Origin of the sequence: Sphingobacterium sp. UME9, from assembly GCF_014170215.1 — a bacterium.
Classification (GTDB): domain Bacteria; phylum Bacteroidota; class Bacteroidia; order Sphingobacteriales; family Sphingobacteriaceae; genus Sphingobacterium; species Sphingobacterium paramultivorum.
In genome coordinates, this window is record NZ_LZZP01000006.1 from 57,672 (window position 1) to 115,342 (window position 57,671).

Consider the following 57,671-nt stretch of genomic DNA (forward strand, 5'->3'; position numbering starts at 1 on the left):
AGCTCGAAAAGCTAATTGACAAATACTTAAAAGGCGAAGCCAATTCGGAAGAAATAGACGTCGTGGAACGTTTTTTTGATTCATTTTCATCCCGACCGAATTTAATCAAAACACTACCCGATCATGTACAGAAAGCACTCAAAGCACGCATTCATGGCAGAATTATAAAGAAACTGACTCGGAGGAATCAGAAAACATTCAATTTCCCTAGAATTGCAGCAGCTGCAGCTATCCTCTGTATCGCTTTTACATCTCTTTATCTTTACAAAATTGCGCAACCAAACAATCGAGAAATTACGCTAACAAACGGACAACAGCAGCGAATTGTTCTAGAAGATGGTACAAAAGTTACACTTAATGCTTCGAGCAAAATAATCTATCCCGCCTCATTCAAAGATTCCAGCACACGTGAAGTTACTTTGATTGGGGAAGCATTTTTCGATGTCGCCAAAAATCCATCCAAGCCCTTCCTTATTCATACACCAAGAATGGAAATTAGCGTACTGGGAACCGCTTTCAATGTGCGCGATTATGCCGAAGAAAATAATGCCCAAACAGCTTTGGTACGTGGCAAAGTATCCATTTGGAAAAAAGGAACTGACAATCAGAAATTTATATTAAAGCCCAAAGAAAAGTTTGTGATCAGAAAGGTATATGGAGTTGAAAAGGAATTCCCATCTACAACTACTAAAACCGCATCGGCTCCCATGGCAATAGCTATTCAGCCATTTTCCATCTCTGAAAAAGACGGATCCGCTTTAGAAACCGAATGGTTATTAAATCGGATTACCATTCAAGATGATAGATTACTGGATATCGCCTTAAAGCTAGAGCGCATGTATGGCGTGGAAATTAAAATTACAAACAAAGCAGTTGCCAACCAACGCTACTCAGCAACATTCGAAAACGAACAACTAGAAAATATCCTAAAAGCATTACAAACTGTCAATTACTTTCAAATTAAAAAAACGGGGAAAAATCAAATACAACTACTCTAAAAACAATCAACCTATATAACTCACATGAACAAAACAAAACCCAAATTTAGAAAAGAGTCGAGATTGGCTTTACTGCTCATTTGTCTTAGCGCCATGCATATACAGAGCTTCGCCTATTCTCAAACTGAAAAAATTGATGTCTCCGTTCAGGGAGGAAAACTCGAAGATGTATTTCAAACAATCAATGACAAGAGCAAATACAAAATGTTCTTTAGCAAATCGACTCTCCCAAACTCGACAATCAATATTGTTATAAAGAAAATCACTGTAAAAGATCTTCTTTCCCAGTCTCTGGCCGGGAGCAACCTAACATGGGAAGTATTGGACAATGATATTATCGCTATAAAAGAAAAAAAACAGAATCAGCAACACATTGCGGGCCAAGTCGTCAATGAAAATGGAACGCCTTTGGCAGGAGTATCTGTTATCATAAAGGACTGGCAAAAAGCAGAATACCGCAATATGCAAACGAGCACCGCAACGGATGTCAATGGACAATGGGGACTGCGTATTCCAAATGACGATGTCATTATTACTTTTTCTTTTATTGGTTATCAGAAGGTTGATATCACTGCGAAGCAGCTTATTGCCAATTCTACTCCTATTAAACTGAAACCGGAAGAAGGAAGCTTAGAAGAAGTGGTTGTTATTGGTTACGGTACGACAACACGTAGACTGAATACGGGATCAGTTGCTTCGATCACAGCGAAGGACATAACCTCTCAACCTGTAAGTAATCCACTTGCCGCACTATCGGGAAGAATGTCCGGTGTATTGATCGCCCAAAACAATGGTGTGCCCGGAAGTGCTGTTCAGATTCAGATTAGGAATCAGGCGTCATTAAGTGGAACGACCTCAGGTTCAATACCGCTATACGTGGTTGATGGAGTTCCCTTTACCAATTTTAACGGCGGACAACCTGCAACGGATAACCTCAATTCATTTGGGATCTCAGCTTCTTCAGGCGGCTTAAGTCCCTTCAGCATGATTAATCCAGCGGATATTGAACGTATCGATGTCTTGAAAGATGCCGACGCTACAGCGATCTATGGTAGCCGGGGCGCAAATGGTGTCGTATTGATCACCACAAAAAAAGGATCTGCAGGTCGTACTCGCATTGGTGTCAACTTTAACACCGGATTTACCGAGGTCAACCACTTTATCCCTATGTTGAACCTAGAACAATATCTCACGCTAAGAAAAGAGGCTTTTGCTAATGCTGGAGTTACACCTACAGCCGATAACGCTCCAGATCTTATGTTATGGGATCAGAACAAATCGACAGATTGGCAGAAAATGCTGATTGGAAACAAAGGACATATTACCGACGTTCAAGCGAATATGTCTGGTGGAAACGAATCTACCCGCTTTTTCTTTAATTCGGGATATAGACGCGAGAGTACTGTTTTTTATGGGGATAGCAAAAACAGTCGCTTTACCTCACGGTTAAACTTAGATCACACCTCTTCTGACAAAAAATTCAATGCCGCTTTATCAGTTAGCTATGCCAACGACAATTCGGATATGCCTTCCTCTGATGTCACTTCACTCTACAATTTGCCCCCCAATTATCCAATCTATGGTGACAATGGAAAATACTATTGGTTACCGTCATCAGCTTTTATTGACAACCCAATCGCCTTGCTCGAACGGAAATACTTTGGTAATACCAATAATCTGATCTCAAATGCCAATCTGAGTTACAAAATTATACCTGGACTGACAGCAAAAGCAAATTTTGGCTATACCATCACACAGTTGAATCAAAATAATCAACGGCCAATTACTTCCTTAAACAATACCGTTTCCAACCCGCTTGGTTCTTCTAGTTTCTCTAATACAAAGGCCGAAAATTGGATTATTGAACCGACATTGGATTATGTAAAAAGTATCGGCGAAGGTAAATTTACGGCATTAATTGGAACAAGTTTTCAGCAAAATTCATCCCGTTCACAGACAACCAATGGTTCTAATTATTCAAACGATGCACTTTTAGGTTCGCTCAGTGCCGCAGGATTATTCACTGCCAGCAATAACCTCGTATATTACAAATACAATGCACTATTCGGAAAAGTAAATTACGACTGGAAAGAGAAATATTTGTTTAATGGAACTTTTAGAAGAGATGGCTCATCTCGTTTTGGACCTAAAAACCGATTCGGAAATTTTGGAGCAATAGGTCTAGGATGGGTCTTTGGAAAAGAGGATTTTATACAAGATAATCTAACGTTTTTAAGTTTTGGTAAATTGAGAGCGAGCTATGGAACTACAGGTAATGATCAAATTTCAAATTACCTTTATCTTCCACTCTACTCTTCAACAACCGCGTATCTAAATAATCCTTCCATGAATATTGGAACACTTCCAAATGAATATATCAAGTGGGAAACAACCAAAAAACTGGAGTTTGCTTTAGATCTAGGTTTCTTGAAAGATCGAATTTTGTTTACTGGAAACTTTTTCAGAAATCGTTCTTCTGATCAGATAACTGATTTAGTTTTAAGTACTCAAACGGGCTACAACAGTTACAAAGAAAACCTACCGGCATTGATCCAAAATACAGGCTTGGAATTGGAGTTAAACACCACAAATATTACAAATGAAAATTTTACATGGAAAACATCTGCTAATTTCACGTTTTATAAAAACAAACTTGTCGAATTTCCTGGAATTGAAAACACATTTTATTCAAGTAGCTTTCTAGTTGGTGAGCCGCTCAATATGGTCCGTTTGTATCACTATCAAGGTGTAGACCCCGCAACAGGAAGAGCGTTATACGAAGATCGCAATGGCGATGGGGCTATAACGGGCGATGACCGATACGTTGCTAACTTAGGTACACCTTTCTATGGCGGATTTAACAATACTTTTTCCTACAAAGGCTTCGAGCTTGGCGTATTTTTTCAATTTAACCACCGCTTTGGAGTAACTAAAATCCTCAATACAAGACCTGGTGCTATGCTCAACCAAAATGATTACTGGTTGGACAGATGGACACCAAATAACAGTAATACCAATATCCCGGGAGCAATTATCCCGACAGTACCGGCATCTTCAGCTGATGGAGTTGCATTAAGCAACTCTTATAATCAATATACCAGCTCTGATGCTGTCTATGGGGATGCTTCCTATATTAAGTTGAGGTCTGTCAATTTATCTTACAACCTGCCCAAAAGCTGGACTTCGAAATTAAAAATGTCTAATTGTAATGTATTTATGCAAGGGCAAAATCTCTTTACATGGGCCAAGAACAAATATGTCCTGGATACCGAAACGACCGTGCAAGGCGGTCCATCTGGTTTAGGAACTGGAACGATTGCCCAGGTATTGCCTCCATTGCGGACGATTGTATTTGGATTTAACTGTCAATTTTAAAACTAGAGATCATGAAATTAAACATCAATAGAAATATATTATTATTAGCAATTACCAGTGGAACTCTTTTGACCAGCTCCTGCGAAAAATTTGTGGAATTGGGCGCTCCACCGACACAAGTTGTAGCTGGCGAAGCATTCTCCACAGATGCTTCTGCAAATAGTGTCATACGCGGATTGTATACCACAGCATTAAGCATCAATCTCGCCGGGACTTCAACCTTTTATACGGGAATCGCTGCAGACGACCTTCAATACAATGCGGCTGATGCAAATACCTCGGAATTCGCCAGCAATAACCTGCTGAACACAAATGGGAATGTCGCTAATTTCTGGTCAAATTGTTACCAACTTATCAAGAATGCAAACAATGCGATATCAGGTCTCGACGCATCCACCAGCCTTACCCCAAGCGTAAAAGACCAGCTCCTGGGCGAAGCGAAATTTTTTAGGGCCTATACCTATTTCTATCTCGTCAACCTTTATGGTGATGTGCCATTGCAATTACGTGATGACCTCCACGCTTTTGAAGATGCAATTCTTCCACGAACTTCTGCACAGCAAGTATATGATCAGATTATTGCTGATCTAAAAGATGCGGAAAGTAAGATGGCGACGGCCTATGATGCAACAGCAAGCCCGAGAGGAAGAGCTAACAAAACTGCTGCAAGTGCACTATTGGCAAGAGTTTATCTTTACCAAAAGGATTATCAAAATGCCGAATCTTATGCGACCAAAGTATTACAGTCATCTGATTATGGCATGCCGACACCAGATAAGAATTTTGTAAACTCAAGTAATGAGGTTATCCTTCAACTTGGCAATCAAACGGGAGTAACGACATTTGGCTCCAATTATATTACCGCGGCTACAGCTACACCCGGCTACACCCTACCGGACGCTGTGTACAATAGCTTTGAGACATCTCCGACGGTTGACTTAAGAAAAACAAATTGGACAAGTCCAAAGACGGTCTCCAACAAAATCTATTATGCCATAACCAAATATAAAGTATCCTCGGGAACAGGTTCCGAATACCATATTATGCTTCGCTTAGCCGAGCAGTATCTTATTCGCGCGGAAGCGAGGGCTAAATTGGGGAAACTTGCCGAAGCCCGGACAGATGTGGATGCTGTCCGTTCTCGCGCTGGACTTGCAGGACTTAATTCAAGCTTAAACCAAACACAAATACTATCTGCAATAGAGACGGAACGCATGCACGAATTTTTCGGTGAGTTCGGCCATCGTTGGCTCGACCTCAAGCGGACCGATCGTGCTACCGCTGTATTGTCTCCAATCAAATCAAACTGGCAGGCCACGGATGTCTTGTATCCTATTCCACAAGCCCAGATTTTGATCAACAATAAACTGACACAGAATCCAGGATACGAAGATTAATGAATTTAAAAAATCATACAGACAAAAAATGAAAACAAAAATCTTAACGGCTGCGTTGGTGTTTTCGCTAACAGCATCTTTTGCACAACAACCAGCAAAAAACAAATACCAACAGTATCTCCCAATTATAGAAAAAGGTACGTTGGTACAAAAGGATTCGCTTGCTAATGTATTAATGAGCGAATTAAAGACTTATAAATCGGAAGAAGACTACCGTACTACAATCAACATTTTGCGTTCTTTAGGGAAGGAAGATCTGCAGGCATCTGCAGAAGTACTGGCTAAGAAAAAATATCCAAAAGGATCACTAACCCGTGATGCCTTTATCACAGATGTTTTTTACAATGCAAGTACGCCAGTACAAAAAGAAAAAGCTTATAACGACCTTATCAAAAAATGGCCAGTTAAAAACTTCAAGGAAGAACCACTGACTTATGATTATGTATTGGCTAATTTAGCACAAAGTTTCGCCAACGATGGAAATGCACAAAAAGCAATATATTATCTAGGAGAAATGAAAGAACGATTCTGGCGCGGAAATGGATATATCCCTGTTGGTCAAACCCTCCTGAGGACAGGTGATACGACTACTGCAGCACCTCTCTTAAAAACTGCTATGGATGATAGTTATTACTATTTAACCCTTCCAGAGGATCAAAAAGACAATAAGGCTCGGTTTGCGGCCATGGGGTATGCAAGCTCCATGTCAGCTTATGTAAATATACTTGTTTCGCAGAAAAAATTTACTGAAGCGCTAGGTTATATAGAAAATGCATTAAATGCAGCACCAGAGCAAGCGGATGGTCTAGCAATGGTATACTACAAATCTTTAATGGGCACAGGAAGAAAGCTTGAGGCATATAATATTCTCACCAAGTTATATGCTAAAGGACAATTTGCGGTCGAAAATGATCTTAAAAAATTATATACTGAATTGAATGGATCTGTTCAAGGCTACGAGAATTTTAATGCATCCTTAAAAATAGAGTTAACGCAAAACATTCGCAACCATATCAAAGAAATGGCAACTTTTAAACCTGCACCTAATTTTGAATTACTCAATCTTAAAGGTGAAAAAGTATCCCTAGCCAGTTTAAAGGGAAAAGTTGTCGTATTGGATTTTTGGGCAACTTGGTGTCAGCCATGTATCCGTTCATTTCCAGGAATGAAGGCAGCACAGGACTCTTACGCAGATGATAAGGATGTACAATTCTTATTCATGAATACCTGGGAGCGCGATAAGAACTATAAAGAAAATGTGATATCCTTTATCAGCAAGAATAACTATCCTTTTGAAGTGCTCTATGACGATCAAAAAGATCCACAAACCGGAGAAGTTATGGCCGCGAAATTCGGAGTCAAAGGAATTCCAGCAAAATTTATTATTGATAAGGAAGGAAATATACGTTATTTTCTTACGGGATCTACTCCAAATGTAGATTATATTAAATTAGAAATGAAAGAGCTCATCGAAGCTGCTAAAAAACCTTATAAAGGCTAAAAAGAAGGGGGCGTTCAAAAAGATTGAACAGCCCCCTTCTTTTTATAATCCAGCCAACTGTAGTCCGGCCAACTCCTGAGCGTAAAAGAAGAATTTTTGTGGGCTTTAAGGCTTTCTAAATGTGGATCGGAGAATCTGCCGAAATGAGCCATACAGCACATAAATTTGAGCTATCAACAAAAATAGATCTGTCTCAGCAGTCTTATCTTTGTTGCTATACAATAAGCAGATGACAACAAGAAACAACAGGAAGAAGTGGCTTCGGTTTTTGAAAAGAACAATCTTAGGACTGGCAGTTCTCATCGCTCTTATCGGACTATATATGATGCATCCACAATTCGGCAAAAGACCCTCGGGTGAAAGACTTCAACGCATACAGCTATCGAAACAGTTTAAAGGCGGAAAATTCCAGAATAGCAGCCCTACACCACAGCTCACACAGCCCTGGACCGTAGCCCTATACGATTATTTTTTTAAGCGCTCCAACGAAACAAGTCCCAAACATACTATACCAACAATGTATATCGACTGGGAAAAGTTATTAAGTCAGCCTCATGGGCTTGTTTGGTTTGGTCACTCCTCTTATTTCCTTCGTCTCGATGGTAAGAACATACTCGTCGATCCTGTCCTTAGTGGCAGTGCTTCTCCTATTCCAGGAAGTGTAAAAGCGTTTAAAGGAGCCGATGTCTCTACCGTATCTGCTCTACCGCCGATTGACTATCTATTTATATCACATGACCATTATGATCACATGGATTATAAGACGTTAAAGGCACTACAACCCCGGGTTGGAAAAGTCATTGTTGGTCTTGGCGTTGGCTCCCATCTTGAATATTGGGGATATCGTCCTGAACAGATCATCGAAAAAGATTGGTGGGACGAAATCAACTTGGGTGATGGTTTCCGTGTAACAGTTGCGCCCGCCAGACATTTTTCAGGCCGCAGTATATTTACTGCCAACACATTATGGGCATCCTATGCGCTCCAGACACCTTCCATGCGGCTCTATTTAGGCGGGGACAGCGGCTACGATAACCACTTCAAAGAGATAGGTAATCAATTGGGCCCTTTTGACCTGGCTATATTGGAGAATGGCCAATACGACCTCAGTTGGAAACACATACACATGATGCCGGAGGAGGTTGTCCAAGCGGCACATGATCTCAAAGCTTCTTTACTGTTTCCGGTTCATTCGTCCAAGTTTGTATTGGCCAATCACGCCTGGAATGAACCTCTAGAACGTATTTCCAAGGAAGCAATACGACAACAACAGCCTTTGCTTACCCCCATGATCGGCCAGGTCATTGACCTCGATCAGCCCCCTTTAACACCTAGTTATTGGTGGCGGAAATAATTTTAAGCAACGGAATTGATAGTCGCTGGTGTTATGCCAAACTTCTCCTTGAAAGAAGCATAAAAATGAGAAAGGTTTTCAAAACCCAGATCAAGATAAAAATCTGCAGGTTTTTGTCGCTTATTTTCAATTAGATAATAAGCCTCAGAAAGACGTCTTTCTTGCAGCCATTTTCGGGGAGACGTCTGGAATATTTTCTCAAAATCACGTTTAAAGCTTGCTAAACTCCGTCCTGTTAGTTTCGCAAAGTTTTCTAAAGGTACATTGTACCGATAGTTTTTAACCATAAATTGCTCGAGATCAATTTTATGCGGCTCCGAAAAGTCAAAAAGCAGGTCTTTTAACTGTGGATAGCTTTCCAACAACAAAGTGATCAACTCGTAGATCTTGATATTTTCCATCTGCGGGCTCACTCGGTCGATGGCTTCCGCATAGGGGGTCAATGACTCAAAATAACTTTTTATAAACAGGTTACTTTCCAGAACAACATTGGACTCACCCTGATACTTTTTGTCCGAACTGAGATGATGGTCCATCGCGTATTGCTTCAGCCGATCAGCCCCCAGCAATACTGAAACAGATTTGTAAACATTATTTTTCGCGGGATATTTAAAAGCTTTGGCCAGTTGGTTTCTGCGGGCAACCACAATCTGCCCTTCTGTCGCCACCAATTTTCCTTTCTGATGGTCCAGATGTGTTTCACCAGATAGCTGAAAAAAAACGACATGTTCGGGAATGAACTGTTCGTGCCCAAATGCTTTCTCGACATAACAGGAATACAAAAAGGCATTCCCAAAATCTTTCTCTTCCATGCTCAATACGATTTATTTTAAACGGCTGTGCGACTATGGGTACCGATAGCTAAAATCAGTCCCAGCCTAAAGGTAGCAAATATCTCATACCTTTTGCAAAGCCTAGTTGTCTGAAAGCTCAAAATACAGTTGGTACACAGCTCAAATCAAGCTACCGAAAAACTCAAGATTGACATCCACCAATTTTAAAACAGCCCCCTATCCGATCTCGCTGCCACATAGGAATAAGTTCCATACTTACCTCATCACATTCATCCCGTCTGTCAAAAAAAAACATTTTGACATATTTTGTTATTTTGTCAAAAAATAGTACTTTTGTACCAATAACTAGTAACAATGAACAACGAACGGGACCAACTTGCCGACCAGATACTTCATGCCGCTTCAGGGCTTTATTTACAATATGGGCTAAAGAAAGTGACTATGGATGATATTGCAAAAGCAATAGGTAAAACCCGTACAGCCGTATATTATTACTTTAAAAATCGGGAAGAAGTTTTTGATGCTGTATTGGACTCCCTTGTCAAAGAAGTTGTTCAGGAAATTCAGCGCGCAATGGATTCCAAGCATACAATCCATGAAAAAATAGAAGCTTTCTGTCAAACCAAGATTAAGACTTCCGAAGCGAAAAAACCATTCTTTACCGCGATTGAAGTCGGTATGAACGCAGCAGAAAAGAGCAAACATACACAAGCCATGGGTTTAGTTCACCAACAGCTCATGAAGGCCGAAACTCAGCTGCTCAGCGAAGCGCTTATATTAAGTACACAACGACAGGAAATTCGTCAACTCACAACAATTGAGCACGACAGTTTTATTTTTATTCTCCTTAGTGGTATCCGCGGAATAAAACGTGAAATGCTCTTAAAAAACAGTTTTAAAGGCTTAAACGAAACCATCCATACCTTAGTTGACATGACCGAGAGATGGCTTAGGTAATTTTTTTTGAGTCTATTTTGACACTTATACATTTTATGTCAAATAGTAAAATAAATAAAAAACATGCAGCAGATCAGCAACCTCAGTACATTCAGGGCTTTTCGGAGCCGCAATTATACGCTTTATTTTTTTGGCAGATCGGTTTCTCAATTTGGCACTTGGATGCAACGTACTGCGGTAGTTTGGGTGGTGTATAGCCTCACCCATTCTGCATTTATGTTGGGCCTGACGATTTTTGCTGAACAATTTCCTTCTTTTCTCTTTTCTGCGCTCGGTGGCGTTGCAGCGGACCGTTACGACCGTTACAAAATTGTACAGCTGACACAGATTGCATCGTTGATTCAAGCGACACTACTTGCCTTGTTGGTCATGCATGGCCACAACAATGTGTGGACGATCCTTGGATTGAGCATAATATTGGGAATTATCAATGCATACGATGTCCCAGCGAGGCAATCTATGATCAACGAGGTTGTTCATGAACCTTCAGATCTCCCCAGTGCACTGTCGCTCAATTCGGCCATGGCGAGTTTAGCTAAGCTACTTGGACCAGCACTATCGGGTATTGTCCTGCAGCAGTTTGGTGCTGGGGTTTGCTTTCTCATCAACGCCGCTACGTTTGCAGCTGTTATGGTCTCTATCGCCTTCATGAAAATACCAAAACTTAAAAAAACCGTTGGTCCATCCAAAAACGTCTTTAAGGAGCTTGCCGCAGGATTCCATTATATCAAAAATGAATCTACAATTGGTTGGGTGATATTGATGTTAAGTATTGTAGGTTTCCTTGTACTTCCTTACGATACACTTATTCCCGTATACGCCAAGGAAATATTTAAAGGTGACGCACAGACCTTTGGTTACATCACTAGTTTTATTGGTGTCGGAGCACTAATCGGCACGATTATGCTTGCTTCACTTCGTGCAAATGCCTCTATGCGCAAGGTCCTGATTGGAAGCACACTGATCCTTAGTCTCGGCTTGATTTGTTTTTCCCAGATACAGTTATTTGTACCGGCCATGATCTTTGCCGCAATTACAGGGTTTGGTTCCGTTGTTCAATTTACCGCCTGCAATATCATCGTGCAGTCCGAAGCCGCTCCTGAAATGCGTTCGCGGGCCATCAGTATCCTACTGACAGCGATCTTTGGTATGCTTCCGCTGGGGAGTTTACTCATTGGTGCCCTATCTGAAAAAATAGGTGCACCAAGCACCCTCCTTTTCCAGGGAATTGCAGGTTTGGCTATCGCATACTTCTTTAATAAAGTTTTACTTCCAAAACCAAAAGAAAAAATCCAAGCGGATCGAAAAATAGAGAAAGAATCAGAAGAACAATTTTTAAACAATATATAATACCATGGAAAAAATGAACAGCGCCCTACTTGTCATGGATATGCAATCCGCAATCCTGGGCACATTGAACAATCCCGAGCAATTGATTAAAAACACGAAAATGGTCATCGCCAAGGCACGTGAACAGCAACTGCCAATTATCTATGTTGTGGTTGGCTTTTCAAAGGGCATGCCCGAAATAAGTGAACAGAACAAGGCATTTTCATCCGTTAAAAAAACACTGATGGCACTGGATATGCAAGAATGGATGGCCATTCATCCAGAATTAGCCCCACAAAATGGGGACATTCGGCTTGTTAAGAAGAGATTCAGCGCCTTCGCGGGTAGTGACCTTGAGCTTATTCTGCGAAGCCAGGGTATTCAACATCTTATTCTCACGGGTATATCGACCAGTGGTGTAGTACTTTCTACCTTACGCGAGGCCGCAGATAAGGACTACGTTCTTACTGTGATCGATGATTGTTGCATGGATCATGATGTGGAAGTACATAATATCTTAATGAACAAAGTTTTTCCAAGGCAAGCCGAAATCGTCCACGCAACTGATTGGAACACCTAATGAAATTCTTTTCTAAATCGAATGGCCCATGTCATCACCTACGTGTTTCAACATGGAGCCATTCGAACTGCTTATTATTTCTTTGCAGCAAGCCGCTTACGTATAATACTGACAAATTCGGGTGAAACCCCCAGGTAGGATGCAATATAGTATTGCGGTACCCTTTGGGAAATAGTCGGGTATAGTTCAATAAATTCGAGATAGCGATCGGCGGCTGGTTTGGCCATTGTATGGATCAGCCTATTTTGCAGAACAGCGAGCCGACGTTGCACTAGCATACGAAAAACCCGCTCAAACTTTGGAACAGTCTCTAATAATCTCTCCTTGGTCTCGGGTGTTAACATCAAAAACTCACTGTCTTCTAATGTTTCCATGTATAAACTAGATGGTGTATGATAATGAAATGAAGCAATATCACTAATCCACCAATCTTCGACAGCAAAAGCCAGCGTTACTTCAAAACCATTTTCATCCAGATAATAAATCCGGACACAACCTTTTTGAAGATATCCTTCAAACTGACAGATTTCCCCTTCTTCCAATAGCATCGTTTTTTTGGGAACCTTCTTTGCTGTCAATAAACCAGTAAACTGTTCGGTTTCTTCGGCTGTCAAAGTAATGCACTTGGACACATTTTTAAGAATATTTTCGTATAACATAGTATTTCTTTAAATAGATCCGGTCGTTAAACACCTTCATTTTCGTGTAAAATATAACCCGCTCCATAGATACTTTCGATATGAAGTTTGCAATCCATCTGCAGTAATTTACGAAGTCGGGAGATAAAAACCTCTAGGCTTTTACCGTTAAAAAAATCCGTATTACCCCAAAACTGCAGCAGGAGATCTTTTTTATTGACCAATAGATTTTTATGAAGGACCAGATGTCGCAGCAACTCAGCTTCACGGACTGTGAGCTTTTGTATGCTTCCCATCCCATCACGCAGACTATAACGTTCCATGTTGAGCAACAGACAACCGATAGCGAGTTCGATTTCCGAATTCGTCGGCATTTCGGGCGCATTTGCCACGTTCAATAAATTGCGGATCTTGAGCAATATTTCGTCCATGTCAAAAGGTTTCGCGATGTAATCAACAGCGCCGAGACTAAGTCCTCTGAGCCGCGATGTGCGTTCATGAAGTGCTGTCAAAAAGAAAATAGGTTGCCCAGGATTCAATTGTATCATTTGTTGCGCCAGGTCAAAACCATTGCCATCGGGCAACTGCACATCAATAATTAGTAATTTGACGGCACAGGACTGAAAAGCCGCCCAGCCTCCTTGCGCCGTGCTTTCCCAGCGCACCGTAAAGCCTTTGTATCGCAAATAACGTGAGAAAACTTCGCCCAAATCAGGTTCGTCTTCAATCAAAAGGATGTCAATCTTATCTTTTGCCATTGAATGCCACATTACTCATGTAAATATAAAAAATTGTACCGGAACCAGACTTACCGCCTGCTACATGGATCGTCCAACCCAGCCTGTCCAAATAAGATTTGACATAGTAAAGCCCCAGTCCTAGTCCAGGTTTATTACCGGATAGTTTGCCTCTATAAAATGCTGTAAATATCGCTTCCTGATCTGCAGGGGCGATCCCAATCCCATTATCCACTATTTTGAGGTTATAATGATGACCTTGCTGCTCCCAGCTAAACTGAATCGTCTTCTTACTATTATCGTTAAATTTTATCGCATTGGATACCAGGTTATCTAAGATTGAAAAATAATAATCTTCATCAAGACTCATCTCCACATCGGCAGCTAAAGGTTCATATTGAATTTCAATTTCACCTCGGTAGCGCAAATGAAGTTCTTTCAGTATTTGCTGTGTAAGCCGATCAATAGAAACGGATACAATTTTAGCCTCTTGTTCCTGTAATGCCACAGATCCCATGACCTGTTCAAAATAAGCTTTGAGTCGTTTGGCTTGCCTTTCCACGATGCGCCCAAGTTGTGCCACCTCCTTATCGTCTTTTCCTGTTTCACGATCGATCAAACTATGTGCACTGATCAAAATTGTCGTCAGTGGCGTATTAAATTCATGGCGCATATGATTTAGAAAACTCGTTTTCAGGTCTGCCAATTTACGTTGGTTGATCCAATTACGATAGGTTCGATAACTCAATAATACGATCACAACAATACAAGCTAAGGAGAGTAAAAACACGGGCATCATCCGTTGGACAAGACGCCAGCCCCTGTTTTCATAATCAACATACAGGCTATAGGTAAAACGATAAGGAATAGGATTCTTGTCACTAACAGACAGTTGGAATACCCTATTATTATTTGTTCCGCGCTTGAGTTTGCCACTAATTAGACCAGCACGATCATCGGCTGCTAACGCATAGAAAGTCGTCCAGGCACGGTCTCTTGCATTATATATTTCCAATTTATCAAAATGGAATAGGTAAACAAGTGTCGTATCGAGCCCTTGCTGATGTACGATCCGACGAAAAATACTGTCTAACGACTGCTGCCTACGCATCTGATCGAGAAAGCCATTCATACAATGGTTACCATACTGGTCTGCGTCTGCGGACTTATTTATTTTTTTTTCATACCATTTCGGCAAACAGGGTACCAATGTTGTCTGGAATATGGCATCTCCCCCAGGGAATATCTTATCATCCATAATCACAGCTCCATAAGCATTCTGGATCCGATTGAGCTGTCCAATCTGATAATTCTTGTCTTCAAGCTTATACGTATTGAAGATCAGAAAACCGATCAACCCCGTCAAGATCAAGAAGCTTGTTCCAAATGCCCAAGGATATATATTTTTACCGGTACTCTTCATGGTTTAAAAATAACATCAATTTGTCGAATCAAGATATCTATTAGGCTTTTATTAGGCTTTCGTTAGGTTTCCATTAGGCTTAAATAACACAACCTTGACCTATCTTTACAACATAACAACTTAGCAAATTATGTCCAAAATTTTACAGCCCCTACTTTACTGCCTATCTTTTCTTTTACTGGGCAACACGTTATTGGCACAATCCGGTTTTTCAAAGAAGGTCCTTGAGCAGAGTCAGCTCGACTTTGTCAATCTTGGATTCGGTATGTTCATCCATTATGGCATGCCAACTTTTATGGAACAAGACTGGTCCGATCCCAACGCCGCACTTGAACTGTTCAAATCTCCGAAGCTCAACGCAGATCAATGGGCTAAAGCTGCCAAATCGGCCAATATGAGCTATGGTTGCCTAACCACCAAGCACCATAGTGGCTTCCCGATCTGGAATACCAAAACAACAGATTATAATGTAATGAACACGCCTTTACATCGTGATGTTGTTAAAGAATTTACGGATGCTTTCCGCAAAAATGGTTTGCGTGTTATGCTTTATTATTCCATTTTGGATATGCATCAGGGCATACGTCCACATACCATTACCAAAGCGCATATCCAATTGATCAAAGATCAGCTGACGGAATTGTTGACCCAATACGGAGAAATCGACGCCTTGGTCATTGATGGATGGGACGCCCCTTGGTCGCGTATTTCGTACGATGATGTTCCTTTCGATGACATCTATTATCTTGTCAAATCACTCCAACCGAAATGTTTGTTGATGGATCTCAATTCGGCAAAATACCCCGGTGATGCGTTGTTTTACACCGATATCAAATCGTACGAACAAGGCGCGGGTCAATTTATCTCCAAGGAGCATAACAAATTGCCGGCAATGGCCTGTCTTCCCTTACAGCAAAATTGGTTCTGGAAAACATCGTTTCCGAACACCCCAGTTAAAAATGTCAATGAATTGGTCGAGAAATTTGTAATTCCGTACAACAACGCGTATTGCAACTTTATGCTCAATGTAGCACCAAATAGTGATGGTCTGATGGATCAAAATGCGCTTGATGCACTGAAGACAATCGGTACATTATACAAAAATAAACCCAGCTACAACTCATTACCAAGTTACCAGGCACCAATAGTCGACCACAATATGGCCAAACAAGTACCTTCATACAGTAGCTGGAGCGAAGATATGAACATTATGGATTTTGCCAACGACGATAACTTTGGTAGTGCCTGGGTCTCCAATCCGGCAGTCAAAGATGAAGTATGGTATGAATTGGATTTTGAACGTAGTAAAGCTTTCAATAGTGTTGTTATTACCGAAGGAAAAGACAATCCTTCACAGTATAACTTATCCTATCTGAAAGATGGAAAATGGCATCCTATAGTGGTTACAGCGGTACAACAGGGCCGCATCAAGATCTTCCGCTTTGATGAAGTACTGGGACAAAAATTACGCTTCAGCATCAAACCTGAAAAAGGCCATGCGGTCGTAAACGAAATCGGCGTTTACCAAGAAAGACGCTAACACAAAACAAAGAATCAAAAACGTCTTTGCTATTCTTCTCCTATAAAAGTCTATATCCACCGACTTTTATAGGGGGAGATTTGTACCCATGGCCTGTTATCCTATTCTTTCAAAATCGCTCCATTTTTAGTGAATTTCACGCTAAAGCCATGCATCAGAACCCGCGTACGTTTGACCTTTCCTTCTCGTTTTCCAAAAGTCCCCAAAGCCGTCTCTTCCGGTGCGCCGAAATCAAAATCCACATCAATCAACAGGGGATATTTCTTTGTATTAACTAAACCCAAGCGATTGCTCGCTTTAATCCAACGGGTCAAATCATCATCCCGGTCAACAAAATAGGTTCCGATTGTTAACCGATAAAATTCATCGTTTCTAGCCAGGTCCAAATAAACCCTTTCTTTATCATTATTTAGGCTGTACTCACTTAAATGTTGTTCCAGTATTCTCTCTACGGAATCTGGAAATACATACAAAATTTCCTGCCCAACAGCCATCAGCCTCATACAGTTTAAAAATAAAAAAAGTAGGCTGCTTCTTATGAGGTGATGTATTTTCATGATCTTTATCGTTTTTCTAAAATCATCGGAACAGCGTTCATTTCAAGGGAATTCGTTTCATCCAAATGGAAATGGGCACCTTTTGGCACTTCATCCTGCGCAAGTATCAAAAGTTGCTTGGCCAATGAGATAAGCCCCTGTTTGTTGGCTCGAATTACAATTTCGTTGGCAACAAGTTGAACTGCTATTTCAAATCCAGGTTCCCATGACGCCTGTAGCCCCAACTCTTCGGAATAGGTGGGTAAATTAATTTCTAAGTTCATATATACTGGTTTTGCTCCACCTAAACTTAATTAAAATTACCTAGATCTAGCGTCCATATAATCTAAAGTCCCCATAAAAGAGGCTCCTTGCATTGCAAGGAGCCTCTTTTATGGGGACGAATAAGTTAAATTCCTATTTACTCCAACCTGGGTTTTGTGTCAGATTTCCGTTCAGCACAATCGCTGCAGACGGAATTGGGTAAAGGTATTGCTTGTTATTGTCATCCCAGGTACGCTTCACAGCTTTAAACCATTCCAGGTGATTGTCCGAAGTCATTGTCTGGAAATTGGTACTTTTGCCCCCTATAGCGACCTTGGCTACTCCTGCAGGAACAGTTATCGAAGGAGCTGATTTACTTCCATCATAGAACACGACATCTGGAGTTCCATTGTGGTCGATATCAATCAGCTTATCTAAAGCAGGGATATAAATTCCCGTCCAAGGCAAATTTGCCATAAGCGGTCCAAGTTTCCATCGCTTCAAATCATTGAAACGGAAACCCTCCAGAGCTAATTCCACCTGTCTTTCACGACGTATTTCTAAAAGCACGGGGCTATTGACTTCGGGGAAGAATGTATTTTTCAAGTAGGTATCCACTTTGGTTGGCAGTGCATTCGTTCCACTTGTTATTCCTGCCCTTGAACGTAATGCTCCAATAGTTTTCGACCAATCCGCATCATTGAAAGTACCTAGTTCCTGTTTCGCTTCAGCATAGTTTAATAATATTTCCGCATAACGCATTAAAGGAACTGCATTGGTATTGTAACCGCCATTGTCGTAATAGGGATCGTCTAAAGTATACTTGATCGGTTGATACCCCGTATAGGTAAAACTTGCAAAATTTGGGGGAGCAGGCTGTCCATTACGGGAATATCCTGGCGTCCGGATCAACTGCGCCAAGCGCAAGTCGCGATTTTGACACTCCTCATAGAATTCCTCAGTCTGAAAGTTCGGTCTATCCGTATAAGGAGTACCGTCAACATTCAAAAAACTATTGATAAAAGGCCTTACCAAACTTAAACGTGGACCGTAGGTTGCTGATGTCCACCACCAGTTGGCATCGTTCAAAAGCGCAAGATCTTTACTGAAAGTTACGGCCAACATGACCTCTTTTGTCACTGGCGTATTACTGGTAAACAACTGTCGCTGTGATGTTTTAGGGTCTGCGGAGATATTAAGCCCATAAGGACCATTTTCCATTAAAATCTTGCCAGCGTCTACCGCCATCTGGAAGAATACTTCCGGCTGTGTAGCCAAATTGAGCTTTTGGTATTTACGAAATGTTCCTTCGAACAGCGCGATTCGGGTCTTCAAACCAAGTGCTGTCCATTTATTAACCGTACTACCGTCACCCGCCGTATTTGTAATATTGGCGTAGGCAAAGTCCAGATCTTCCATGATGTGCTTCATGACCACTTCGCGCGAATCCCGTGGTGCTTTAAGGATATCCGTCTCATCAACCGCCAAAGGGTGATCTACCCAAGGCACATCGCCAAAACGAACTACTTTCTCATAATAGAACCAAGCTCTGAAAAAGCGGGCTAAGCCGATATAATTATTTTTGATAGCATCGCTCAATTTGGGACTATTACATTTAGCTATCAATTGGTTGATATTACGCAGGGTAGCCCAGGACCACCCCGAACTGATCTCAGCACTGTAAGCGCCGCCGACCATAAAATCATTGAGACTATTTACAGCCGAATAGTCAGCCATAGCGTCACCCTTATAAGCGTCACTACCAGAAGTGATATTCCGATAGAATGAGTTGCTGTAATTTTTTAATCCACTTTCGCTCCCGAAGATATCCTCCTCGGTGGCACCTGCCTTCGGCAGCTCGTTTAGTTCACAGGAGGAGAACAAAAGCGCAACAATAGGTATATAAAATAATTTTTTCATGATAATAAAAAACTATAAGCCAATAGATAAATTAAAACTAACACTCTTCATAATTGGATAGTTAAATCCGTCGCCAGAACCCGTTCCGATCTCCGGATCAGATTTGCCTAGATTACCGACATCGAGATCCTTCGTTTTTTTGTAAAGAGGCGACCAGGTCCATAAGTTTTCGCCCGAAAGTCCAGCCCGAAGACTACTAATTTTTAACCTGTTGGTTACAGATTTAGGAAAACTGTATCCGATCTGTATATTTTTCATACGTATATAGGCAACGTTCTGCAGATATCTTGTCTGTGGCGTTGTTTTGATAGATTCATTGTACCCAGCATAGCGAGGAAAATAACCGTTTGGATTGTCTTCAGTCCAATAATTGTTGAGGTGCCATTCCGGCAAGTTGTTGTAAGGTCGATTGTATTGTCCCCAAAAAATAGATTCATTGCTCGGGTACCAATTCTGCTTACCCACACCCTGGAAGAAAGACGATAAATAAATACCTTGCCAATCCAGATTAAGGTTAAAACTATAGATATATCGTGGATCGGTATTACCGATAACAGTTCTGTCACCATGGCTATAAATCGTATTATTTCCATAATCGATTACACCATCACCATTTAGATCCGCAAAACGCACGTCACCTGGATATATTGTACCATTGTTTGACGATTTGATCAATTTTTGCTTTGCAGCACCATCAATTTCCGCCTGATTCTGAAATAAACCCTGCGTTACATAGCCCCATATTTCGCCGATGCGCTGGCCTTCATAATACGATCCATCTTTGATTAAACCCTCTTTATTTTCGTAACGGTCTATATTGGATCTATAATCAGCCAAAGTACCCCTTACGGACCAATTGAAAGGACTACCGTTCAGATCGAATCTATCCTTATAAGTCAGGCTCACTTCAAAACCTTTTGTGGTCATGTCAGCATAGTTTCCTTTCGGCGACTCCGCACCAAAGATATCAGGCAAAGCTACACCTAAGGTATACATATTTAAGGTCTTGCGTTGATAGATATCGCCCGTAAAAGTCAGTTTTCCATTTAAAGACGATAGATCAAGACCTAAGTTTGCCGTGCGCGCTGTTTCCCAAGTTAAGTTATCGGGGATCACCTTAGGCACCGAGGTATACGCCGGCTTCTGTCCGTTCAATACCCGATCCATAATCTTGATCTCGTAAATATCCAAATACGAATACGGATCGACATTACCATTACCCAATGAGCCATAGGACGCTCTTAGCTTCAGATCAGAAAGTGCTCTTTTGTCCACCTGGAAGAATGGCTCTTCAGAAATACGCCAGCCCACGGATGCGGAAGGGAATAGTCCCCATCGTTGATTTGTCGGAAATTTGGACGAACCATCGTAGCGGCCATTAAATTCAAAAAGGTAACGGTCCTTGAAAATATAATTGGCACGCATAAATACTCCGACATTACGGTACTTGTTATATCCCGCTGTCGCTGTGGTATTCTGCCCTACTGCCAGGTTGATATTTTCAACATCATCATTGAGTAGACCTGTTTTGGTAATATAGGTTGAATTATACGTACGCTGTTCATAATTGTATCCGAGCAAACCTTTAAAATAATGATCGCCTATTGTGCGTTCATATTCACTGTAGAGATTTCCAAACAAGTAACGGTAGCGTTGGTCTACTTGATAAATATTGTCGTTCATACTTGTTTCCAACCGCAACATTTTTCCCTCCTGTGTGCTATATGGAACCGGCACACGGACTCTTACCGAATTAAAATCGCGATTTCTAAAAGTCAGATCCCCTTTAATGCGGAACGTATTGTTGAAAAACTTAGTCTCGAAAGAAGTTGTATTGCGGAGATCCTGATTAGCCGTATTCGTACCATTCTTACCGTAGATAAAATCCCCTACCGTATAGGCTGCAGAGAAACTCATAGATCCATCAGGGTTAAAGATCGGCGAAGAAGGGTGTCCCTCATCGGCAATATTGCGCCAGATATTTCCACCTTCACCAGCAGTCGATGGGTCTCTATATTTGGCATAATTAAAATCGATATTATTGCTTATCCGTAACCAGTCGGTGACCTGAAGTCCCGCTTTTGCACGTGTATTATAGGTCTTATATTTATCACTGTTGTAGCGGTACAGGCCATTGTAGTCGTAAGCACGTCCAGAAATATAGTAATCCATTTTTTCTGAATTACCACTGATGGAAAGGTTGTGATCCTGGACAAACGTATTATCCTTGATCAACGTACCGTAATAATCTTCATTACCGTAGTATACATAATTACCTTTATCGTCGACAGTGACCTGTTCGGTAATGCCCTGTTCTTTTCTTCTCTTAAACTCTTCCAGCCAATCTGTTGTAAAGATCTGTGTCTTGTTAAGCTTGCTCGGAATCGAAGAATAATTATTCCAGGCATTATAAGCTGTAAAGAAATGCGAAGCATATTCATAACCATCTGTCACGAATTTGGGCAAGGTTACAGGTTTTTGAAAAGAGCCACTTCCTGAATAGTTGATTGAAGTTTTTCCGGACTTGGCACGTTTCGTTGTGACCAAAACTACCCCGAAGGTACCGCGGGAGCCGTAAATCGCAGATGAAGCCGCATCTTTGAGTGTAGTTACACTTTCAATATCATTGGGATTGATCGCCGAAAGATCACCCTCGACACCATCGATAAGCACAAGTGCACTTCCACCCTGACCAATGGAAGTTGTACCACGGATATTGAAACTTGGTGCACGATTGGGCTTACCATCTGCTGGGGTTACATTCAAGTTGGGAATTACACCTTGGAGCATCTGGCTTGCATTACCCAGTACGCGTCCCTCAAAAGCTTCTGATCCCACTTGGTCTACTGCACCGGTAAGATTCACTTTTTTCTGCGTACCATAACCGACCACCACGACTTCCTCCAGTTCGGTATCTTTGGATTCCATGATGATATCGATCTGCCCTCCCGTCACGCTGACGATCTTTTCACTGTAGCCTATCCCTGTCAATTTGAGTCTTTGCCCCATAGTGGCTTCGATCGTGAACTGACCCGCTACATTCGTTGAGGTTGTTTTTTGGCTGGTTAAATTGGTAATGGTAATTCCGGACAAGCTTGTTCCGTTTTTGTCTTTTACCACCCCTTTCACGGTAGATTGAACTGCAATACTGTGCACCTCTTGATTCAATTTGACATAATCACGCTCTACATTAGCCCAAGTGGGGTATGAGAGACCCAATGCCATACTGATTAGTAATGTTTTTTGCATTTTTAGTCTGGTTTAGAATTTTGCATCAAAGTTGATGCTTTGACTTGGTTTATAATTTACCGTAATGTTAACAAATATTTAATTAATATCAACAACATTAGTACCTAAACAGGTTTAGCATACCATTAAATAATCAAAATTTATCTTTTAGATAACATAAATCATAAAAACAAGCCTTGAGACATCTAAAAGTTAATCTATTCAACTCAAAAACCTAAAGTCTCATTTTTCAGAATCCAGAAATACGTTAATTGACCGCGAAGGGATTACGCAATAGCCATTGTTTAGTACATTTTTTCTTTCCCTGTTTTTCTTGAACTAGTTCAATGAACAGCAAAATTAGCCCGCCTAAATTTGGATATACAACAAATGCTTTGGGTATCTCTAAAGGATAACAGCAACTCCAAAGCGGTGCATAGATCATTGACTTATCAGATTATTTTAATACGAAAAACAAATTGACGATATATCGTCAATTTTAAAAACCAACAAAACACTATAGAAAACTAAAAATCAAAACAATAAGAAAAAAGGTAAAAGATTTGAATCTCAACAATTATCAAACAACAAAAAATTCATATTTATGAAACCATCACTAGAACTATTGTCGCCAAGCAACCATGCATTGGTATTGATCGACTTCGAAGGCCAAATGGCATTTGCCACAAAAAGCATTACCATGGAAGAGCTTCGCAATAATGTCGCCGTAATCTGCGGTGCTTCCAAGATTTTCAATGTGCCGACCATCGTAACCACAGTCGCGGAAGAAAGCTTTTCAGGTCCTGTTTTTCCGGAAATTGAGACATATTATCCACAAGCCAGTACAGATTATATCGACCGAACTAGTATGAATACCTGGGAAGATGAGGCCGCTTATCAAGCCATAACAGGCACAGGTAAGAAAAAACTGGTACTGGCAGGCCTATGGACAGGTGTATGTATCGTTGGGCCAGCCTTATCTGCACTAGCGGAGGGATATGAAGTTTATGTCATTGCCGATGCCTGTGGTGATGTAAGTCAAGAGGCACATGAGCGTGCTATGCAACGAATGATTCATATGGGTGTAAAACCGATCACTGCTGTACAATACCTTCTGGAATTACAACGCGACTGGGCCCGTCAGGAAACCTATGTAGCTGTAACAGACCTCATGAAAAAACATGGCGGCAGCTATGGCTTAGGGATTCATTACGCCCACAATATGCTAAAACACGGTTAATTCAATTGTAAAAAAATATTTATTCAAAATCGTACCTCGTGCAACAGCAACAGACCATATTCAATTACATCCGTCAAGCGGCGCTCGTATTGTCGATACTCAGCCTATTTCCGCATTTTTCCAAGGGTCAAACGTACAAATTAATGCGTTTCGAGGAAGATTACAGCGCTCTCGCAGACAGTACACGTTATGGTTATCAAAAGCTCAAATATAGCCCTTTAACTGCTGACAGAAAATTATGGCTTTCGATGGGTGGCGAGGCACGGTTGGAATATGTCGATTTTAACAATGAGGACTGGGGACGCGTAAAGCTTGGGCATAACAACTTTCTACTGCAACGTTATAGTCTGCACGCCGATCTACATTTCGGGACGCGTCTCCGTCTTTTCACCCAACTTCGCTCAGCCCTGCAGCATGGCCGCAAAAATGGTTCACGCCAGATCGATGAAGACCAACTGAATGTACAGAACCTATTTATAGATGGAACGCTGTTCAAACAAAATGATAAATCAGTATTGATTCGCCTTGGCAGGCAGGAGCTTGACTATGGCTCCGGCCGCTTAATCTCCGTAGGTGAAGGCCCAAATGCCAGAAGATATTTCACTGGAGCAAAACTAGCTTACAACAGCAGTAAAGTGAATATCGAAGCATTTGCCATGATGGCAGATACCATTAGACCGGGCATATTTGACAACAAACCTTCCAAACAGGTGAACTTGTGGGGAGCATACGGTAAATTTATTGTTCCTCAACAGGCCAATCTCGACTTATATTACATCGGCATCTATCGCGACCGTTCTGCTTTTGAGGAGGGTATAGCACAGGAAACCCGCCATACCGTAGGAACCCGGATCTGGAAATATGGCGGTGGATTTATTTACAACCTTGAAGGAGCTTATCAATTTGGATCTTTTGGCCACGGTAAGATATCAGCATGGACTGCTTCCGTCGATATCGGCTACCTCTTTGAGAATACGGTACTCAAACCATCCATCAATCTACGTAACGACTATATTTCAGGGGACAAAAAGGCTGGAGATGGCAATCTGCAAACTTTCAACCCCATTTATCCCAAAGGCGGATACTTCGGTTTTAGTCCACAGATCGGTCCCGTCAACTTGATTGACATTCACCCTTATGCCACACTAGACCTTCTTTCCAAACTCAAGATGCAGGTCGACGTGGTTTTCAACTGGCGGCATACCTTACAAGACGGTTTATACAGGCCAAGCGGATCTTTTAACCTGCCTGGATCTGCTTCGCGTAAACGCTATATCGGCACGGCTTATCTAGCCAACTTTACCTACGCCGCCAGTAAGCAATTGTCGCTGGTAACAGGTATTCAATATTTCAAAACCGGCACTTTCATTGAAGACATCATTAGCACACCAAAAAATGGAATTTTCTTCAATAGCAGGATCGCCTTTAAATTCTAAAATCATGAAAACAATAAAGAGACTCTTTCAAAAGAAAACATGTCAATGGGCACTGATCGCCTTGTTTGGCACCCTGGCGGTCACTCCGATACAATCCTATGCACAAGCAACGGCGGCAGCTCCTATTAAAACCACAGCAATAGGCACAAGTACCATCTGGGGAAATGTCGATGGACTTGCTATTGAAGGCCTCGTTCAAGGCCCTTCGGCTGCTGCAAGTGATCTGCAGGTAGCCTGTGTATTTGAATATACCGAGGGCGATATCTTTATCTCCCCGCCGGCATTGCCTGCCGCATTGAATGGTCTAGTACATTTAGATGAAGCTTTACATGGTACGTTAACTGAAATACGTAAAACAGGAAAATTTAAAGGACATGCACTTGAAACCATCCTCTTTGCTCCAAGCCAAAAGGGCACGCTCGCAAGTAAAAAACTGTTGTTGATTGGGCTTGGCAAACGGGAGGACTTCCATGCTGAACTGATGAAGGATGTAGCCCATGTTGCCATGCGCGAAGCGCTTAGATTAGGTGTCAAAGATTTTAGTTTTGCGAGTGATCTCAAAGATGCAGGTGTGGATTCGCCGACTGCTCTGGTCGCAGAGAATGTTGTTCTCGGGTGTATCGATGCCTTCAGAACCCAAAAATGGTTGGGCGAAAAAAATATGGATCAACAACCGGTATTAAACAAGATCACGTTACTAGCCGGACCGGCATTTTTTGAAACTGCTGGCGAAGGCATCAAAAACGCGATTTCTTCCTTAAACAATTAAACAAACCAGATTATGAAAGCAGACCTTATTCTATATAACGGAAAAATAACCCATTTCGGCCACAACCAGGAAGTTGTTACCGCTGTCGCGATCCAAGATGGTAAATTTGTTGCAATCGGTTCGGACAGCGATGTCCTTAAGCTTGCCAGCACACAGACAAAATTGATTGATCTAGGCGGTAGACGTGCTGTACCGGGCATCAACGATTCGCATATCCACCTGATCCGTGGTGGACTCAATTATAATCTTGAATTGCGCTGGGATGGTGTTCCATCATTGGCCGATGCATTACGTATGCTCAAAGAGCAAGTTGACCGTACGCCACATCCCCAATGGGTTCGCGTAGTGGGTGGCTGGTCCGAGTTTCAATTTGCCGAACGTCGTATGCCAACTTTGGCTGAGATCAATGCCATTGCGCCCGATACCCCCGTTTTTATCCTTCATCTCTATGACCGCGCACTGCTAAATGCTGCTGCACTGCGTGCCGTAGGTTACACCAAAGACACACCCGCTCCTCCAGGCGGAACCATTGAACGGGACAGCCATGGCAATCCCACAGGATTGCTGATTGCAGCGCCCAATGCCATGATCCTATATTCAACCTTGGCAAAAGGACCTACACTTCCCTACGAAGAACAGGTTAATTCGACCCGACATTTCATGAAGGAACTCAATCGCTTTGGAATTACCAGCGTTATCGATGCTGGTGGCGGTTTTCAAAACTATCCCGACGACTATAAAGTCATCCGTGATTTACATAGCGAAGACCAGCTTACGGTTCGTATCGCCTACAACCTTTTTACACAAAAGCCCAAGCACGAATACGAAGATTTCCAGCAATGGATAGACAGCGTTCCTCTCCACCAAGGCGACGACATGTACCGCCACAACGGCGCTGGTGAAATGCTTGTTTTTTCGGCAGCAGATTTTGAGGATTTTCTGCAGCCTAGACCTGATCTCAGTGAAAATATGGAAGCCGAACTCGAAAAAGTTGTTCGCTTACTCGTGAGTAACCGATGGCCATTCAGATTACATGCCACATACAACGAAAGTATCAGCCGCTTTTTGGATGTATTTGAGAAAGTCAACCGCGACATTCCGTTTGACGGATTGGCCTGGATTTTCGACCACGCCGAAACAATAGACGAACGTAATATTGAACGAACCAAAGCGCTAGGTGGTGGTATTGCCATCCAAAGCCGCATGGCCTATCAAGGTGAATATTTTGCAGATCGATATGGCGCTACTGCGGCCGAACAAACACCCCCTGTCAAAAAAATGCTGGCCATGGAAGTTCCTGTAGGAGGTGGATCCGATGCAACCCGCGTGAGCAGCTACAATCCCTGGGTGTCCATGTACTGGCTTACCGCAGGAAAAACTGTTGGTGGACTCCAAATATACCAAGACAGCAAGCTTGACCGCATAACAGCGCTACAGCTCTATACCAAAGGCAGTGCTTGGTTTTCACAAGAACAACAAAAAAAGGGAGATATTGCTGTGGGAATGCTAGCTGATTTAACGGTACTTAACAATGACTATTTTACGGTAGAAGATGAAGCTATTAAGGAGATCGAATCCGAACTTACTGTCGTAGCGGGCAAAATTGTCTATGCGGAAGGTGATTTCAGTTCCTTCTCTCCCCTACCGATCCCCATTCTACCCGATTGGTCACCTACAAAAAGCTACGGTGGCTATTATAGTGTTTCGAAAACAGCTCAAAAAAGCATTACAACTGCATCAACAGCTCAAAGTAGCATTGTAAATTCCATCCATCTGTGTAGCGGCAGCTGTCAGGTACATGCACACGATCACAATCAAGCCCGAATGAGTAACATCGCGATAAACAATTACACCGCATTCTGGGGAGCCCTAGGCTGTTCATGTTTTGCATTTTAAAACACTGGAAAGATGGAAATACTTCAAAAACTTTTTTACACCGATTTGGGCAATACGGCCAATAACATTGCCATACTGATCTTTCGAGTTCTATTTGCCTGGGAATTATTGACCGTGCACGGTCTCAAAAAAATTCAGAAAGGCCCACAAGCTGAACCTGAACATATCCCAAATCCTTTGCAGCTACCCGAAAAACTAAACGCCGCAGTAGCCCAGTTTGCAGACACTATTGTTCCTTTTTTTGTTGCACTGGGCTTACTTGGAAGGTTAGCGCTATTACCGACAATAGGAGTCACCGCAGTTGGCTATTTCGTCGTACACCGTCACGATTCACGCGAAGTGCGCGATGTTCCATTTATGTACACACTATGCCTTTTGCTCCTCTTGCTCATCGGCCCTGGAACTTATTCAATCGATCATTACATTTACCAACTACTCACAAAATAAACATATGAAACCCCATATCGGAATACACGAAAATAATCTAGCTGAATCGGCACATATTCTTTCTAAACTCTTAGCCGATGAATACCTGCTCTATACGAAAACGAGGAATGCACATTGGAACATTGAAGGAGCCGATTTTTACAACAAACATCTCTTTTTTGAAGCGCAGTACAACGAACTCGATGAGCTGATTGACAGTCTTGCTGGGCGCATCCGCAGCCTAGGGCATTATGCACCTGCCAGCCTAAATCAGTTTCTGGCGCTGACACAGTTAACCGAACAGAAAAGGTCAGGCAATGACAGTACTGCTTATATCAAAGAATTATTAATGGACCACGAAAGCATTATTGTTTCATTGCGCGAAAACATCGACCATTTTGCCGTAGCACTAAAGGACATTGGAACAAGCGACTACGCAACAGGACTTCTGGAAACTCACGAAAAAATGGCTTGGATGCTACGTGCGCATTTATCATAAAACCATGGAAAATCAAAACAAAGCACATATAACGACACTTGTTCTCACACTTGTTGGAGGGTATTGTGACACTGTTACTTTTGTCGCAGCTGACAAAATATTCTCGGCCCACGTGACAGGGAACTTTATCGTCTTCGCCTATCAGCTTATCAATGGCGGAGATATCACGGCCTGGATCAAATTAGCAACCTTCCCTGTATTCGTCACCGCAGTGATGGCAGGCGGATGGCTTACCTCACGCTCCCATAAGAAAAATACCGTCCTCTTTGTCGAAGCCCTATTACTTGTTATTGCAGGTTTGCTGGCAATTTTTCTTCCGGTAGAGGATTCCAAAACCGTAATGTATAGCTTGGTTATGCTCGTCGTATTCGCTTTGGGCATGCAAAATGCATTCGGAAAACTATTTACCAAAGCAACTCACGGACCGACAACCATGATGACCGGAAATGTGACCCAAGCGTCGCTAGACCTCTGTGTACTTATCGCCAATAAATTTAAAAATCCAGACACCAACGTCAGCTTTGGGAAGCAGCTGATCACCTTATCAGGTTTTTTCATCGGATGTTTGGCTGGAGCCTATTTTGGTAAACAACTTGGATTAACTTCTATTATATTTGCAGGTATAGCGATGCTCGTCTGTTATTTCCTTTCGAAGGACAAGGATCAATAATTAGGATAAAAGCATCAAGCAAATAGAGCAAGTTACCGGTAGAAAGATAGCTTGCTCTATCTTATAACGTATGTCACCTTAATGAGAATTTATCTAATACTTAGCATTTTTATCCTTTCGATCTTTAATACATTCGGTCAGGACAACACGACTATTCATCGTCTGCTAGACAGCATATCGCATGAAAAGGATCCCGGACAAAAAGCTCGTATGCTTTATGAAGCCGCTAAATGTTATCTGGAAAAACCAGGTGAATCAAAAAAAGACCTAGACAGCGCCTTATGGCTTAATGGGACATCCCAAAAACTGCACCTCTCAGTCAACCTTAAAACCGAAGCCGCGCTAAATATGCTTCTGGATGCCCGAATACAAGAGGAAATGGGTAAACCTGACCTTGCAAAAAGCCAGAAAAAGGCTAGTTTACTTTTTGCAAACGCTCATCAGCTTGCTAAAGCCTCGGCCATGATTTACCTGTCCATGGCTAACGACATCAAAGATGTGGACTTTCATCAAAAGACCAGCTTATTCCAGCAAGCGTTAGAACAAGCCAAAAAGACAAGTGACAAATCACTTGAGCCCAAAATCCTGATGGAACAATCCAGCTTCCTTTCCAATTATGGGGATTATAAAGGTGCCATAGCAACTGCTCATCGAGCCGCTGTATTAAAAAAACAGACCAGCGATAAAAATATCAGCCAGGAGCTTGTGTCCGTTGCCGGCAATCTCCGGATGCTCCTGCGCCTCAAAGAAGCTTTAAAATATGCACTCGAAGCCCGTCGGGTAGTGGAAAACGAAAGCACAACGACAACCAAAGATGATTTAGCTGCCGTGTACAATATTGTGGGATTGATCTATTACGATCTCAAATCCAATAAAGAAGCCCTAGAAAATTATCAAAAGGCATTTGAAATCGCCAAAAGTCAAGGTGACAGATATGGCATCCATACGATCACACTCAATTTAGCGACCATTCTATCGCGTCTCAATCGCGTTTCAGATGCACTGAATCTGCTTGATAATGTCACCAAAGATTACGCGTCCGATATCTATTCCATACGCTATGCCTATCTGTATACCATGCTATACACAAGAAATAAAAACACAAAAAAAGCTTATCCCTATTATCAGGAACTCTTAACCTATTACAAGACCGGGAATATCACTGGGCAGGAAAGACATATCATGATGATTGGAATTACGAGCTATCTTTTTGCAGATGGACAGATCAAACAGATGTATCCTTACCTTGAAGAAATAGAGCAATCAATGACCAAAGAAAGCAGTCTGCTCCGTGCCTCCGAATTGCGGAAACTCTATTATCTGGCCGACTCCGCCCGCGGTGATTTTAAATCCGCATTCAAAAACTTGGCGGCTTTCAAAACTATCAGCGATTCCATTAACAGTGTAGAGCGGGCCAAGGAGCTTACCGCCTTACAATTAGATTATCATACCGAAAAAAAAGACCATGATATCGTCCTCCTTAAACAAAAAGGTCAGCTGCAAAAATCACTGCTTGAACGGGAGGCTATTATACGAAACGTGTTCATAGGCAGCTTCGTCGTCCTGTTGATCTTCGCAGGCTTTTTGTATATCCAAAATGCCATAAAAAAAAGAAGTAATGCAAAACTAACGCTCAAACAGGAAGAAATTAATGCCCAGAATGAAAAGCTAAAACAGCTGATCGCTGAAAAAGAATGGCTACTAAAAGAAATTCACCATCGCGTCAAAAACAACATGCAGATTATTATCAGTCTGCTCAATACACAATCGGCTTATCTTGAAAACGAAGACGCCATCAGCGCAATTCAAAATAGTCAAAATCGAATGCATGCGATGTCTCTGATCCATCAAAAACTATATCAAACAGACAACCTTTCTCGCATTGACATGAAATGGTATATCCAGGAACTGACCGAATATCTCAAAGATAGCTTTCAATCCGAAAAATCAGTTAAATTTGAGATTCAGGTAGATTCGATTACACTGGATGTTGCACAAGCGGTCCCAGTTGGACTTATTCTCAATGAAGCAATCAATAATGCAATCAAACATGCTTTTGCTCAAAGAGAGGGAACTGTTTTTATCAACTTCAGGCGAATCAGAGCTACTCCTTACGATCTCTTGCTTAGCATTGCCGACAATGGTATCGGAATACAGAAAGATCTTAGCAGTAGTGATAGTGACTCTTTCGGCATGAATCTCATGCAAGGGCTAACTTCCCAGCTTGACGGAGAATTTAAACTGACATCTGACCAAGGTGTTTTCATTACCATTCAATTTTCACAGAAAGAAGGCGAAATTTAAGACGAATTTTATGCAAAAAGGAAACAAGATCTTAATTGTAGAAGACGAATTTATCGTCGCTAATGATCTCAGGATGATCCTCAAAAAAAACGGTTATGAGGTCGTTGGTATAGCGTCTTCTGTGTCGCAGGCCAAGACAATTATCGCGACAACAAAACCGAATTGGATACTACTCGATATCCTATTAAAGGGAAGTGAAACAGGTATCGACCTCGCTATTGAACTGAACAAGCTGGAGCTACCGTTCCTATTTATATCGGCCAATACCAACCAAGGTATTTTAGAAGCGGTGAAAGAGACAAGGCCCTATGGTTTTTTGACAAAACCATTTCGCGAAAAGGATCTTTTCATTATGCTCGATATTGCCAATGAAAGGCTCCATTCGGAAAACAAGGCCGAGGAACCGAAAATTAAGTCCATTGAAAACAGAAGCTTAAAAAATCAGCTCATCGGTACAAGCCCAGCCCTTAATGAGGTACTTTCACAGGTCGAATTGGTTGCTCCTACAGACACCTCCGTCTTGCTCCTTGGCGAAAGTGGCACAGGTAAAGAAAAGATTGCGCAGTCATTACATCAGCTTTCGTTGCGCAAGCAGCAGCCTTTGGTTGTAGTCAATTGTGCGGCCATACCATTATCCCTTATGGAGTCTGAATTATTTGGTCATGAAAAAGGAGCCTTTACAGGGGCACAAAATAGAAGAATTGGTAAATTTGAACTTGCGGACGGGGGAACCATCTTTTTGGACGAAATTGGTGAACTACCGTTAGAAGCGCAGACCAAATTACTCCGTGTGCTTCAGGAACAAGAAATCGACCGTGTAGGTGGAGAGCTGCCCGTCAAGATCAATGTCCGTATTATCGCGGCGACTAACCGCAACCTGGAACAGGAGGTCGCCTTAGGCAACTTTAGACTAGACCTCTATTATCGGCTCAACATCTTCCCAATTGCTATTCCGCCACTTCGAGAGCGAACTGGAGATATTGAGGTGCTGGCCAATTATTTTCTAGCCTTTTACGCCACGAAACTCAAGAAAAATGTCACAGCCTTTTCTGCTCATGTACTTGCCAATATGCAAGCTTATCCATGGCCGGGAAATATTCGGGAGATGCAGCATCTTATTGAAAGGACGGTTCTGCTTGCAAAAGACCCTATCATCAACGACATGGTATTTATTGAACACCTGGAAAGTAAAATCTCAGATTTTTCATCTCAAAAATTAGCATCCCTTGAAGAAATTGAACGAGAGCATATTTTGCGTGTACTTGAATCATGTAAGGGCAAAATTTCAGGCCCAAGTGGAGCAACAGAAATCTTACAGATCAGTTCATCCAGTCTATACAGCAAAATGAAAAAATTCGGAATTAAATCCGACTTTTATTGATAACAAGATAGCAAATGACCATCATGCAGCATACAGCCGTAGGATCAGATCCGCAAGCGATTTATAATCGCATTCAGCAACGCGAAATAGAGCAGCTTGCTCAAATTGCTATTCAGCAGAAAATGGCTCCTATTCATACCCTAGCCGCATTGGATTTGCTTCAAAACGAAATCCAAATCTTTTTGGAACAAAATTGGCTTTCGCTATTTATTGCGGATAATCGCGAAGTTAATTATAGCCTTCTTTTTCAATCCAAAAATAAGGCAAAAACAAGCAAGAACGAATCACGTAGCTGTAAAGACAAATTCTTTAAAGAATGTATCCTTTCCGCTGACCCCATCCTGTTCCGAGCCAGCGAGATTTTAAAAGCAGATAAATCCTTTCCGGCAACCTTTGTCCACGCCATTCAAGAGGGAAATAAAGCAATTGTATCCAAAGCTTTTCGTGTACATGACCACTATTGGGCGATCTTAAGTCTAGGCTACAAAAGGCTGGAACATATCGATCCTCAGCTTGAGTATCGGATAAAAAACTTTATCCCACAGCTTGGTATCAGCGTCGGCAATATTCTGATGTACGAACGATCGACACATACAGCCTTAACAAACACGGCCAACAGCCCAGCGCAGCTCAATGCACAGCCTCAGGGTCTCCAGCAGAACGAGGGTTATGGTAAGAAATCAGAGGCCTCAGAGCCGCAGATGATTGGCGAGAGTGACCTGATACAAGCCATAAAATCGCAGCTCAAAATGGTAGCACTATCAGAAATGAATCTGCTTATTCAAGGTGAAAGCGGAACTGGCAAAGAAGTAGCAACTCAAATAATACATCATTTTTCACTCAGATCGGCTCGTCCCCTAATAAAAGTCAACTGCGCGGCTATTGCGCCCACATTGATCGAAAGTGAACTTTTTGGACATGAAAAAGGTAGTTTCAGCGGTGCTGTAAAGCGTAAAATCGGCAAGTTCGAACAAGCCCACGGCGGAACACTTTTTTTGGACGAGATCGGGGATCTTCCTTTAACACTTCAGGCAAAACTTCTCCGTGTGTTGCAAGAAAAAGAAATTGAGCGCGTGGGAGGAAATATAAATATTCCTATCGATGTCCGTATAATCTGTGCCACACACAAGGACTTACAAGCTGAAGTGAAGGCCGGCAACTTTCGATCCGATCTATATTACCGGATCAGTGCATTTCCAATTACCATTCCATCCCTTCGTGAACGACGGGAAGACATTCCTCATTTAGTCCAGCACTTCCTCTTAAAACATGCCGGAGAAAATCCACCTAAGCAAATGAGTAAAAAGGTATTGCAACGCCTCCATTTACATTCATGGCCTGGCAATATTCGCGAACTTGAACATGTTATTGCACGTTCGATTCTATTGACGGAAGATTCAACTATAAAAAAAATTGCACTATTGCCTGACGCTGATTTTGTAGGAGAAAGCAAGGTGCCCGATTTCCGTCTACAAACCTTGGCAAACTTTGAAAAAGAATATATTCTTTGGGTATTGCACAACTGTAAAGCGCGTATTTCTGGCCCCAATGGAGCGGCGACCATACTCGGTATTCCGGCCACAACGCTTCAATCCAAAATGAAAAAGCTGGGCATTGGCAAGAAGTTTTCTTACTCCAAGGAATAAAACGAAAAAAAGCCATTCCCGTTTATGGAAATGGCTTATACAACTATTTAAAAACTATTTTTAGATCAACAGAAATCTTATTTCTGGATAAAATCCAAAATATCCTTATTGATGGTCTCCGCTTCTGTAGTAGGCATTCCATGCGGATAGCCAGGATAGGTAATTAACGTGCCATTTTGGACCAACTCAGCAGCTCTTCTACCCGTTATATCAATCGGTACGATCTGATCATCTTCACCATGCAATACTAAGACAGGAATCTCTACTTTTTTAAGTTCTTCCGTAAAATCAGTTTCAGAGAAAGCTTTGATACAATCATAGTGAGCCTTAATACCGCCCATCATTCCTTGCCGCCACCAGTTGTCCATCACGCCTTGCTGTACATTTGCTCCATCGCGGTTATAGCCATAAAAAGCGAGGGTAAAATCCTGAAAATACTGTTGTCTACGTGTTGCAGTATTCAATCTTATTTCGTCAAAGACCTCCATAGGTACACCATCGGGGTTTGTTGCACTCTTAGCCATTGTGGGGGTAACCGCACTGATCAATACAGCTTTTGACACCCGAGAAGTACCATGATTGGTTATGTAGCGAACAACCTCGCCGCCACCTGTTGAGTGGCCAATATGGATGGCATCTTTTAAGTCCAATGCTTCTACCAATTGTGCAATATCCGACGCATAGGTATCCATCTCATTTCCTGTCGCCGTCTGTGTCGAGCGACCATGACCCCGGCGATCGTGTGCGATCACACGGTACCCTTTTTCGAGGAAGTACATCAGCTGCGCGTCCCAATCGTCGCTGGATAGAGGCCAACCATGATGAAATACGATCGGTTGTCCTGTTCCCCAGTCTTTGTAATAAATTTCTGTTCCGTCTTGAACTTTGAATGTTGCCATGATGATTAGTTTAAGAATTTTATTATTTACATGATATGCTAATTGGATTGCAATTTGCAGTCCAAAAAACATATACAACTGTATTTAAACGCATTATAAAACAAAAAGTGATTTTACAAACAACGACATTTCGTTATTTATACAGTCGGTTCATTCGTTTTTTTACGATAGGTCCTATTTTCCTGCAAAAGGCTTCTCGTCGTGTGCGCACCTGTGTTTAAATAGTAATCATATATTCAGTTTTCACCTAATATTTGAACCAGATCTTCCGCGCCACCGTCAAATTTCTGTCCATTGACAAAAAATGTCGGTGTCCCATTAACGCCACTCAGCATACCACTTTCAAAATCACCATCCACACGGTCCTGTAACGCCTCGTCCTGCAAATCAGATTTAAACTTTGGCATGTCCAAATCCAGTTGCTCGGCGATATCCAACAGCAATCTCGCACTCAGCAAGTTCTGGTTTTCGAAAATAGCGTCATGCATCTCCCAAAATTTTCCCTGCAGTGCTGCCGCTTCCGCCGCCAATGCCGCGGGTTGAGCATAAGGATGCATTTCCGAAAGTGGAAAATTGCGGAATACAAACCTGATCTGGCTTCCCAGTTCGGCCATCATTTCTTTTATTATGGGATGAGCTGCACCGCAATGTGGACATTGATAATCCCCATATTCAACGATGGTCAGATCGGCCTGGCCATTTCCCAATATATGGTCAGCATTGCTGACCTTCGGTTTCAATGACATAATTATTTTAATTTAAGATTTTCCAATGCTTCGATAATACCGTCTGCACCTGGATTGACCGCCGTCGGAGACATATAACTCCAAGCAATAACCCCTTCCTTATCAATCACAAAGAGTGCGCGCTTGCACTCACCTTCTTCTTCATCGTAAACACCATATTTTTTGGCGACCTCTCCTTTAGCTTCAAAATCGGCTAGAAGTGGAAAATGTAGCTTTCGCGACTGTGCGAACGCCATATGACACCATTTGCTGTCAACGGAAATACCCATAATTTCGGCATCATATTTCTTAAAATACTTGAGCATTTCATTATATAGTGCCATCTGATCGCTACATACCGGACTCCAATCTGCAGGGTAAAATGCCAATATCACATTATGCCCCTTAAATTCTGATAAGCTAATTTTTTGATCGGGGGTCGCATACAAAGTAAAATCAGGGGCAACATCATTTTTTTTTAACATATCAACGTCTTTAAAGTTTAACTGCCATCTCAAGGTGCACAACCTTAAAAGATCTGCATCACCTTTAAATAAAGCACTTAAAAGCAAAAATTGTTTTAAAGAAAAAATAGCTTATCCACGATCTGACTACAAGATCCGTTGATCTGCCTACATCCAAAATCGATCGATTGGCCACCTTTGTATCATCAATTTATTTAAAAACAGAAAAACATGAAATCACAAAAGGTATGGTTCGTCACTGGTGCTTCCAAAGGGCTAGGTCTCAGTCTCGTTAAAGAATTGCTCGCCCAAGGTTATCTTGTGGTTGCCACATCACGAACAAAACAGGCGCTAGAAGATGAAATCGGCGATCATGAAAATTTTCTCCCACTTGAGGTAGACATTACCGATGACAAAGACGTTGCCCGGGCAGTACTATCGGCCGTTGATTATTTCGGGAGGATTGATGTACTGGTCAACAATGCCGGATATGGTCAGACAGGTACCCTAGAGGAGCTCAGTGATTGGGAAGCACGCCGCAACTTCGAAGTGAATGTCTTTGGATCCCTTAATGCCATCCGGCATATCGCCCCCCATATGCGACGCCAACAATCGGGACATATTTTCAATATCGCATCTATCGGTGGACTCGCAGGAAATTACCCAGCCTTTGGTGTTTATTGCTCCACCAAATTTGCTGTCGCAGGCTTTACCGAAGCCCTCGCTGTCGAAATGGAACCTTTTGGTGTACACACGACCTTGGTCTACCCCGGCTACTTCAGAACTGATTTTTTATCTGAAGGATCCTTACATACAGCAGCCAATCCGATCGCAGCTTATGTAACTGCCCGAGAAAACGAAGCCACCCATCTGCATCAGATCCACGGGAATCAGGCAAACGATCCTCAGAAAGCAGCAACCCTATTAATCGAGCTTAGTACGCTGGAGCAGCCTCCAGTCCATTTTTTAATGGGCGAAGATGCGTATGAACTGGCCAAAAACAAGATCAACATGCTTAGGGCAGAAATCGAAAAATGGAAAAGTTATACCGTGTCAACAGGTTTCGAGCAATCCGTATAACAGCTTAGTTCAGCATAAGGTGCTTCCAAGGATATTTCACAATAATCAAATTAAAAATTCAGTAAATTTACAACATGGAGAATACATTTCGCTTTCATTCCCTTTCGGAATTCCACAGCTTTTGCGGACTACCTAAACCCGAACATCCATTGATCAGCCTGGTTGATTATAGTCAAGTACATTACCCTGTGAATGATAGCAAATTGAATTGGATACAACATTTTTATTCGATCGGTTTAAAGCGAAATGTAAATGCCAGGTTCAATTATGGACAGCAGCACTACGACTTCGACTCGGGCATACTCACCTTTGTCTCACCATTGCAATTTCTAAAAGTGGAGATCAATCAGGAAGTACAGGCGCAACCCAGCGGCTGGATTTTGTTGATCCATCCCGATTTTCTCTGGAACAGCGAATTGGCAAAACATATTCACTCCTACGATTTTTTCCAATATCAGGTCAATGAAGCGCTTTTTCTTTCAGACAAAGAAGAAGCCATCATTGTCGATATTCTGCAGAATATCGAAAAAGAGTATCAGTCTAATATCGATAAATTTAGTCGTGAACTCATTCTCAAACAGATTGAGCGCTTGCTGATTTACGCCGAACGATTTTACGAACGACAATTTATCACCCGCAAACGATCGACTCAAGAGCTGGTCACCAAATTTGAGCAGTTACTGTCAACACAGTTTCAGCAACACATACTTGTGGAGCATGGTGTACCGACAGTCAGCTTTCTGGCGCAGCAGCTCAATTTATCGCCAAACTACTTGGGCAGCTTGTTACGTATCTATACACAACAGAACACCCAACAGCATATCCAGCATAAAATGATCGAGTATGCCAAATTGCGACTAAGTACGAGTTCCCTTTCCATCAGCGAAATCGCGTATGAGCTAGGTTTCGAACATCCACAGTCGTTCAGTAAGGTCTTCAAAAAGAATACCCAACAAAGTCCCGTGGAATTTAGGCAACTGTTTCAGTAAAAAACTACTTTGTAAAGCGATCAATTACCAGCATTAATTAAGGCTGGAAGCAAAAATTCGCTGACGATCCGGTCGACCTGCCTATGCGCATAAGCTTGACCATAGGCGCTGGCTGTAATAACGATCACATATGGAATGTCGTTCATAACAATAATGTAATTCCCGCCATTGCCAGCGCAATAATATGCTTCATACGCCTTATTTCCAACATTAAAGCACTTGTTCCAAAACAGATAACCATAATATTCTTTCTCCCTTTCAGGAATCATAAGCTGTTTCGAAAGGCTCTTTTGAACCCAGGCTTGCGGAAGGATCTGCTTGCCATTCCAGCGCCCACCGTTCTTATAGAGCTGGCCGTACTTCGCAAAATCAAGTGCATTCATACGAATACCACCCGCAGTATTTGGCAGCCCTTGCGGGGTGTGTTCCCAGCGGTATTTCCGTATTCCCAATGGGGCAAACAGTCTTTTGTCTGCATAGGATTCCAATCCACCTTCTACTTGTTTATGGAGCAGATCTCCCAATACAACGACTCCAGCGGTAAAATAATGCCATTGTCCCTGCAGAGATTTTCGAAAAGGAAGATCTAACGTAAAGTCTACCCAATTTGTTGTGGGATACATATTTTCCTCATTACCGGGGCTATTGGGATCTTCATCGTTACCATCAAAGCCAGCACTCATGGTCAACAATTCACGAATGGTTGTTTTATTTTTACCTGGATCAGGATGTTGATATTTTGTAAAATCATAGCATTGATCCAGTGTTTGATATTCGTCCTTGACAAAGCCATCCGCAATGGCCATCCCGGTTAAAGTCGACGCAAAGGTTTTGCCGACGGACCGGGGATCATGCAGGCTATCCCTATTTTCACCATTGAAATATTCTTCTATCAGGAGATTCCCATGTTCCAATACCACAATTCCGTTTATCTTTTTAAAAATCCCCTCTTCAATCATTCCTTTTAGCTGCTGCATCCTACGGCGGTCAAACTTTGCTTTTGATAAATTCAATCCAGGATAAGACGCCGGCAACTGTAGCATATATTTATCCGGATTTATATCCGGGTTCATGCTGACAGAAAGCTGCAGTTCACCACTTGCAATGATATCACCAACAACCAGATTATCAGTATTTACGTAAGGTCTGATTTCCATCTTAAGATGATGTTTCCCATCCGCTAACGCCTTTTCACCACCATTAAAAAGAAAACGGTTCCAGAAAGATTCAGACCAGGATCCCTGTCCATTGATTTGATCGATCAGGGGACGTTTCAAGATCGTCTCCTGTTGCTGTATCTCCTGCTGAGGTGCGCCAGGAGATAAATTGCTTCTGTAAATTACTTTTCCATCTATCCATAACGTAAACTGAAAATTACCTTGTTGAAAAAGTTCGGTATCCGTAAGCTTTGGCGCTAGGATCTTTTGATAATAGAGCAATGGCTTTTGAAGTTTGATAGCAAAAAACAGATTACTTTTCGGTGAGAGCACATAATTAGGCATAAACTCTTCTTTTTGCAACCGCTCCCGCGAGCTTGTGAACAAAATTTCACCAGGCATTTCCTGATCAAAGTGAACCTGTAATGTATCCCGCTTCGATTGTTGTTGCGCATTGATCAACAGCGGATAACAGAATAAAAAAAATAAAACAAGATATTTCATAAGGCTTTTTCCAATCTATTTGTGTAAAAATAGCATTAGCCAAATGAATAAAATAGAATGAAATTAACTTTTTAAGCGTTTATCTTGTTGCGATATTCCCCAGGTGTGGATCCAAACAAACTTTTAAAACAACGTATAAAATGACTTTGATCCGCAAAACCTGATTGATAGCCTATTTCGGTTAGCGAAAGAGTCGGTTCACGCAGCAGCAGCACTGCATTTTCCACTTTCAATTTGCGGATATAATCACCCATCGTTACACCAAAATATCGGGAAAATTCACGGGACAGATAAACAGGATGTAGATCGACAGTATGGGAGATAGTCGTCAGATTCAGCTCACTGCTAAAATTCGCCCGCAAATAATCCCGCAACGTATAAACCCATTGCGGAACTTTACGTTCGCTCACTATCCGATCGCGATGCAAAACAGAAAACACATGTAACAACAAACTGTCCATTGCAAGTCCCGAACTATTATCCTGATCAAAAGATTCCCAAAAGAGTTTATGGAAGAGCAGCCTTACCTCTGGCAGATGAATATCCATATTGCCTTCCAGCAGATGCAGCGCCGCCATCTCGTTCCAGTGCCAGTTTGGGCTTAGTTCAATATGAAAACCCCGGGTACAGCCATCTGGTTTTCTATTGTAGTGAGGGTCTTGCCAATTATGAAAAAGCAGGTCCCCAGCAGCACAATGATGAATCCCCTTTTTGCTTCCCTCGAGCAAATTCCCTTCCAAAATAAACGTGAAATAAGGGTTTTCATGGTAATGCCAGTCCACTTTTTCCAGTGTATAAATAGCATCTGAAACAAGTAGTTCATTGGAATTAAATTTCCTATTTATAGCACCATAGTAGGTACCTGCACTGAGCTGCTCCACGACTTACTTTATTCCGCGTAATATCCCGCTACTCCAATGCCAATCGTCCAAAAGAACTTTGACTTTTTAAGGTCCTCCAGCAGCATATCCGCATTGTCTTCGTATTCGCCATCGGCTTTGATTTCCTCAATCTCCTCCTGAACATCCTCTTCAGTAATCTGTCTCCAGACACCAACAGAGCTATTTAAAAATGTATAGCAATATCCCGCTTCGGCATCATCAACCTCACCCGCGTTTTTATCACTCAGGATGCTTACAAGTTCGGTCGCTTCGACCTGAAACGGATTAACACCATAGATACTGATTTCAGTTTTTTCTGGATAGGGTCCATTAATGCTTTCTATAAATTCCAATGTTCCCTGATCATTAAAATCAAGTCTCAATTCGAGTTCATCATAATAATATTGGTCGTCCAGCGCATCCGAAGGAGCACCAAGTACACTTTGAACTTCAGCACGGCCCGCACCGAGATTAACCTGACCAATACCTTCAATTTGAATCCCAACAAGTGGGACTAGTTCGATCTTTTTCATGCGTATTCAGTAAATTATAAAAAGGATACCTGCATAAATAACACTTGAACATCTGCTATCGTTTTATCCAATGATGAACATAGCTACAGCTTTATGCTGACATAAATTTACACTTATTCCCATTAAATAATTATTAACATTTTTAACTTTTCTTACGATCCTTGGCGCACATGATAATTCGCATACTCAGGCAATTATGACTAACTTTATGGATGCATCAAAAATCGACCATTATGCAACAGACGCTAGCGACATTAGACAGTTATATCCAAAATCTAAGACCTGAACTGTATACCGATCTACAATCCCCGTTATCGGCAGAAGATTTTAGGGCCCTTGAACAGAAATATGATATTGAGATACCTCACGATCTTAAAGCGTTCTATCGCTGGAAAAATGGGCAACGCAATACAAGTTATGAAGCCTTTGTTAACAATTCGACTTTCATCCCACTAGAAGAGGCGCTGGATACAGCGCAGGAACTGACACATATGATTGGTATGGACTTTGAAATCGAAAACTGGTGGAATGAACGTTGGATCCCTATATTCCACAACGGCGGTGGAAGTTACATCTGCTATGATCTAGGTGGAATCTTTACGGGACAGGCAGGTCAATTGATTGAATACTGGAATAAAGACAATGACCGGAATGTTATTGCACCTAACCTTGACGGTTTTTTAGGGCTACTTAATGACTATTATGCCCATACGCCTAAAGAAAAATTCGATGATTTTTTTAGCCTAGATACCACAGGCGAGTATCCCAAACGGTTTAAGGTGGACTAACAGAAACTCATCGTCCTGATTTTTTTGGACATTCCTGTCTATTTGCCATCAATTGTGCATAATAATACAACTCAGGTATTTTTAAGATAAGCAAATAATTATTTGACACTTCATTATAAGCCTTGAAATCCCCTGCATTAATTGCTCGACGCCAAAGCGAATCAGCTATTTTCCGAGGCAGTTCCAGATCTTTGAGGTCATCGATTACTGCCTCTAGCTTTTTTTCGACATGATGGCTACAACTCAAGAAAAACACACAAAAAACAACAGTAAACAGTTGTAAAATCTTTATCGCTCTTCTTTTCACCATAACTATATAACCTTTTATCTTTTAAGCAATTAGCTCCACACGCATCCATCGGTTTTTGTTGACCACGTTCACTTTACGCTCCTGTCATTAAACATTACTTTTTTCACATAGTTGCTTTTTCCACTCGAAGCCAGAGCTGCCGAATCTGCCGAAATGTAATTACAAAAAAAAGAAATCAGTTCAGGAGAAGCCTCATACACCAAATAATTCAGCCTTAAAGTTCTATTATCTGGATTCAAACATAATTGACATAAGGATTTTTCATGATCAAAAAACTCAATCTCTAGATTCGCGCAATAATTATGTTTATGCCCTACATCATTCATTTCAGGTTTGTACCGCTTTAACTTATCCATTTCATCAAGAAGAATATCCCATTTCGCTAATGGAACTGTATCATTCTTGGCCGCAAAAAAATCAACCGCATGATTTCTATAAGAATCACTCAAGTATCTTTCTTGACCATACTGCTCATCAACGAATTCGCGACTGAACAAAATCCGTAACTCCTTTTCCCGCTGTTTCTCTTTGGAACCACAGGATAAAAATAGCGTCAAGAGACAACAAAAAGCAACAAAAATTAAATAAGTCCTTAGCTTCATAATACTATTGGTCTTTACACTAAACGGAAGAAAACAATAAATGCTGATTTCAAATGAATGTGTTAACAACGCACCTACTAAAATTCAGATGCAATTGTTCATCCAATTCCATATATTTTCCTCACCTGTCGGATGGTTATAGAAACGTCGGATACATTCCTCATTCTGTCAATTGGCTAGACAATCTGCAGATCCATATTTCTAAAGGGATTCAATTCAGGATCATTTGAGTCCAGGTCTGTGATCAATGCCGTGAGCGAATCTATTGGACATACCCTAAACAGTTCACCTTGGTAAAGCTTATTCTGGCTGGCTAAGGCTATTGTTTTCTTTGCACATTGAACCATTATCTTTTTGGTTTCTCCATCTGCAGCTGACGCTGCCGAAACACCGAGCTCAGGATCTACAGCACAAGTTCCCATGATAAAGATATCGGCATTATATTTAGCAACTTCCATACAGGTTGTGATACCTGAAGTTACAGCCAGATCGGGTTCAAAATTACCACCCAAAAAAATAAGTTCCACATTTTTGAACTTCTCGAGCAGCGGCACGATGGAAAAATTATTTGTAACCATCCGAATCCGGATATCCAATGGCATAGCATTCACTACGGCCCATGTCGTGGTGCCACCATCCACAAAAAGGGTCATGCCATCTTTCAGAAATGGCTGTACTTTTAATGCGATAATGTCTTTTTCTTTGGTCAGAAACGATTGCCTATCCTGGAAAGTCAGCGGATCTTTTTCTCGCAATATAGCACCACCCCTGGTCTTGGAAAGCAAGCCGTTCCGATAGAGAAGGTCTATATCGCGGCGGACAGTATCTTCCGATACCGCCAACAACACCGCTAGCTCTTCAAACTTCACCTTCCTCCGGACCGCTAATTCGCGGAGGATTATCTCAAAACGTTCTTCTTTTAACATGCTATTACTTCCTGATTTTATAGATAAGAGCTACCACTAGAAAAAGCAAAGCTATTGTTTCGAAAGCAATGATCAAAGAAAAATGCTGCGCAATAGCTCCTAAAAGCGCCGGCCCTGCCAACTGACCGGCATAACCCATTGTTGAAATAACCGGAATGGCTACCGTCGGCGAAAGTCCTTCAATCCGTCCACCCTCGCTAAAAAATACAGGGACAATATTGGCGGCTCCCAGTCCCAAAAGGACAAATCCAATGAGCGTTAACGATAACCAAGGACTACACACTACGATCAAAATGCCCAACGAGGCCAACAAGCTACCACCTATCACCACAACCTTACTATTCAGTTTACTTACTAATCGGTCTCCCTGCAATCTCATGACCGCCATCGCAACTGAGAATGCCGCATATCCAATTCCCGTAAACTCAGGAGATACTCCTTTGTGATCCCGCAAGAAAATCGCACTCCAGTCCAACATCGCTCCCTCAGACAAAAAGGCAATAAAACACATCAGCCCAAGTATCAGCACACTCCACCTAAGCCATTGAAATCTTTTTTTTGAAACCTGAGTTTCATCAATATGGGAAAACTGGACAATGATTTCTTTTTCCTTTTGGTAGCTCAGCAACTTTCGATATTGTAAGATCAGTAGCAGTATTAAAAGAATGGCTATAGTAACGGCTGCATAAATAGGAACTAACCCCATCTTTATCAGAAAACCCAAGCCGATCGATCCAAATAGTCCTCCTACACTGAACAGCCCATGTAAAGATGACATTATCGGTTTACCCATTGCATTTTGAACCTGCACACCATGTGCATTCATCGCCACATCTATACCACCTATACTGCAGCCAAATATAAAAAGAACACAGCCCATCAAATAGCTATTGCTTACCATCAACAATACAGGGAGCACTACGGCAGCTATCAAACCTGAAATCAAAATCACCTTTCTGCTCCCAACTTTCCCGATGAAAAACCCGGAAAGCGGCATCGTTAATAGAGCACCACCACCCAAACATAACAGTAAAAGCCCCAGTTCTCCGTCATTCAGACCAAGACGGTCCTTGGCGAATGGTACCATCGGTGCCCAGCTTGATAACACGAGGCCGCATACCAAAAACATAACCTGTGTCGCTACCTTAGCCTTTAATATCGATTCGTTCAACATATCTCATAAATTTTATATTGCAATATTATGCAAATTCGCATAATATTGCAATATAATTAAACAAAAAGATTTGCCATGCGAATAGAACACCTCGCCCTATGGGTCGATGATCTTGAGAAAACACGTGCTTTTTACGCCAAATACTTTGGTACTGTAAGCGGAGAAAAGTACCATAACCCGAAGAAAGGGTTTTCATCCTACTTCCTTAAATTCCGCGAATCCGGCGCGCGTTTGGAGATTATGAATCGTATTGATATTACTACTGCCGCGGCTGATAGGAGCCTGAACAAAGGCTATACTCATCTGGCCATTAGCGTCGGTGGAAAGGAGGCTGTCGATAATTTGACCGAGCAATTACGGTCGGATGGTTATATCGTCGAAAGCGAGCCCCGTACTACGGGGGATGGTTATTATGAAAGCGTCGTGCTTGATCCGGAGGGAAATCCAATAGAAATTGTAGCTTAAATAGTTCAAAAAATAAAGCATCCCGAACACTATCGGGATGCTTTACCTTATTCTGCATGAAAAATAAGCCTAAAAGGCTCTTATAAGGGCTTCCATTAGGATTTTCTTATGACAGGATCGATCCAGTAATAGTCATGGTTGGTATGAGCGAAAAACTCCATCGGCGTAACATGGCAATCAATGGTATCACTGAGCCCGTCGTCGGTATAAGTGACCACATCTTCGGATGGCATCACCATCCCGCTCATAATGGACCCATAGTCCAGGCAATGAAGATCAGATATCAGCACATTGATTGTGTGGGCCAGCGTCCATTTTTCCATTTCTTCCTTGCTAACACGTTTCACACGCTCTGCCAAAAACCGTGCTTCCTCCAGCTCTTTTTCGACACTGTCCGGAAAAAAAAGCAACAGGAAGGCTTCATACTTATCAAATTCTTTATTTCGGATTGCATCATTTCGCAGAAACAGCTTCTCGCCCATCTGTCCGTACTGATTAGCGTATTTTTTCAGTTCCATTTCTGCAAGTTCCCTATCCGACCATTGCTGCAATTCAGAAAGCGCATATACATCGGTACCATGGCCATCACACTGATTGAGATACGACCAGATATCGCCCTGTACAACTTTGGGCTTCCTGTGCTCAAGCACATTGTAACCTTGCGCTACCCATGCTTCTATTTGTTCCCTTCTCATCTTAAGCTGTTTTTTAAAATAAACAACAGCGCAGCTGCAATGGTTTTCTTTTTCTATTTCAGATTTCGGACTTTCAACTCCGCATCCAGTGCTTTCTCATTTTTTCCAAAATATTTAAAGAACAAAATGGCCAATATCAATGGGAAAATTGTAGGCCAGGTTAAACCGGCTACGAATATACTGTAGGCAGCGATCCCCAAACAAAAGCCAATAATCGATGCATTGATTATTTTCGTGGGTTTAGCTTTCTTTTTGAGAACCAATAACTCTTCATTGCTCAGTTCATTTAATTTCTTTTCTTCCATCTGGTCTGTACTTTTATAGGTTAGTTATTTTATATGTTTGATGCGAATATAATTATTTAAACGGACAGGAAGAAAATGAAAAATAGTAGCCGTTAAATTTAATATTTAGGTGTTAAAAATCAGGATCGAAGAGTAACCAAATTACTATCTATTACGGAATTTGCTCAATGCTTGTTCAGTGATTGCTCAGTGATTGTTCAGTGCTTGCTCAGTGTAAACTGAATAAACACTGAACAATCACTGTCTAAAGATTGGTTGAATATTGCGATTAGGTATAATTTGGTATAAAGAACAAACCTGCTCTTTCCTCAGCCATCCATCTGGTCGATCGTTTAGGTTTGGTGTCTCAAAAAATCAGTTTGTTTCCATCAGTTTTCATCCGATCAACTTTTGCATGTACTTTTCAAAGCCCAAGCAACCAATATGGGCTGAAAAAATAAACGGGCAAGCCGCTTTCCATCCGTATCCAATCCAAAGCCGTCGCGATGGTCTTTATATTGGGCAATATTTCCGGGAAACACAGCTGCAAAAAACGCTGCTGCGATTTTTCCGACTTTCGATCGCTGTTTAGTAGGCGCGAAAATCAGTGCAGCACCCAAAGCAATTTCCGCAATACCGGAATATACAACCGTATCATCTTTAGCGATCGGAACCCAGTCGGGCACCTGAGCCTGAAATTCCTTGCGGGCGAAGGACAGATGTCCAATACCGGCTACAACCAAAAAGGCTCCTAATCCAACTCGTGCAATCTTCTGCATAGGTGATTTATCCATAACTTTTTTCTTAAAGTACATCATTCGATGTAAAATTGTTTGATTTTTCATACCCTTGCAGTTCATATAATCTTACTGCTGTGATTGATATCTCTAAAAAACGTATTTTTAGCTTGTCAAAGGATACCAACAAATATTGGATATGGAAAACCAGCTAAATTGCATTTACAGCGTAATCAATTTTGTCGAAAAACATTATGATCAACCTATTGCAATAAAGGAACTGGAAGATATTTCCCATTATTCCTACCGCAACATCCAGCGTATTTTTAAATACAGCTGTGGAGAGACCATTGGCTCTTTTCAGCAAAGGCTAAAAATTGAAAATGCCTATAAACGGATTCTCTATACAAGCGAGCCCCTAACGTCCATTGGACTCGAGGTTGGTTTTGCTAATATTGCTTCATTTTCTAAGGCCTTCAAACAACATTTTGGCATTTCACCCAAAGAAGCCAGAGCTGGCAAGGCAGCGCTGCTTTGCGGCCCAAGTCCTGTACCGGCTTGGTCCGACCAACTCTTAAAACCCGAAATCGTCTATCTCGCCCCGACTCAGGTCTATTACCGGAGCATCCAATGCGATTATGACCCCGAAGCCATCGAAGGGCTGTGGGACAGGCTGCTTCAAGATAATTTTAAAAGTTCCGCTATTTCTTATTATGGTGTTATTGCAGACGAACCCCTGATAAAAACCACCATCCGTTGCCGTTATGATGCTTGTACAACGGTAGATTCCTGTACGAAAAGATTACCTTCAAAAATGCTCTTGGGTGGTCGATATGCCCGTTTCAAGCATCTGGGCAGTTATGAAACCATAGATGAAACCTATACCAAAATTTATACACGCTGGATCTTTGATTCCGGACTTGAGTTTTCGCATAGTCCGATTATCGAAAAATATGAAACCCATGCCGACGATACCGTTCATACTGAAGATCAATTGACTTATATTTTATTGCCGTTGAAGTAAGTTGTCAATTTCGGACAACTTTAAGCTAGTTTGGCAGACTACTTTTGTGCTGTCAAAAAACAAATAAATCATGCACAAAAAGAAAATGATCATGTTGACCATACTCCCGCTAATGCTATTCGCCTGTAGTCCATCGTCAAAAATGGACCTGACGGATACCCTCGATCACAGTGCAATGGTATATACCATGCCCGAAGAATCCGCTCCACACGAAGGCACCTGGCTCCAGTGGCCGCACAAATATCAATACGGCAGCAGTTACGCCAATCGGCTGGATGCAACCTGGGTAGCCATGACCAAGGAACTCGCACAGAGTGAACGCGTCCATATCATAGCTTATGATGAGAAAGAACAGCAACGTATTATAAATTTACTCAACGAAGCTGGCGTTATGCTCAACAGTGTTGATTTCATGCAATATCCTACCGATGATTTTTGGGTACGGGATAATGGGCCAATCTTTGTAAAAGATAAAAATGGACAGATCGTTATCCAGGACTGGGGTTTTAATGGTTGGGGAAATAAAGCTGATTACAACAACTGCAACGCTATCCCAACGAAAATTGCCGCCGCTACACATACCACTGTTGTCAATCTCAACAATGTGATGATCAACGAAGGTGGAAGTATAGAAATTGATGGCAATGGTGTACTGATGGCCTGCAAAAGCGCTATCCTCAACAGCAACAGAAATCCAGGGATGACGCAACAGCAGGCGGAAGCCATATTTTCAAAATACCTTGGCGTCAGCAAATTTATCTGGCTGGATGGAAAGGCCGGCCTCGACATCACCGATATGCACATCGATGGCTTTGCACGATTTGCCAATTCCGGCACCATTATTACAATGAATCTCGATGATCTGGCCTACTGGCAGGTCCCAGATCGTGATATCGAAAAGCTGTACCTAGCAAGCGACAAACAGGGTAAACCCTATCAATTTGTAGAACTTCCGCTGACCAAAAATGATGTATTGACTACTTACGGAAAGAATGTGGGTCGAGCCTCCTATATCAACTATTACATTGCCAACAATCGCGTACTGGTTCCCAATTACAACGATCCTAACGACGCGGTGGCAAATCAAAAGATCCAACAACTGTACCCTGATAAAAAAGTCGTCGGGATCGACTGCCGCAATTTATTTGCAAATGGCGGAATGATCCACTGTGTTACACAACAACAGCCCAAATAGGAATAAAAAAAGCGGCCGGTCTAAGAAGAGCGGGCCGCTTTTTCAGATAGACAAAGGGTACTTTACCACATCATGGCCCTTCCCTAGGGATCAGATCGATGTCGGCAACAGAACAGTAGCGGGTACTCAAACGTTTTCGAAGAAATATAAGAACAGCTGCCTTTCTCAAATCCAAAACCTGAGCATATTTCCCTATATTTATACCCGTGCTCCCAGAGCTCCTGTTATGTCAATTTCTTTATACATCATCAAACAAGGTGGAAAATTTGCAGATAGCTTTACCTTACGATATTGAATCTCTTTTTCAGCAATACTACCGACAGCTTTGTCTCTTTGCAAACAATATCCTACACGACGAAGCTTTGGCTGAAGATGTTGTTCAGAGCTTTTTCGCAGGACTCTGCGAGGGACGCAATACCCTACCCGATGATGAAAATACACGCAAAAGCTACCTCTTCGTTTCCGTCCGAAACAATTGCCTCAAACACATCCGCAGTGAAAAAATAAAAAGTAAATACGTCGATCAGCTTGACAAAGATATGATCGATGAGCAGACCGTCATGGATGCCATGATACAGGCCGAAGTCATCGACCAGCTCATGAAAGCCATTCATCAACTTCCTCAGGGCTGCAGACAGGTATTGCATATGGCCGTTTTCGACAAACTCTCAAACGAAGAAATTGCGGGCAACCTGACCATCTCCATCAACACCGTCAAAAGTCAGAAAAAACGAGCGATACAGCTTCTAAGATCACGTTTAGATACACGAGCACTCCTCCTTTTGTTATTTTTAATAACTGAATAACAAGCATTTATAATTTTTATTTTTTTTCCTTCCATCCTTTTGCGCCCCCTGTGGCTCTTCTCCTTATACAGCCAATTGAACAGGATGAAGAATGACCAATTTGTACTCGTCGATTTTTTAGTAAAACACTTCAGTAGAACACTGAGCCAAACCGATAAGGAGGTTCTACAAAAAATGTTTGACGACGATCCTAGCTTGCACGACCAATGGGAACGATATACCAGTAAGGGGCCCAGATCTAGCGATGCAGAGTTCTGGGATAGACTGGACCTGGATCAGGCTAGAGCGAAGATACTACACTATGCGTCGGCCAAACCAGCAAAACGACCATTACATATCGGCGGCATGCGCCAACTAAAGATCTATGCAGGTCTTGCAGCCAGCCTAATCATCTTTTTAGGTGTCGCATGGTTTCTAAACTCTGCTCCTCAGGACAAACAAATTGTCGCCGATCAAGTCTATCGGTATAACAACGATGTATTACCAGGAGGACAGAAAGCCACTCTTACCCTCTCCAATGGTAAAACTGTCGCTCTTTCTGACAAGCAGACGACTATAGAGGAAACGCATGGCGAACAGCTTCAGATCGTAGATGGCCAGTTGCATTACAAACCAAACAGCGGACAGGCCGAACTTGCAAGCCTAAAAAACACGTTGAAAGTACCCGAATCGGGCTTCTATCGCATGGTCCTGCCCGATGGCACCAAAGTGTGGATCAATTCAGCTTCCGAGCTGAGCTATCCTTTGGACTTTGGTAAATCGACCCGCAATGTGGAACTACGGGGCGAGGCCTACTTTGAAGTGGCCCACGAAAAAAATCGGCCCTTCATCGTCAGCACGGTCCACGGTGATATTAAGGTACTGGGGACCGCCTTTAATCTGACGGCCTACAGCAATGCAGCCTCCAATGTCACATTAATCAATGGCAGCATCCAGCTGACCAATAAAAATAATACGACCAAACAAATCGTACCTGGACAGAAAGTCGAATTCGACGGTAGCGCTATGCGCGTCTCTCAGGCAAATATTGAAAAAGAAATCGCCTGGCAGCATGGCTATTTCTATTTCGAACACGACCAGATTCAGGACATCATGGAACAGCTGGCACGCTGGTATGATATCCAGGTTATCTATAAAGGACCGATCAGTAAGAAAAAGTTTGGCGGGAGCATGAGCCGAAGTGTAAGCCTCGCCGAAGCCTTAGAACTCATTAAACGCGGGGCCGGCCTTGAATTTGAAATTGACAGAAAAACCGTTACCGTAAAGAACAAAAACTAAAAAGATAAACCAATTTTTAAAAACCAAAGGAGGACCAAAGATGATTTAAATATTTACCTACTCCAAGAAACATTGCTATTACTCTATTCAGCAGTGCTTGAATAACATCTATATGTGAATTAAACAAAAAACCAACCCTATTACTGAAAATATGAATTACTTTATCAAATGTAAAGATTACCTATTCGGGAACCGAATGGCTGAACCTAGCTTTGCACCCCTCGTTTCCAAAAAGGTGAAAGCCACCCTTTTCCTGGGTTTACTATTTACCTATGGTGTCTACGGTAAAACCGAAGCCCAACAGGTTACCCTGCATATCAATAAAGGAAATCTAAAATCGGTCTTTACAGAAATCAAAAAACAGACCGGATATCATTTCTTTTATGACGAAAGTCTCTTTAATGATCTCAAGCAGGTAAATGTAGACGTCTCCAACCAAAATCTGGAAAACGTTCTCAAAAAGCTTTCAGACGAGTTGCCCCTGCAGTTTGAAATGCACAAAAACCATATTATTGTATTGCCAAGTGCGCCAAAGAGTATGCCCCAAACGCTGCAACAACAATATATCATCAAAGGGCAATTGGTAGCAAAAAAAGATGGCAAGCCCATCGAAAACGCAACGATCAGCATCAACGGCGGCAACAGCAGGACCTCTTCCGATAGTAAAGGAAACTTTTCCCTGCAAACAGTCCAAGCGGAAGGTACGCTGACCATTTCGCACCTTTCCTTCAAACCACAGACTGTGCGGTTTAACAGTGCAACAGCCAGTGCTTTGACAATAGCATTGGAGGAGAATGACAGTGCATTGGAGGAAGTAGTTGTTGTCGGATTCGGCACACAAAAGAAAGTCAACTTAACAGGAGCCATTTCACATGTTGGCAAAGAGGCCTTTGAAAATCGACCGGTAGCCAATATCGGGCAGGCTTTACAGGGTCTTGTTCCCAATCTAAACATCACCTTCGGAAATGGTTCGCCAAACAGCACACCTGGGTTTAACTTACGGGGTGGTACCTCCATGAATTACAATAGCAATACAGGAGTATTCGAATCCGTAAACGGAGACCCTTTGGTGATTATAGACGGCGTGGAGAGTTCTACCGGTGCCTTGAATCAGCTCAACCCAAATGATATCATGGACATGTCTTTTATCAAAGATGCATCTGCTGCTGCAATCTATGGTACAAAAGCAGCCTATGGGGTAATACTGGTACGTACCAAGCGGGGTGAATTCAATCAGAAAGGCAAGATCGCCTACAACTTCGACTCCAACTTTGATACCCCCTCTGGGCTACCTGATATCCTTAACGCGTATGAGATCCAAAAATCAGGCATGGACAGGACATTATGGACCAACGGCAAACCAGGTACTTCCGACGAAAAAAAGCTGGAAATGATCCAAAAGTACATGGACAATCCCACTCCAGAAAATGCATGGTATCAGGAAGGGAACAGCATTATTTGGGTAGCTAACGTTAACCCATTTGAGGAAGCCGTCAAAAAATGGACGCCGATGCAAAAACATACGCTCAACCTCAGCGGTGGAGCCGAGTCCATTAACTATTATATTTCGGGTGGTATGCAGAATCAATCGGGTATGTACAAGATCAATACCGATAAACTGAAACGCTATAACGCCCTGATGAATATCAACGCCAAAGTGAATAACTGGTTCAGCGTTTTTGGAAAAATAGGTTTCGACCAAACAAATTTCAATAGCCCCTATATCGTTGGGGGCAAAGGCAGCATCTGGTCGGCTATGATGGGTGAGACGAACAAAAACATCAATATGCCTATCCAAACCGGTCCCAATGATCCGCTCCCCAATACCTATACAGACAATATTCTTGCCTGGCTGAGCTATGGTGCAAACAACCAGTCCATGGACAGAAGAGTATCCTTGTTGATTTCGCCCGAATTTACCTTGATACCAAATGCGCTGAAATTAAAGGCAGACCTCAGTTATCAGCCCCAGTCTTATAGTTTGAGCCGATACAGCCCCAAATTCAACCAAGTCGTAGACTCTTGGCAGTATACGTCCCAACAGGCCGAAGCGGCTGAAAACAGAGCGTATTTTGACAATAATAACACCAACAAATATCTGGTCAACATCTATGCTGATTATAAGAAAACCTGGGCAGAGAAACATAATTTCGCTACTGTAGTCGGCTACAATCAGGAGCAGACAAAATATAATCAGATCACGAACACATTCAGAAAGTTGATCTCGCCAGATATACAAAACCCTGATGCCGCTGAGGATCCATCTTTGCATACGGTCTCCCGAAATGCTTACACACTTGCGGGACGAGCACTATTTGGGCGTATCAGTTACAACTTTGCAGAAAAGTACTTCGTTGAGAGCAATCTGCGCTATGATGGAAGCGCAAAGTTTACGGAAAAAGACCGATTTGTCACTTTTCCATCCTTCTCTGCCGGCTGGCGCATATCGCAGGAGAATTTTATGGCCGGAACCAAGAGCTGGCTCAACGAACTCAAATTGCGTGGAAGCTGGGGGAAATTAGGAAATCAGCCTTCATCCATCTATCCCTATCAGGCAACCATGAATACCGGCAAAGCGCCTTACTTAATCAACGGGCAGCAAATAGTCTATATCGATCCTCCGGGACTCGTATCCCCATACCTTACATTTGAGAAAGCAAGAACATGGAACCTCGGTTTTGATGGAACATTTCTCAAAAACAGGCTCGATGTAACATTTGAATATTACAATAGAAAGACCACCGATATCCTGACCGATGGCAGTGCCTCGTTTCCAACCACTTTGGGAACCGCTGCGCCACTGGAAAACTCAGGTATACTCGAAACCAAAGGATTTGAACTTTCTTTCCTTTGGAAGCAAACGATCAATGCGGACCTCCGCTACCGTGTAGGCCTCAACCTATCCGACTACCTCACCAAAGTACAGCATTACGCTGCCAACACCAGCATGATGATCACGAACTCTTCGGGCAGGGAGGTGATGTATGATGGTAAAACGATCGGCGAAATATGGGGTTACCGTACCGGTGGTATACTACAGGAAAGTGATTTCGCAGGTCGCAATCCAAGCAATGGCAACTGGATCTACAACGGAGCCTACCAGGGCACGCTATATCCAGGTTATATCTGGTACCAGGATCTTGGCGGACCGGAGGGAATTCCTGATGGAAAGATAGATGCCGGACTGAACACCTTGGCAAATCCAGGCGACCGGGTCGTTATTGGAAACTCTACACCACGTTATCGATTTGGTATCACTGGAAATGTCCAATATAAACATTTCGATCTCGACTTTTTGTTCCAAGGTGTGCTGAAACGTGATATCTGGGCCGGACTATCTTCTTACTGGGGCGGTGGAGCAGGCTCAAAATGGATGTATGAGAGATCTTGGACACCAGACCGCACAGATGCTGAGTTTCCGATGTATGGTTCTTCGGTCAATGTCCAGGACAGATACTTGATCAATGGCGCTTACCTGAGACTTAAACAGGCGGTATTGGGCTATACCCTACCGCAGGAGATGACCAAACGATTTGGTGTAGAGCGCCTCCGTTTCACGCTTGCCGGTTACAACATTTTTGAGCTCACAAAAATACCTACAATTTTTGACGTCGACCAGATATCTGCAGACTATCCACAAAAGAGATCAATTGCTTTTGGTGCTCAAATTGTTTTCTAACTAATACTACTATGAAAAAAAATATATCCAGATTAATCGTCATTGCCGCAGCATCCTCCTTATTGCTGACACAATCTTGTAACGATAAATTTTTACAGCTAAGTCCCGAGACCGATTTATCGAAGGACAACTCCTTACATACCGAAACGGAGTTGACATTATACCTCAATAATCTCTATAACCGCTATATTCTAGGACACGGTTCAGGCTGGGCCGATGCTAAAGTAAACCCCAATGTTGTCGGCGGCAGCCATTTGTTGGCATCCGACTTTATGACCGACAATATGGTCCGCTACGGCAATATCAGCAGTATGATGGACAACACCTTTATTCCACCAAATGCTGGTACATCGGTCGACTGGACCTGGGAAAACCTACGCTCAGTCAATTATTTCCTCAAAAACTACAGCAATGCTTTGCCCGCCGTCAACAATGACATCAGCAGACTGAACAAATATGTGGGCGAGGCCTATTTCTTTAAGTCGATGGATTACTACCGCAAGCTTATGCTTTTTGGAGATGTGCCCTGGTTTTCAAGCGACCTCAATATCGACAGCAAGGACCTTTACAAACCTCGGGATAAGCGAACAGTGGTTGCTGATTCTTTAATGAAGACAATCGATCTTGCTATTGCAGGTCTTGCAGGCATTACTGGCCGTCCAGACGGACGTATCAATCAGGATATGGCCTTGTTTTTAAAAGCGAGAATTGGCCTTTTCGAAGGCTCCTTTAGGACCTACCATAACGAGTTGTCTCTACAAAGCACAGCAAAACCTTTTTTGGAGGCAGCTGTGGATGCTTGCGAAAAAATCATCGCCTCAGGTCGCTATCAATTGTATGCTACAGGTGAAACTCCTTACTGGAAATTGTTTACATTCAAGAAGGATCCAAATTCCGACGGCAATAAAGAGGCTATCTTAGCCCGCGTTTATGATGGCACTGTTGTCGGTCACGCAACGCAGCGTTATTGGGATCAGAACAACAGTATTTCGGGCGGAAGACCTGCTGGAGGTGCAACACGGGGCCTGATCGATGAATATCTGTGTATTGACGGTAAACCGATCTATACGTCAGGATCCGCTGGCAGCTATACCGCCAACCCACTTTTCAAAGGTTACGACGGCCTATGGTCCGAACTCGAAAACCGGGATCCACGTCTGAAACAGACCATTAATTATCCCGGTGAAAATCGTTCCTTGTTTAATCGAACAGATGGGACGACCAGCCTCGAAAAAAATGGTATAACATATCCTCGGCTATCTTATAATGTCAGTGGTGGTACCACAGTAACCGGCTACTTACCTATTAAGCACTGGATGGGTGACCGTACCGAAAATGAAGCGACAACAAACGGACAACAAACGGCTATTGAATTCCGCTATGGAGAGGTATTGCTGATGTTAGCAGAAGCAAAAGCCATTTTAGGTACCTTGACGCAGAACGACCTAGATAGAACAATCAATCTATTGCGTCAACGCGCGGGATTTGACTTTGCGAAATATCCGAGCAGCAAACTCGAGCTTGGCAACCTCCCTGCCGATCCAAGGCTCGATGAGATCTATGCTGCAAAACTTGATTATTCCGTTAGCCCCATCATCCGTGAAATAAGAAGGGAACGTCGTATCGAGATGGTCCTGG

General features: G+C 42.2%; 50 protein-coding genes (2 of these 50 cut by a window edge). 29 read left to right on the forward strand and 21 right to left on the reverse strand.

Translation table 11 applies throughout. The features are described 5' to 3' along the window. The 5 genes from A9970_RS12215 to A9970_RS12235 all read left to right on the forward strand — a co-directional run. Positions 1-998, forward strand: partial view of a FecR family protein gene (locus A9970_RS12215; RefSeq protein ID WP_182982459.1) — the 3' portion only. It extends 19 nt beyond the left edge of the window; only the last 998 of its 1,017 coding nucleotides appear in the window; its start codon lies off the left edge, out of view; its stop codon occupies positions 996-998. 24 nt (positions 999-1,022) lie between these two features. After that, positions 1,023-4,373: a TonB-dependent receptor gene (locus tag A9970_RS12220; RefSeq protein ID WP_182982460.1), complete on the forward strand. Its 3,351-nt coding sequence runs from the start codon at positions 1,023-1,025 to the stop codon at positions 4,371-4,373. 11 nt (positions 4,374-4,384) lie between these two features. Then, positions 4,385-5,770, forward strand: a complete 1,386-nt coding sequence (locus A9970_RS12225) for a RagB/SusD family nutrient uptake outer membrane protein (RefSeq protein WP_182982461.1) — start codon at positions 4,385-4,387, stop codon at positions 5,768-5,770. Positions 5,771-5,798: 28 nt separating this feature from the next. Next, complete coding sequence (locus A9970_RS12230) at positions 5,799-7,271, forward strand: TlpA disulfide reductase family protein (protein ID WP_182982462.1); 1,473 nt, start codon at positions 5,799-5,801, stop codon at positions 7,269-7,271. 229 nt (positions 7,272-7,500) lie between these two features. After that, positions 7,501-8,625: an MBL fold metallo-hydrolase gene (locus A9970_RS12235; RefSeq protein ID WP_182982463.1), complete on the forward strand. Its 1,125-nt coding sequence runs from the start codon at positions 7,501-7,503 to the stop codon at positions 8,623-8,625. A gap of 2 nt (positions 8,626-8,627) precedes the next feature. Here A9970_RS12235 and A9970_RS12240 read toward each other — a convergent pair whose 3' ends face one another. After that, positions 8,628-9,437 (reverse strand): AraC family transcriptional regulator, encoded by an 810-nt coding sequence (locus A9970_RS12240; protein ID WP_120336625.1) that lies wholly within the window; start codon positions 9,435-9,437, stop codon positions 8,628-8,630. 336 nt (positions 9,438-9,773) lie between these two features. Between A9970_RS12240 and A9970_RS12245 the strand changes: the two genes are divergently transcribed. From A9970_RS12245 to A9970_RS12255, 3 genes are all read left to right on the forward strand, one after another. Beyond that, positions 9,774-10,376: a TetR/AcrR family transcriptional regulator gene (locus A9970_RS12245; RefSeq protein WP_182982464.1), complete on the forward strand. Its 603-nt coding sequence runs from the start codon at positions 9,774-9,776 to the stop codon at positions 10,374-10,376. Between the two features lie 63 nt (positions 10,377-10,439). Continuing rightward, entirely contained in the window at positions 10,440-11,726 is a 1,287-nt protein-coding gene (locus tag A9970_RS12250) for an MFS transporter (RefSeq protein ID WP_182982465.1), read from the forward strand. A 13-nt stretch (positions 11,727-11,739) separates the two neighbouring features. Next, entirely contained in the window at positions 11,740-12,285 is a 546-nt protein-coding gene (locus A9970_RS12255; RefSeq protein WP_259655384.1) for a cysteine hydrolase family protein, read from the forward strand. A gap of 74 nt (positions 12,286-12,359) precedes the next feature. On the opposite strand, the gene A9970_RS12260 is transcribed toward A9970_RS12255, so the two are convergent. From A9970_RS12260 to A9970_RS12270, 3 genes are read right to left on the reverse strand one after another with little or no spacing between them, the layout of a single operon-like run. Continuing rightward, positions 12,360-12,944, reverse strand: coding sequence for a Crp/Fnr family transcriptional regulator (locus tag A9970_RS12260; RefSeq protein ID WP_070567442.1), 585 nt, complete (start codon positions 12,942-12,944; stop codon positions 12,360-12,362). A gap of 26 nt (positions 12,945-12,970) precedes the next feature. Beyond that, positions 12,971-13,681, reverse strand: a complete 711-nt coding sequence (locus tag A9970_RS12265) for a response regulator transcription factor (protein ID WP_182982467.1) — start codon at positions 13,679-13,681, stop codon at positions 12,971-12,973. After that, complete coding sequence (locus A9970_RS12270) at positions 13,668-15,083, reverse strand: sensor histidine kinase KdpD (protein ID WP_182982468.1); 1,416 nt, start codon at positions 15,081-15,083, stop codon at positions 13,668-13,670. The genes A9970_RS12265 and A9970_RS12270 overlap by 14 nt, the downstream gene beginning before the upstream one ends. A 130-nt stretch (positions 15,084-15,213) precedes the next feature. Between A9970_RS12270 and A9970_RS12275 the strand changes: the two genes are divergently transcribed. Continuing rightward, a complete protein-coding gene (locus A9970_RS12275; RefSeq protein ID WP_182982469.1) occupies positions 15,214-16,623 on the forward strand; it encodes an alpha-L-fucosidase in 1,410 nt (469 codons plus the stop codon). 101 nt (positions 16,624-16,724) lie between these two features. On the opposite strand, the gene A9970_RS12280 is transcribed toward A9970_RS12275, so the two are convergent. From A9970_RS12280 to A9970_RS12295, 4 genes are all read right to left on the reverse strand, one after another. Continuing rightward, on the reverse strand, positions 16,725-17,180 hold the full coding sequence (locus A9970_RS12280; RefSeq protein WP_182982470.1) for a hypothetical protein: 456 nt from the start codon (positions 17,178-17,180) through the stop codon (positions 16,725-16,727). A gap of 5 nt (positions 17,181-17,185) precedes the next feature. Then, positions 17,186-17,443, reverse strand: coding sequence for a hypothetical protein (locus A9970_RS12285; protein WP_182982471.1), 258 nt, complete (start codon positions 17,441-17,443; stop codon positions 17,186-17,188). A 133-nt stretch (positions 17,444-17,576) separates the two neighbouring features. Beyond that, positions 17,577-19,343 carry a RagB/SusD family nutrient uptake outer membrane protein gene (locus tag A9970_RS12290; protein ID WP_182982472.1) on the reverse strand — a complete coding sequence of 589 codons (1,767 nt, stop codon included), beginning with the start codon at positions 19,341-19,343 and terminating at the stop codon, positions 17,577-17,579. A 12-nt stretch (positions 19,344-19,355) separates the two neighbouring features. Continuing rightward, positions 19,356-22,592 (reverse strand): TonB-dependent receptor, encoded by a 3,237-nt coding sequence (locus A9970_RS12295; RefSeq protein WP_182982473.1) that lies wholly within the window; start codon positions 22,590-22,592, stop codon positions 19,356-19,358. 583 nt (positions 22,593-23,175) lie between these two features. On the opposite strand from A9970_RS12295, the gene A9970_RS12300 reads away from it, so the two are divergent. From A9970_RS12300 to A9970_RS12345, 10 genes are all read left to right on the forward strand, one after another. Continuing rightward, on the forward strand, positions 23,176-23,811 hold the full coding sequence (locus tag A9970_RS12300) for a hydrolase (RefSeq protein WP_075991584.1): 636 nt from the start codon (positions 23,176-23,178) through the stop codon (positions 23,809-23,811). Positions 23,812-23,849: 38 nt separating this feature from the next. After that, a complete protein-coding gene (locus A9970_RS12305; RefSeq protein ID WP_310889286.1) occupies positions 23,850-25,247 on the forward strand; it encodes an alginate export family protein in 1,398 nt (465 codons plus the stop codon). 4 nt (positions 25,248-25,251) lie between these two features. Beyond that, positions 25,252-26,016 carry a M17 family peptidase N-terminal domain-containing protein gene (locus tag A9970_RS12310; RefSeq protein ID WP_182982474.1) on the forward strand — a complete coding sequence of 255 codons (765 nt, stop codon included), beginning with the start codon at positions 25,252-25,254 and terminating at the stop codon, positions 26,014-26,016. A gap of 12 nt (positions 26,017-26,028) precedes the next feature. Then, the gene (locus tag A9970_RS12315; RefSeq protein WP_182982475.1) at positions 26,029-27,912 is read left to right on the forward strand and encodes an amidohydrolase; all 1,884 of its coding nucleotides are present in this window, start codon (positions 26,029-26,031) and stop codon (positions 27,910-27,912) included. Positions 27,913-27,924: 12 nt separating this feature from the next. After that, the gene (locus tag A9970_RS12320) at positions 27,925-28,359 is read left to right on the forward strand and encodes a DoxX family membrane protein (RefSeq protein WP_182982476.1); all 435 of its coding nucleotides are present in this window, start codon (positions 27,925-27,927) and stop codon (positions 28,357-28,359) included. A 4-nt stretch (positions 28,360-28,363) separates the two neighbouring features. Further along, positions 28,364-28,837 (forward strand): Dps family protein, encoded by a 474-nt coding sequence (locus A9970_RS12325; RefSeq protein WP_182982477.1) that lies wholly within the window; start codon positions 28,364-28,366, stop codon positions 28,835-28,837. 4 nt (positions 28,838-28,841) lie between these two features. After that, positions 28,842-29,507: a YoaK family protein gene (locus A9970_RS12330; protein ID WP_182982478.1), complete on the forward strand. Its 666-nt coding sequence runs from the start codon at positions 28,842-28,844 to the stop codon at positions 29,505-29,507. A gap of 81 nt (positions 29,508-29,588) precedes the next feature. Next, positions 29,589-31,811, forward strand: coding sequence for a histidine kinase dimerization/phosphoacceptor domain -containing protein (locus tag A9970_RS12335; RefSeq protein ID WP_182982479.1), 2,223 nt, complete (start codon positions 29,589-29,591; stop codon positions 31,809-31,811). A 10-nt stretch (positions 31,812-31,821) separates the two neighbouring features. Further along, on the forward strand, positions 31,822-33,192 hold the full coding sequence (locus A9970_RS12340) for a sigma-54 dependent transcriptional regulator (RefSeq protein WP_182982480.1): 1,371 nt from the start codon (positions 31,822-31,824) through the stop codon (positions 33,190-33,192). Positions 33,193-33,215: 23 nt separating this feature from the next. Continuing rightward, a complete protein-coding gene (locus A9970_RS12345) occupies positions 33,216-34,838 on the forward strand; it encodes a sigma-54-dependent Fis family transcriptional regulator (protein ID WP_182982481.1) in 1,623 nt (540 codons plus the stop codon). Positions 34,839-34,915: 77 nt separating this feature from the next. On the opposite strand, the gene A9970_RS12350 is transcribed toward A9970_RS12345, so the two are convergent. The 3 genes from A9970_RS12350 to A9970_RS12360 all read right to left on the reverse strand — a co-directional run bounded on the left by A9970_RS12350 (position 34,916) and on the right by A9970_RS12360 (position 36,947). Beyond that, on the reverse strand, positions 34,916-35,737 hold the full coding sequence (locus A9970_RS12350; RefSeq protein ID WP_120336639.1) for an alpha/beta fold hydrolase: 822 nt from the start codon (positions 35,735-35,737) through the stop codon (positions 34,916-34,918). Positions 35,738-35,973: 236 nt separating this feature from the next. Further along, positions 35,974-36,483 carry a thioredoxin domain-containing protein gene (locus tag A9970_RS12355; RefSeq protein ID WP_182982482.1) on the reverse strand — a complete coding sequence of 170 codons (510 nt, stop codon included), beginning with the start codon at positions 36,481-36,483 and terminating at the stop codon, positions 35,974-35,976. 2 nt (positions 36,484-36,485) lie between these two features. Then, positions 36,486-36,947, reverse strand: a complete 462-nt coding sequence (locus tag A9970_RS12360) for a redoxin domain-containing protein (RefSeq protein ID WP_182982483.1) — start codon at positions 36,945-36,947, stop codon at positions 36,486-36,488. Between the two features lie 210 nt (positions 36,948-37,157). Here A9970_RS12360 and A9970_RS12365 point away from each other — a divergent pair, with 210 nt between their 5' ends. After that, the gene (locus A9970_RS12365) at positions 37,158-38,006 is read left to right on the forward strand and encodes an SDR family NAD(P)-dependent oxidoreductase (RefSeq protein ID WP_182982484.1); all 849 of its coding nucleotides are present in this window, start codon (positions 37,158-37,160) and stop codon (positions 38,004-38,006) included. A gap of 74 nt (positions 38,007-38,080) precedes the next feature. Next, positions 38,081-38,995: an AraC family transcriptional regulator gene (locus tag A9970_RS12370; protein ID WP_182329596.1), complete on the forward strand. Its 915-nt coding sequence runs from the start codon at positions 38,081-38,083 to the stop codon at positions 38,993-38,995. Between the two features lie 20 nt (positions 38,996-39,015). Here A9970_RS12370 and A9970_RS12375 read toward each other — a convergent pair whose 3' ends face one another. From A9970_RS12375 to A9970_RS12385, 3 genes are all read right to left on the reverse strand, one after another. Next, a complete protein-coding gene (locus A9970_RS12375) occupies positions 39,016-40,656 on the reverse strand; it encodes a serine hydrolase (RefSeq protein ID WP_182982485.1) in 1,641 nt (546 codons plus the stop codon). Positions 40,657-40,727: 71 nt separating this feature from the next. After that, positions 40,728-41,537, reverse strand: coding sequence for an AraC family transcriptional regulator (locus A9970_RS28910; RefSeq protein ID WP_182982486.1), 810 nt, complete (start codon positions 41,535-41,537; stop codon positions 40,728-40,730). 8 nt (positions 41,538-41,545) lie between these two features. Beyond that, entirely contained in the window at positions 41,546-42,070 is a 525-nt protein-coding gene (locus tag A9970_RS12385; RefSeq protein WP_182329598.1) for a hypothetical protein, read from the reverse strand. Positions 42,071-42,303: 233 nt separating this feature from the next. Between A9970_RS12385 and A9970_RS12390 the strand changes: the two genes are divergently transcribed. Further along, positions 42,304-42,858 (forward strand): SMI1/KNR4 family protein, encoded by a 555-nt coding sequence (locus A9970_RS12390; protein WP_182982487.1) that lies wholly within the window; start codon positions 42,304-42,306, stop codon positions 42,856-42,858. 7 nt (positions 42,859-42,865) lie between these two features. Here A9970_RS12390 and A9970_RS12395 read toward each other — a convergent pair whose 3' ends face one another. The 4 genes from A9970_RS12395 to A9970_RS12410 form a co-directional block, all read right to left on the reverse strand. Next, the gene (locus A9970_RS12395) at positions 42,866-43,168 is read right to left on the reverse strand and encodes a hypothetical protein (RefSeq protein ID WP_182982488.1); all 303 of its coding nucleotides are present in this window, start codon (positions 43,166-43,168) and stop codon (positions 42,866-42,868) included. Between the two features lie 68 nt (positions 43,169-43,236). Further along, positions 43,237-43,770 (reverse strand): hypothetical protein, encoded by a 534-nt coding sequence (locus tag A9970_RS12400; RefSeq protein WP_182982489.1) that lies wholly within the window; start codon positions 43,768-43,770, stop codon positions 43,237-43,239. A 176-nt stretch (positions 43,771-43,946) separates the two neighbouring features. Continuing rightward, entirely contained in the window at positions 43,947-44,696 is a 750-nt protein-coding gene (locus A9970_RS12405; protein ID WP_182982490.1) for a DeoR/GlpR family DNA-binding transcription regulator, read from the reverse strand. A gap of 4 nt (positions 44,697-44,700) precedes the next feature. Continuing rightward, positions 44,701-45,870: an MFS transporter gene (locus tag A9970_RS12410; RefSeq protein ID WP_182982491.1), complete on the reverse strand. Its 1,170-nt coding sequence runs from the start codon at positions 45,868-45,870 to the stop codon at positions 44,701-44,703. A gap of 75 nt (positions 45,871-45,945) precedes the next feature. Here A9970_RS12410 and A9970_RS12415 point away from each other — a divergent pair, with 75 nt between their 5' ends. Next, on the forward strand, positions 45,946-46,335 hold the full coding sequence (locus A9970_RS12415; protein WP_182982492.1) for a VOC family protein: 390 nt from the start codon (positions 45,946-45,948) through the stop codon (positions 46,333-46,335). Positions 46,336-46,430: 95 nt separating this feature from the next. Here A9970_RS12415 and A9970_RS12420 read toward each other — a convergent pair whose 3' ends face one another. The 3 genes from A9970_RS12420 to A9970_RS12430 form a co-directional block, all read right to left on the reverse strand. Next, positions 46,431-47,030 (reverse strand): hypothetical protein, encoded by a 600-nt coding sequence (locus tag A9970_RS12420; RefSeq protein ID WP_159729383.1) that lies wholly within the window; start codon positions 47,028-47,030, stop codon positions 46,431-46,433. Positions 47,031-47,083: 53 nt separating this feature from the next. Further along, positions 47,084-47,335, reverse strand: a complete 252-nt coding sequence (locus A9970_RS12425; RefSeq protein WP_182982493.1) for an FUSC family protein — start codon at positions 47,333-47,335, stop codon at positions 47,084-47,086. A 383-nt stretch (positions 47,336-47,718) separates the two neighbouring features. Next, positions 47,719-48,159 carry a hypothetical protein gene (locus A9970_RS12430; RefSeq protein WP_259655385.1) on the reverse strand — a complete coding sequence of 147 codons (441 nt, stop codon included), beginning with the start codon at positions 48,157-48,159 and terminating at the stop codon, positions 47,719-47,721. A 91-nt stretch (positions 48,160-48,250) separates the two neighbouring features. Between A9970_RS12430 and A9970_RS12435 the strand changes: the two genes are divergently transcribed. The 6 genes from A9970_RS12435 to A9970_RS12460 all read left to right on the forward strand — a co-directional run. Further along, positions 48,251-49,075, forward strand: a complete 825-nt coding sequence (locus A9970_RS12435; protein WP_182982494.1) for a GyrI-like domain-containing protein — start codon at positions 48,251-48,253, stop codon at positions 49,073-49,075. A gap of 70 nt (positions 49,076-49,145) precedes the next feature. Next, entirely contained in the window at positions 49,146-50,270 is a 1,125-nt protein-coding gene (locus A9970_RS12440) for an agmatine/peptidylarginine deiminase (RefSeq protein ID WP_182982495.1), read from the forward strand. Positions 50,271-50,527: 257 nt separating this feature from the next. Further along, on the forward strand, positions 50,528-51,076 hold the full coding sequence (locus A9970_RS12445) for an RNA polymerase sigma-70 factor (RefSeq protein WP_182982496.1): 549 nt from the start codon (positions 50,528-50,530) through the stop codon (positions 51,074-51,076). Positions 51,077-51,160: 84 nt separating this feature from the next. Beyond that, positions 51,161-52,354 (forward strand): FecR family protein, encoded by a 1,194-nt coding sequence (locus A9970_RS12450; protein ID WP_182982497.1) that lies wholly within the window; start codon positions 51,161-51,163, stop codon positions 52,352-52,354. Positions 52,355-52,505: 151 nt separating this feature from the next. Beyond that, positions 52,506-56,033: a SusC/RagA family TonB-linked outer membrane protein gene (locus A9970_RS12455; RefSeq protein ID WP_182982498.1), complete on the forward strand. Its 3,528-nt coding sequence runs from the start codon at positions 52,506-52,508 to the stop codon at positions 56,031-56,033. Between the two features lie 11 nt (positions 56,034-56,044). After that, positions 56,045-57,671: the 5' portion of a RagB/SusD family nutrient uptake outer membrane protein gene (locus A9970_RS12460; RefSeq protein ID WP_182982499.1), read on the forward strand. 329 nt of this gene lie beyond the right edge of the window; only the first 1,627 of its 1,956 coding nucleotides appear in the window; it begins with the start codon at positions 56,045-56,047; its stop codon lies off the right edge, out of view.

What these genes read in the sequence shown, in the direction of transcription:
- A9970_RS12230 (WP_182982462.1), top strand. Translation starts at nt 5,799, where the DNA reads ATGAAAACAAAAATCTTAACGGCTGCGTTGGTGTTTTCGCTAACAGCA.
- A9970_RS12265 (WP_182982467.1), bottom strand. Translation starts at nt 13,681, where the DNA reads ATGGCAAAAGATAAGATTGACATCCTTTTGATTGAAGACGAACCTGAT.
- A9970_RS12410 (WP_182982491.1), bottom strand. Translation starts at nt 45,870, where the DNA reads ATGTTGAACGAATCGATATTAAAGGCTAAGGTAGCGACACAGGTTATG.
- A9970_RS12405 (WP_182982490.1), bottom strand. Translation starts at nt 44,696, where the DNA reads ATGTTAAAAGAAGAACGTTTTGAGATAATCCTCCGCGAATTAGCGGTC.
- A9970_RS12350 (WP_120336639.1), bottom strand. Translation starts at nt 35,737, where the DNA reads ATGGCAACATTCAAAGTTCAAGACGGAACAGAAATTTATTACAAAGAC.
- A9970_RS12415 (WP_182982492.1), top strand. Translation starts at nt 45,946, where the DNA reads ATGCGAATAGAACACCTCGCCCTATGGGTCGATGATCTTGAGAAAACA.
- A9970_RS12455 (WP_182982498.1), top strand. Translation starts at nt 52,506, where the DNA reads ATGAATTACTTTATCAAATGTAAAGATTACCTATTCGGGAACCGAATG.
- A9970_RS12425 (WP_182982493.1), bottom strand. Translation starts at nt 47,335, where the DNA reads ATGGAAGAAAAGAAATTAAATGAACTGAGCAATGAAGAGTTATTGGTT.
- A9970_RS12320 (WP_182982476.1), top strand. Translation starts at nt 27,925, where the DNA reads ATGGAAATACTTCAAAAACTTTTTTACACCGATTTGGGCAATACGGCC.
- A9970_RS12340 (WP_182982480.1), top strand. Translation starts at nt 31,822, where the DNA reads ATGCAAAAAGGAAACAAGATCTTAATTGTAGAAGACGAATTTATCGTC.
- A9970_RS12250 (WP_182982465.1), top strand. Translation starts at nt 10,440, where the DNA reads ATGCAGCAGATCAGCAACCTCAGTACATTCAGGGCTTTTCGGAGCCGC.
- A9970_RS12360 (WP_182982483.1), bottom strand. Translation starts at nt 36,947, where the DNA reads ATGTTAAAAAAAAATGATGTTGCCCCTGATTTTACTTTGTATGCGACC.
- A9970_RS12240 (WP_120336625.1), bottom strand. Translation starts at nt 9,437, where the DNA reads ATGGAAGAGAAAGATTTTGGGAATGCCTTTTTGTATTCCTGTTATGTC.
- A9970_RS12285 (WP_182982471.1), bottom strand. Translation starts at nt 17,443, where the DNA reads ATGAACTTAGAAATTAATTTACCCACCTATTCCGAAGAGTTGGGGCTA.
- A9970_RS12235 (WP_182982463.1), top strand. Translation starts at nt 7,501, where the DNA reads ATGACAACAAGAAACAACAGGAAGAAGTGGCTTCGGTTTTTGAAAAGA.
- A9970_RS12255 (WP_259655384.1), top strand. Translation starts at nt 11,740, where the DNA reads ATGAACAGCGCCCTACTTGTCATGGATATGCAATCCGCAATCCTGGGC.
- A9970_RS12315 (WP_182982475.1), top strand. Translation starts at nt 26,029, where the DNA reads ATGAAAGCAGACCTTATTCTATATAACGGAAAAATAACCCATTTCGGC.
- A9970_RS12345 (WP_182982481.1), top strand. Translation starts at nt 33,216, where the DNA reads ATGCAGCATACAGCCGTAGGATCAGATCCGCAAGCGATTTATAATCGC.
- A9970_RS12365 (WP_182982484.1), top strand. Translation starts at nt 37,158, where the DNA reads ATGAAATCACAAAAGGTATGGTTCGTCACTGGTGCTTCCAAAGGGCTA.
- A9970_RS12310 (WP_182982474.1), top strand. Translation starts at nt 25,252, where the DNA reads ATGAAAACAATAAAGAGACTCTTTCAAAAGAAAACATGTCAATGGGCA.
- A9970_RS12395 (WP_182982488.1), bottom strand. Translation starts at nt 43,168, where the DNA reads ATGGTGAAAAGAAGAGCGATAAAGATTTTACAACTGTTTACTGTTGTT.
- A9970_RS12450 (WP_182982497.1), top strand. Translation starts at nt 51,161, where the DNA reads ATGAAGAATGACCAATTTGTACTCGTCGATTTTTTAGTAAAACACTTC.
- A9970_RS12400 (WP_182982489.1), bottom strand. Translation starts at nt 43,770, where the DNA reads ATGAAGCTAAGGACTTATTTAATTTTTGTTGCTTTTTGTTGTCTCTTG.
- A9970_RS12385 (WP_182329598.1), bottom strand. Translation starts at nt 42,070, where the DNA reads ATGAAAAAGATCGAACTAGTCCCACTTGTTGGGATTCAAATTGAAGGT.
- A9970_RS12245 (WP_182982464.1), top strand. Translation starts at nt 9,774, where the DNA reads ATGAACAACGAACGGGACCAACTTGCCGACCAGATACTTCATGCCGCT.
- A9970_RS12355 (WP_182982482.1), bottom strand. Translation starts at nt 36,483, where the DNA reads ATGTCATTGAAACCGAAGGTCAGCAATGCTGACCATATATTGGGAAAT.
- A9970_RS12435 (WP_182982494.1), top strand. Translation starts at nt 48,251, where the DNA reads ATGGAAAACCAGCTAAATTGCATTTACAGCGTAATCAATTTTGTCGAA.
- A9970_RS12225 (WP_182982461.1), top strand. Translation starts at nt 4,385, where the DNA reads ATGAAATTAAACATCAATAGAAATATATTATTATTAGCAATTACCAGT.
- A9970_RS12260 (WP_070567442.1), bottom strand. Translation starts at nt 12,944, where the DNA reads ATGTTATACGAAAATATTCTTAAAAATGTGTCCAAGTGCATTACTTTG.
- A9970_RS12440 (WP_182982495.1), top strand. Translation starts at nt 49,146, where the DNA reads ATGCACAAAAAGAAAATGATCATGTTGACCATACTCCCGCTAATGCTA.
- A9970_RS12335 (WP_182982479.1), top strand. Translation starts at nt 29,589, where the DNA reads ATGAGAATTTATCTAATACTTAGCATTTTTATCCTTTCGATCTTTAAT.
- A9970_RS12420 (WP_159729383.1), bottom strand. Translation starts at nt 47,030, where the DNA reads ATGAGAAGGGAACAAATAGAAGCATGGGTAGCGCAAGGTTACAATGTG.
- A9970_RS12390 (WP_182982487.1), top strand. Translation starts at nt 42,304, where the DNA reads ATGCAACAGACGCTAGCGACATTAGACAGTTATATCCAAAATCTAAGA.
- A9970_RS12300 (WP_075991584.1), top strand. Translation starts at nt 23,176, where the DNA reads ATGAAACCATCACTAGAACTATTGTCGCCAAGCAACCATGCATTGGTA.
- A9970_RS12430 (WP_259655385.1), bottom strand. Translation starts at nt 48,159, where the DNA reads ATGAAAAATCAAACAATTTTACATCGAATGATGTACTTTAAGAAAAAA.
- A9970_RS12325 (WP_182982477.1), top strand. Translation starts at nt 28,364, where the DNA reads ATGAAACCCCATATCGGAATACACGAAAATAATCTAGCTGAATCGGCA.
- A9970_RS12330 (WP_182982478.1), top strand. Translation starts at nt 28,842, where the DNA reads ATGGAAAATCAAAACAAAGCACATATAACGACACTTGTTCTCACACTT.
- A9970_RS12375 (WP_182982485.1), bottom strand. Translation starts at nt 40,656, where the DNA reads ATGAAATATCTTGTTTTATTTTTTTTATTCTGTTATCCGCTGTTGATC.
- A9970_RS12220 (WP_182982460.1), top strand. Translation starts at nt 1,023, where the DNA reads ATGAACAAAACAAAACCCAAATTTAGAAAAGAGTCGAGATTGGCTTTA.
- A9970_RS12270 (WP_182982468.1), bottom strand. Translation starts at nt 15,083, where the DNA reads ATGAAGAGTACCGGTAAAAATATATATCCTTGGGCATTTGGAACAAGC.
- A9970_RS12290 (WP_182982472.1), bottom strand. Translation starts at nt 19,343, where the DNA reads ATGAAAAAATTATTTTATATACCTATTGTTGCGCTTTTGTTCTCCTCC.
- A9970_RS12275 (WP_182982469.1), top strand. Translation starts at nt 15,214, where the DNA reads ATGTCCAAAATTTTACAGCCCCTACTTTACTGCCTATCTTTTCTTTTA.
- A9970_RS12295 (WP_182982473.1), bottom strand. Translation starts at nt 22,592, where the DNA reads ATGCAAAAAACATTACTAATCAGTATGGCATTGGGTCTCTCATACCCC.
- A9970_RS12280 (WP_182982470.1), bottom strand. Translation starts at nt 17,180, where the DNA reads ATGAAAATACATCACCTCATAAGAAGCAGCCTACTTTTTTTATTTTTA.
- A9970_RS12370 (WP_182329596.1), top strand. Translation starts at nt 38,081, where the DNA reads ATGGAGAATACATTTCGCTTTCATTCCCTTTCGGAATTCCACAGCTTT.